Below are 57,671 nucleotides of genomic sequence, written 5' to 3' on the forward strand. Positions count from 1 at the left end.
GTTGTCTGGATCCTCGGCAGGCGCAACTGGTGGGCCGGCGGGGCCGCCGGCCTGGTGCTGTCCGCCCTGATCGAGCTCGCCCAGTTCGTCTTCCTGCCGGCCCGTTACCCCACGCTGCTTGATGTCGCCGCGAACACCGCCGGGGCAACCCTCGGCGGCCTGCTCACGCTGCTGGTACTGACTCTCCGCAGGCCCGTGCCAAACCCGCCTCCACGACGTACTCTGTGATCACACCCCTTAGCGGGAGGACCACGGAATGCGGATATCGGTTATCGGCTGCGGGTATCTTGGCGCTGTCCACGCGGCGTGCCTGGCGAAACTTGGTCACGATGTGGTCGGCATCGACCTTGACGCGGGCAAGGTGGCGCAACTGTCCGCGGGGCAGGCGCCCTTCTACGAACCTGTACTGGATGAGCTGCTGTCCGCGCTCGAGGAATCGGGGCGTTTAAGGTTTACCACGGAAATGTCGGCCGCCCACGGATCCGAGGTCCATTTCATCTGTGTGGGCACTCCACAAAAGCGCGGCGAAAACGCCGCGGACCTGCGCTTCGTCGATGCCGCAGTGGAGGCCCTGGCCGCCCAGGTGTCCCCCGGCGACATCATCGCCGGCAAATCCACCGTACCGGTCGGAACCGCGGCCCGGCTGGCCGAGGTCATCGCCGGGACCGAACCCGGCGCCACGCTGGTGTGGAATCCCGAATTTCTCCGCGAAGGCCATGCGGTAACCGACACCCTGAACCCGGACCGGCTGGTGTACGGCGTTCCGGACGGCAGCGAGGACCACCCCGCCGTGGCCATCCTGGACCAGATCTACAAGGCGTCCCTCGCTAACGGGACGACCCGGCTGGTCACCGACTACGCTACGGCCGAGCTGGTGAAGACCGCCGCCAACTCGTTCCTCGCCACCAAGATTTCCTTCATCAACGCGATGGCCGAGGTCTGCGAAGCCACCGGCGCGGATGTCACCCTGCTGGCCGACGCGATCGGCCTCGACGAACGGATCGGCCGGAAGTTCCTCAATGCCGGCATCGGGTTCGGCGGCGGCTGCCTGCCCAAGGACATCCGGGCCTTCATGGCCCGCGCCGGCGAGCTGGGCGCGGATCAGGCCCTCACCTTCCTGCGCGAAGTGGACGCAATCAACATGCGGCGCCGGACCCGCGTCGTCGAGCTGACCCGCCAACTCTGCGGCGGTTCGCTGATGGGCCAGCGTATCGCCGTGCTGGGCGCCGCCTTCAAACCGGAGAGCGACGACGTCCGAGACTCGCCGGCGCTGAGCGCCGCGGCCCAGCTCCAGCTGCAGGGCGCCGTGGTCACCGTCACCGACCCGCAGGCTCTCACCAACGCGGCCAAGCGTTTCCCGGAGCTCCCGCTGGAACCGGACCTGGAAACCACCCTGCGCAGGGCCGATGCAGTGCTGCTGCTGACCGAGTGGAAGCTGTACCGCGAGCTGGACCCGCACGGCACCCGGGCCCTAGTTTCGGCTCCGCGCATCCTTGACGGCCGGAACGTCCTCGATCCGGCCAAGTGGCGCGCCGCGGGCTGGACCTACAAGGGCCTCGGCCGGCCCTGAGCCGGGCCGGGAAGGCCGCGTTCCCGGCCGGACGGCAGGGGTGGGGTTTTAGTGGGAGACGGCCTGTCCGAGCGCGTCTTCCGCGGCGACCCAGGACAGCATGGCGCACTTGACGCGGGCGGCGTAGCGTGCCACGCCCTCAAATGCCGCAGCGTCGCCGAGGATTTCCGGATCTGCGGCCACCTTGCCGCGGGAGCGCAGCACCTCACGGAAACTGCCGATCACGGAACGGAACTCCTCGGCGGACAGGCCCTCGGCAAGGTCCGTCAGCACCGAAGCGGACGCCATTGAGATCGAGCAGCCATCGCCGTCCCAGCGCAGCTCCCTGACCGTGCCGTCCGCGACGGCGACCCGGACGGTGATTTCGTCGCCGCATACCGGATTGAGCTGATGGGACTGGCCGCTGCTCGCGCCGTCGGGGACCGCGGCTCCGGCCAGCCCGCTGCCGTGCCGGGCCTTGGAGTGTTCCAGGATGATTTGCTGGTAAAGCTGGTCGAGACTCATGTACTGCCGTCCTCAGGCTTGGAAGTAACCGCGGACATCGGCGACGGCGTTGAGAAACGCGTCCACATCGTCCGTGGTGTTGTAAAGGTAGGTGCTGGCACGGGTGCTCGCCGTGAGGCCCAGCCGACGATGCAGGGGCTGGGCGCAGTGGTGCCCCACGCGGACGGCAATCCCCCGGCTGTCCAGGAACTGCCCGACGTCGTGCGCGTGGACTCCCGCCACGTCGAACGCGGCCAGGCCGATCCGTTCCTGGCCGGCAGCCGGGCCCAGCACGCGGATTCCGGGGACGGACTCCAGACCCGCCACAAGGCGCTGCCCGAGCTCGAACTCCCAGGCGTGGATCCGGTCCACCCCGGTTTCGCTCAGGTAGTTTGCGGCGGCAGCAAGCGCCACGGCTTGTGAGATCTTCTGCGTTCCGGCCTCGAAGCGTTGCGGGCTGGGCAGGAATCCTGCGCGCTCCATGGTGACGGTCGTGATCATGGAACCGCCGGTCAGGAACGGCGGCATCGCGTTGAGCAGCTCGGACCTGCCGTAGAGCCCGCCGATTCCGGTGGGAGCCAGCATCTTGTGCCCCGAGAAGACGGCGAAGTCCACGTCGAGTGCCTTGACGTCCAGGGGCAGGTGCGGCGCGGACTGGCACGCGTCCAGCACCACGAGCGCCCCCGTCGGCCGGGCGAGGGCAACCAGCGCCGCCACCGGGTTGATGGTTCCGAGGACATTGGAGGCATGGGTGAAGGCAAGGATGCGCGTCCGCTCGCCGATGATGCGGGCCGCGGTGTCGAGGTCCAGGGCGCCGGCGTCGTCGACCGGAATGTGGCGCAGCGTGGCTCCGGTGCGTTCCGCCAACTGCTGCCACGGGATCAGGTTGGCATGGTGTTCCATCTCGGTGACCACGATCTCGTCGCCCGCGGACAGGGCGAAGCGCGCCGCTTCGGGGGCGGCACCGGGCAGCGAGGCGTTCAGGAAGGAGTAGCTGAGCAGGTTCAGGCCCTCGGTGGCGTTCGAGGTCCAGATGAGTTCGTCCGGTTCGGCCCCGATGAAGGCCGCGACAGATTCCCTGGCGTCCTCGAAGGCTTCGGTGGCCTCCACCGCCAGGTGGTGGGCGCCGCGGTGGACCGCCGAGTTCCGCTGTTCATAGAATTCCTGCTCGGCTTCCAGCACGCTGAGCGGGTTCTGCGAGGTGGCACCCGAATCCAAGTACACCAGGGGCTTGCCGTTGACGGTCTGGCTCAGGATCGGGAAGTCATTGCGAATCCTCAGGACCTCTTCGTTTCCCAGCGCTGTGGCTGAGCGGAGGAGGTGGGCTGGTGTGGCAACCATGGGGATAACTCCTGGATCGGCGTTCGGCTGCGGCGCACGGAGCCCGCCGGCCGGAAGGCAGGCAGGTCTATTACGTCACGCAGATTCATCCTAATTATCCCATGCGTCGGAGCTTGTCCCGGGCCGCCCGGGCGGCAGCCCTCCAGGGCTCCCGGTTGAGAGCATCCGGTTCGGTGCCTGCGGGGGCGGAACCGGGGGCCGGGCGGAACCGGGGGCCGGGCGGAACCGGGGGCCGGACGGAACCGGGGGCCGGGCGGAACCGGAGGCCGGGCGCGTCGCCGACGGACAGCACCTAACCCGGATTTTGCATCGGTCGTCGGTCGGGGGTGTTGATGGCGGCTGAGCGGCTGGCGTGTTGTCTGGGCGGATTCCGGGCACCCTCGACCGTCCCATGCGCCGGGGTTGGCGCGGGTTTCCACGTACCCGTGATGGCTGTCTGTCTGCTCGCAGTGATGGGGCTGGTTCCGGGCGTCAGGTCTGCATGATGGCGGTGGGGTTCTTGAGGCTCGCCGCGATGCTTGCGGTGGCTTCGAGTAATCTGTGGATCAGTTGGTGTTCGGGTGCCGTTCCGGGCAGGAGGAGATAGCTCTTTCTGGCGCGGGTGATGATCTTGCCTGCAGTGGCGAAGAGCCGGTAGCGCCAGCGTTTGATGTCCCATCCCTTGGCGTGGTCGCCGGCGGGGAGCGCGGTGAGCTGGAGCCAGGAGACGAGGTTGGAGGCCAGGGCTGCGATCCACGCCCAGGCCTGGTTCGCGGCGAAGTCGAAGAACGGCAGCTTGCCCAGACCGGTGTTTTTCAGGGTCTTGATCCGGTTTTCGCACCGGGCCCGGGCGCGGTGTCTGGCGTCAAGGAACGGGCCGTGCCAGCGCGGTGAGTTGGTCAGGAACGCGGTGATCCGGTGCCCGTCGATGTCCAGCAGCGTCGGTTGCGCGCCGGGGTGCAGGGGCTCGGCGCGCAGGAACAGGTTCGTTCCCGGCGGGTAGTCGGTGAGCGGGATGATGTCGGTGGCGTTGATGACCCAGGCATCGGTCCGGTCGTTGCCGGCCTGGTCCAGGGCCGGCTGCCAGTTCTTCTTGTCGTTGATCCAATCGACCATGTGGGCTTTGGCCGCGGGGACGGGGTAGGAGACGGAGAACTGGGCGTTCCGGCTGTGCAGGTACCAGAGGAACTTCCTTGAGGCTCCGGCGCTGTCGGTGCGGACCAGGACGTTCTCTCCGGCCAGCGCCCCGGTCTCGTCGAAGAATCCTTCGGGCAGGCCGGACACGGCGGTCTCGAAGACGCGGATGTGGTCATCGGCGCTGTTCGCGCCGGCGTTGCCGGGCCGCAGCAGGCAGGCGAGGATTTCCCCGGTGCCGTTACCGGCACCGTAGTCACAGGACGCGATGAAGGGGGCGAAGCCGTAGCCGCCCTTGTAGGTGCCGGCGACGTTTTCCTTCTCCGAGTGTGAGGCCACGAGGGTGGCGTCCAGGTCCAGGATGAGCGGATCCGCCGCTGTCGCCGACAACGCCGGGTTCCGGTTCCCGGCCGCTTCCCAGGCCGTGGAGCGCAGTTGCCGGGTGAGGGTTTCGATGCCATAGCCGAACAGCTCGGGGTTCGTCACGGTCCGTTCGAAAAACCGGGACACCGTCGCGTTCGAGGGCAGCTGGCCGAAGACCCCCGGTGAGACCCGCAGGATGTCCAGATCGGACACGTGTTCACCTCCGGCGGCCAGCATCGCCGCCAGAGAACCGACCAGCCGGCCGGGCCGGTGCGTCGCGCCTGCGGGAACGAACTGGCCCAGCCGGTCCTCGCCCAGTGCCCCGAAACCCAGGGCATCCATGAAACCGGTCAGGACCTTCACCCCGGCGTGGGAGACCAGCGACTGGCCGGTGAAAGTGACCGGAACGGACGGAAAAACACAGGTAGACTTTTGCATCGAAAGGGTGCTCCTTCACTCGGCAAATAACGGTCTAGACAACCACTATTTTCCCAGCTCAGAGCACCCTTTCCCTGCTTAAACACACACCCTCAGCCACCCGCCATGAAATCCCCGGGCTAAGTGACTGCGCCTAAATCAGCCGGATCCGGACAGCTGGAAGCCCCAGCGTGTATCCCGCTGGGGCAGACCGTTTAAGGGAGCCGGCGGCGGCTGGGGGGAGAGCCTCGGTCTCAGAAGGCTCTGACGCCGCCGGCTCCGACCTTGGGGCACAATTGCCGGCTAGGGCACTATGCCGTTCCAATGAAGGAGTACGGAGAAGGAAAGTATTGGCGCGACCACCATTAATGGTGGCAGTAGCAGCAACAGCAATCAAGAGCCGGTTTGGAACGACGCTCCCTTGCTGGTGTAACCCTCGGCCGATGCCCGCCTTGAAGTTTCTCATTTGAGACCTTTGTGGTTTTCAAGAACTGACTTAATTGAACCCCCTTGGCCAAATCACTGCACGAGTAGCCTTTACCCGACTTCTGATTCCATTCGCCCCGTCCCACTACTTGGTGATACTCCCGCGGGGCCTGCAGCCCACTTATGAAGTACGCAGACGGACCGAAGCTCAGGCGTGGATGGACCTGTCACCCCCGCTCAGGGGCATCCTCCGGAACAACCAACGGATGATGGCCTTCCCGCTTCACATCAAGGAGTTCCGCCCGCCGGCTGACTCCGAGCTTGGCGAAGATCCGGCTCAGATGTCCCTCTACCGTCCGCGGCGACAAGGACAGGGCAGCGGCGATCTCGGCGTTCGTGGACCCGGCGGCCACGAGCTCCAGGATCTCCGCTTCGCGGGCCGTCAGCACCGGCCCCTGTTCGCTGCGGACAACGCCCACCTGCCCGGATATGCCGGCCTCGCCCATGAGGCGGTGGAGTCTGCGCTGGACCGCGGTGAGCCTCCAGCGGTCCGGGCTGTGTTCCAGGCACGCGGCCGCCTGTTGGGCAGCCTCGAATGCCAGAAGCCCGTGGCCGGCGGCCGCTGCTTCGTCGCTGATCGCAATCAGCCCGGCGGCGTCGGCGGCGGACACTGCGCGGGCATGAGCTTCCAGCAGCCGCGCTTCGAGCCCCTCCACGGCGCTGCTGCTGGAAGCCAAAGCCGGGGCAGTGCCGGTGTCCCCGTTTCTGAGGACCAGCCTTCGGATATCGGTTTCGACGCCTCGGAGGCCTTGGCGCTGCGCCTGGTCGGCCAATGCTCCGAGATCCCCCTGGCCGCCGCCGGTGCCGGTGCCGCCGCCGGTGCCGGTGAAGCGTTCAACCGTAATGCAATACGCCTCGGAGAGCAGTTGAAGGCTCTGCGGCCCGCGGTAGGCGGCGGCGCGGAAACCTTTCGCCTGCTCCTGGGCTTCCCCCGGGTGGCCGGCCAGGACGGCGGCGTAGCCGGCCACGGCGTGTGCGAACGGCAGCATTTCCAGCGGATCAGCGATGGTGAGTTCTTCCACGCCCAGGATCAGCTCGGCAAGGCTTTCAAGGATTCGTCCCTGACGCAGCAGGGCGTACCCGCGCATCGCGTGGAGCGTTCCCCCGCTGTACAGCAGTCGGGTCGGATGTTCAACGACGTAGCCGTCCAGGACGCTGGCGAGCTCCCCCCATTCCCCGGCGCGGATAAGGCTGAGGCAGTGACGTGCCAGGAGCTCTTCCTGGGCCAGCGGCATCGTCAGTCCTCCACCGGCCACACCCGCCCATGCCTCGCGGTCCAGCCGTAGTCCTGCCAGTAGCCGGCCCTGGGCTGCCCGAAGCTCAGCAAGGAGGGAGACTGCCGGAAGGCGGATCTCCGGAATGGCGGCAGCCGCGTCGATCAGATCCTGCAGGTCCGCCTCAACGTCCGACGACGGTCCTTCCCACCGGCGGTGCAGGATGCCGGCCGCCACCCCCGTGGCGGGCGACTGCGACCACGAGGACTCATTCGAGATCAGCTCGGGGTTTCCGGGAGCCGTCTCCGCCTCCCCTCCCTGCAACTCAACGAAAATCCCGGCCGGGAGCAGGGCTGCCAGGCGCGCCGCGAGGTAGAACGGCCGGCCGTGGCGCCACGGCCGCGCGGCCCCCAGGTAGCCGGCGGCTTCCCCGGGCAGCCCGAGGAGGTAATGTGCGTACGCGAGGTGGATTCTGGCCTCCGGGAGGAACCGGGCGTCCCGGATAGCCTGGGCAGCCTGGATCGCGGCCGCCGGTTCGAGATCCGCGTTGGCCGCCGCGGCTGCCTGGAGCAGCTGTTCAGGCGGCACCTGGGCGCCGCAGTCCAAGGACCAGCGGAGCTGGTTCAGGAACGCCTCGGGCCGGACCGCCCCTGCCGAGGGCAGTGCAAAAAGGCTGGCCCGCAAGGTTGCACTCTGGCCTGCCGGGGCACGGCGTCGGATGATTTCGCCCAGCAGCGGGCTGGCCGGCCGCACGGTACGGTCATGTCCAGATGAAACGGTGATGATTCCCGCTGCCTCCAGTGCGTCGACAGCTTTGGGGCTGCTGAACCGCAGGATCTGCCCCAGTGAGAGCGGCCCGGCGAGGGCCACGATGGCGGCTAGCGTTCTCTCCTCCGGGGTCATTGAACGCAGCTGCTGGTCGACGACGTCCGCGGCCGTCACCCCTGCCAGGTCCGGGTTGGTGCGCAGGAACCATACCCCGTGGCGAAGCACGAGGGCACCGCTCGTCCTCGCGTGCTCGATCAGTGACATAAGCATAAGCGGGTTGCCCTCCGCCACTTCGGAGAACACCGCACTCACCCAGGGCGAGACCTCCGCCCGCAGCACCTGTACACAGAGCTCATGGACCGCGGGGCGGGTAAGGGGTGACAGCTCGAACTTGGAAAGGAGCCCGTCATCCCACAGAGTCAGGAACTGCTCCGGGATCGACGGGCCCGGTCGGCTGGTGGCCAGGATGTCAGCGGCACCAACCGCAACGGCGCGCGCAAGCAGTTCCGTGGTCCCGCGGTCCAGGCACTGGGCGTCGTCGACCACGAAGAGCGGCCGGACTGCCTCAGCCCTGAGGCGGTCCGACATGGCTTGGAGAACGGCAGCGTAGGAGTCCAGCTCGGAATCCGGCAGCTCGGCCAGATAAGGCGCCAGGGCTCCGAACGGCACCGCTGCCAGGGCCCGGGTGGCAATCAGGCGGATCACTGCCCCGCGTGGCCGCAATTCGCGGAGCACCGCCTTGGACACCGCCGTCTTGCCGGTTCCCGCAGCCCCGACGATCAGGGCACCTGACCTTGAGCCGTCGAGCAGGGACCGTGCCACGTCCACGACCAGGCCGGACCGCCCAATCAAGGGGGCGGTCTCAGCGAGGCCCTCCATCCCGGACACCTCCCCCGGTCCCCGGCCCAACCCTGGCAATTCGGTGGTGTGACTCGGGCTCAGCCGAGCCGGGCGCTTTCCGCCGGCGGGGAGATGACATCTTTGAGTTCCGCTCTGCTGGCCACATGGAGCTTGGAGTATACCTGGTAAAGGTGCCCCTCAACCGTCCGGACCGAAACATGCATCTGTTCGGCGATCTTGCGGTTGGAGGTTCCGGCAGCGGCCCTGACCGCGACTTCGCATTCCCTGGCTGTCAGGGTCGACGTCGTGAGCGAGTGCAGACCATTCTTCGGGCTGCCGAACCTGTCGTCGAGGGACTGCTGCGTTCGCTGCCCGATCCGCAATGCGATCCGATTGCCGGCTTCGTTGGCGGAACTGACTGACTTGCGTGCCGCGTCCCTCGCGAAAATCGCGTTGCAGGCGGAGTCGGAGTCCTTCGATAGGGCCAGAAGCTGCTCGCTGTCCGATGCCTTCACGCCCTCGGAGAGCCGTGCGCAGAGGCCGGCGAAAGATCCGGTGACGCGGACGGCAAGGCTCCCGAGCTTCAAGGCCACCTGGCGGTCACCCAGCCGGGCCGCGGCGGAGAGGAACAACAGCCCCGGGGCCAGAGCCGAGGATCCGGTGTCGCCGTCTGCCTCGGCCACGAGCCCGCGGATAGCCGTCGCCCGTTGCCCGAGCTCAGCCAAGGCACATAGTTCGAAGTACCGGGTCATCCGGCCTACCAGCCAGGATGCGCGCGGCTGCAGTTGGGCCAACTCTGCCAACTGAAGGCTGGCTTTCTCCTCGTCCCCTTGCAGGGCCGCGGCATAGGCGAAGGCTGCCATGGCCAGGCCGGCTACGGAGTCGGGGTCCTGGGTCAGAAGTTGCTCCGTACCGGCCTGGAGCCGCGGCAGCGCATCGTCGAGGAGCCCGGCATGGAGGTCGAGTACTCCCTGCCCGATCTCGAACATTCCGCCCAGCCGTTCCTGCGGGTCGGCGGTACCGGAGGAACCCGCCAGGAACGTGGCGGCCTCCCGGAACTTGGCCGAGAGCAGCATCAGGAGCAGAAACCGGCCCCTGATCTCCCGCATGGCCCGGTCCGCAAGCGGGACCGACCCGGCTGCGGAAATGATCTGCTTACCGAGGCCCAGGGCTGCGATGACGTTTCCGGTGACGGCCATGGCTTCGCAGCGCAGGCTCGCGGTCAGAATCCCGGCTTCCGTGTCCAGAAGGCCGCCGCCAGGGTTGGCGGTCATGGACAGGACATCCTGGTAGCGGCCTTCAAAGACGGCGAGTTCCGCTTCGGCCAGCCGCAGTCGCTGCCAGGCCGTATCCAGGACAGCCGGGTCCTCGTCGGGCACCGCCGAGAGCCTCCGTCCGATTTCCTGCAGCCTGGCGTGGGCGTCAGCCGCCGTCGAGTTGCTCCGTTTGTCGAGCTCGGCCCGGAGAAGCTGCAGCGAGGTCCAGTCGGCCAGCGGAATGTCCTCGCTGGCAGAGGAATCCAGGCTGAAGAGTACCCGGTGCGCGGAGTCAGGATTGTTTGCCGTTAGGTGGGCATGGGCTGACTCGACGGCGACCCGGGAAGCGGCCCCCTGGCCCTGGATTTCGTGCAGGAATCTCAGCGCCGCGGCAGGATCGGATGAATTGTTCGCCCTCCTCGCCGCAGCCAGCGCCAGTTCCGGGCTTATCTGCTCGCCACAGTCCAGCGCCCATGCGACGCCGGCGGATCCGCCGGCATCCGCCTGTTCCGAATCCTGGAGCACTGCCGTCAGCCGACGTCGGAGCTCCGCGCTGCGTCCGGGGGGCACCACGCTGGCAACGATGCCGGCCGACAGCCGGTTGGCGACGCTGATCATCGGCGGGTGTTCATGGCTGACGCGGATCATGGCCCGCTCCTGCAGTGCGTCCAGATCCTGCGGATCCGCGATGTTCATGAGCGCCTGTAGCGGAACCGCCCCGGCCAGCGCCAGCAGTTCAAAAACGTCGCGCTGGCCCGGGCTCAGCCGGTTCAGGCGGGCTTTCACCACATCGCGGATCTCTCCGGTCAGGGCGATGGGGCCGTTGCCCAGGACCCAGGCACCGTCCTGGCGGATGATCGTCCCCAGTTTAATCTGTTCCCTCGCGAGGGAGTGAAGAAAGAGTGCGTTTCCGCCGCTTGCGCTCCACAGCGCCCGGGCGGCGGTGTGCGAGAACTGTCCGCCGTATTCGTGGCCGAGCGAAGCAGCAGCCTCGTTGAAGTCAAACGGTGAGAGATCCATCCGCTTTAGCAGGTCATCCTTCCACAGCCCCATGATGTCCCCGCCAACATGAGGGAGGTCCACGCAGACCGCCAGCAGGGTGACGTGCGCCCCGGCGCTCAGCTGGGCCACCATCATGCTGGACAGCTCGTCCAGGTCGTGGGCGTTGTCGACGAAGAGGATGATGCTCCGCCCCTGGGCTTTGTTATGGAGCACCTGGGTGAGGCCACGCAGAACCATCAGGGGGTGCTCCAGGTGGGAAGCATCCAGATCGTTGAGCAGAACGCTCAGGGCGCCGTAGGGAAGTTTCGAGGAGATGGAGCTGCCGCGGATCTGGACCACTGTGTAGTCCGGGCCGAGCTGTTCGAGGGCGCGCTGGGCGATGAATGACTTTCCTGCCCCGTGTTCCCCCACTAGGACGACGCCGCAGCCGGAGCCTGCCGTCAGCGTCTCGACAACTTCCCCAACAATTTGGTTGCGGATAAAGGGTTTTTCGTAGCGCCCCGGGACGAAGCGCTGTGCTGATGAAATCGCATTTGTTTTACCGCTGCCCGCAGGCAGGCCGACGTCGTGCTGAAACATGAATGAGACCTTCGCAATCAATGGTTGACCAGTGATAAGTCAAAGCTATGGACGACGCGACTTTTCGGTATGCGTAAGTAGTACTCGAATACGCAGCGGGTACTTGGCCAGGTCAATGCGGGTGTACTCAGTTCGGGCGGGCACCCAGGGGCCGGAACCAAGTAGTCGGTGGCCCGCCCCGAGTGGCCCTTCGCCAGCGTTGGCGTTCCCGACGTCGGCGGGCCGCGTAGGCAGGGGCTCGAACCCCGCGTACTGGCTACCTCGGGGACCCGATACCGGCTTCCAGGATTCGTTTCGGGGAGTATTGGTTTCCCGGAGTACTGGTTTCCGGCGCTACTGGTTTCGGGCGTCATCGGTCCGGGCAATCAGTCGCCGGCCATGCCGGGGAGCTGGTCGCGGCCCTTGATGTTCAGCTTGGCGTAACTCCGATACAAGTGGCCTTCAACCGTGCGGATGGATACATGGAGTTCAGCGGCGATCCTCCGGTCGCTGAGCCCACGGACGGCCAGGGCCACGATGTCCCGTTCCCGCCGTGTCAGCAGTCCCAGTGCGTCTTCGGCGCCCTCCGGCTCCTGGCCCGGCGCGTTGTCGGCCCGGTCGAGGCACCGCTTGCGTTGGGACATGGCCATACGTTCCCGGAGGGCGTCTCCGGCGGCCCGGAACGCGTTTGCGGCGGCGTCATAGGCAAGAGCAGCGAAGCTCCAAAGTTCGGCGTCTTCACAACTCTTGGCCGCCGCCAGGTGGTCCGCCGCGAGATCCGTACTGATCGCGGCGGCGTAGTCGCAGATGGCAGCCGGTCGGGGGCCCTCCAACAGGGGCTTCAGCTCGAGCAGCCGGGGGGCAGCGTTCGGGTCTCCCAAGGCAAGACAGAATGCAAGCGCGTCGAACTCCAGCCCCGCAGTGTTCTGTCCGTCATCCGGCCGGCCGAGCAGCCGAAGCTCGGCGATGGCCTGGGGATGGTTTCCAAGACGGGCCTTGCCGTACACCACCGCCATCGCGGCGAGCCCCCGCAGGTAACGTGAGCCAGCCGGCGGTACCGCCTCATAGTCCGCAAGGAACGATTCGGCTTTCTCCCGGGCACCGACTTCCGCGGCGGCGGCAAATGCCATCGCAGCCGTCAGGCCGAACAGCTGCTGGGGATCCGCCAGCCGCAACGACTCCAGGGCAGCGCTTAGTGCGTTTAAGGCCTGGGCGGCCTTCCCCTGGTACAGCAGGATGACGCCGCGCGCCGCGTGTACACCTCCGCCGAAGGAGATCAGGCTGGGCCCGCTTCCCGCGGCAAAGCGGGCCAGTAATGTCTCCGCCGCCCGCCAATTGCCGGCATGGATCACTGCTGCAGAAGACCGGACAACCAGGAAGTCCGTGAGGAAGTGGAGTTCATCGTGCCCGGCGCCGGCAGCGGTCAGGGCCTCGGCGGCGACGGCAAACGCACTGACTGATTTACCCTCGACGAGGAGCCGGTCGGACTCCAGCGAGAGCCTGAACGCCTGGTCCAGGTGGTTGGCTGGCGGCCCTGGAGGCGCTGCCCCGGGATCGGGGCGCCGGTCCCCACTGCCTTCTCCGGCCATGGCCAGCACCATGCTCCGGATGGTCGCATACCGGTCTTTCGTGGCGGCGAGGATACGCCGGGCCTCGGCCGGCTTCTCCCGCGCCAGCCGCTCGCCGGCGGTGAGGAGCACCTCCGCCCGCTGCATAATGTCCTCCGGCGTGTGGCCCTGCGCGGACAGCACGGCGGCCCACAGCAGGGTTCCGGTCAAAAGGCTTGCAACACTGTGCCCCTTGCCGAAGTCCGCCTCCAGGATGTCCCGCGCCACGGCGTAGTCGGAGGCGTTGTAATGGGTCCGCGCCACAACCGAACGCGCCGCTAGCTGTAGCTCGGGGTCCTTGACCAGGGATGCAGCCTTGCGGGCCAGATCGTCCTGGTACAGCCGGCTCGCCAGCATCGCGGCCCGGAGCAGCTGCCGGTCCGCCAGCTCCGCGCCGCATTCCATGGACCAGCTGACCTGCCGCAGCAGCCCTTCGGCGGAGGCGGGCTCTTTGTCCATAAGCCGCAGCAGGCTCTGCCGGAGCTGGAGACTGCGTGCGGGGGAAATCAGGTTGCGCAGCGTGTCACCGTACACGCTATGCCGCAGCCGCAGTTCGGGAACGGAGGCCGTCGTGACCCGAATCAGCTCGTGGTCGATCAAGGCCCGCACGGCCTGTACGCCGACCACGGCCTCAATCAGTTCCTTGGACACCGGCTCGGCGAGCGCCACCAGGTTCAGGGCCTGGCGTTCCTCCGGCGAGCGCCGAAGCAGCTGCCGGCGGACGACGTCCGTGAGCCGGTCCCCATGACTGTTCAGGGGCCGGGTCAGCAGCCAGACTCCGTTGCGCTGGAGCAGCGTACCGTCGTGCTTCGCGTCGTCGATCAGGGAATTGAGCAACAAGGGGTTGCCTTCGGAAGCTTGCCAGAGAAGTTCGGCGACGTTCGGGAGGACCTGGGTGCCCAGCGTCAGTTCCAGCATTTCGGTTGTCTGCTGCTGCGTCAGGGGACGCAGATCGTGCCGCTCGGCGATGCCCTCAAACCACAGCTGCAGCAGCGGTTCGGGCAGCCCCGGCCGTGCGGCGGCCCCGATCAGCAGCTTCGCCCAGCCCGCGGCGGCCAGCTCCACCAGGATTCCCGCCGTCGCTTCGTCGAGGTCGTGCGCGTCGTCCACGATCAGCAGCAGGGGCTTCCCGGTGGCGCGCCGCTCCTCCTCCAGTCGGCTCCACAAGGTCCTGAGGACTGCCAGCTGCGAAGTCGCTTCCTGCACCGGAAGGCCAACGATGAAGGGCCCGAGCACGCCGTACGGGACATGCGTCAGCGAGGGGCTGCCGTGGATACGGATCGGTGTCACCTCCGGCTCGAGTTCGGCGACAACCGCCTCCATGAGGGTGGATTTCCCGATCCCGCTGTCCCCGAGCAGCATGACCGAGACGTGCGTGCCGCCCCGGAGTGCCGCCACCGCTGCCCCCAGGTCTTCCGTCCGCCCCGTCAGGGCCGCGGCTGTCCCTGCTCCGGGGACAGTGGCACGCGGCCTAGATGAGTCCAAGCAGATCACTCCGCGAGGACACCCCAAGCTTCGTGAACACCTGGTAGAGGTGGCCCTCCACCGTCCTCACGGAAATGCCGATGTCCAGGGCGATGTCTTTGTTGGAGACACCGTTACCGGCCAGGGTGGCTATCTGGCGCTCCCGTTCCGTCAACAGCGGCCCCCTGTTCCGGGGCGTTATCGGCAACGCCGGCACAGACTCCGAGAGTTTGTCCAGCATGGTGTGCGCCGTGCTGGCGGTCCCGCTCCGCCCCTCCGCCTGGGCGAAATCGAAGGCCAGAACCGCGCATCGGGCCTGCACGGCATCGAGTTCCAGGCTGGCGGAAAGCTCGGCGGCCTGCAACATGATGGCGGCGTCTTTCGTCCGGCTCCCCACGGCGACGATCCGGGACAGCTCCGCCAACGGGCCCTGCCGCCGTGCGGCGATTTCCTCCATAAAGTGGAAGTCCTTTGCGGTGCCGTTGACGGTGGCACCGAACATGCAGATGCCGGCCAGAGTGTAGCGGCCGGCCCGGTAGTGGGCCTCGGCCGAGTGCACCAGCCGGTCCCTCGCTTCGGGATCGCCCAGCCAGCGCGAGGCCATGTCCATGCAGAACTCGGCGGAGGTGCGGATGGCAAAGCGGGCCGGGCCGTCCGCGGAACGCGCCCGGTCAAGGTAGATGCTCGCCTGGATGGAATTGCCCGTCTGCGCGTACGCGAAGGCAGTGGCGGCGTACGCCTGCCGCAGCGACTGCAGGCTTGAGCGCACCTCGAGCTGGGCTATGGCCGCCAGCAGGGGATCCAGCGCCAGGTACCCGCGTCCGGCATAGACATACGCGAGACCGACGGCCAGATCCGTCGCGGCACTTCCGGAGTGCAGGCCGTGCCCTGCCCGTCCGCTGGCATCCTTGAGCATGCCGATGCTCTGCCGCCAGTACCCGGACAAGAGCAGCACGTTGAACGATCGCCAGGCGAAGTTCTCCCGGATCCGGGGAATGTTCGACCATTCCCCCAGCTGGCCGCCGATTTCGCGCATGAGCGTTCGGGCCTCAAGCTCCTTGCCGGTCATGCAGAGGGCTTCCATCAGGATGATCGCGCACCTGATTTGGTGCACCGGATCGACGCCCGGACCGTCGGCTGCGGCCGCCTTGAGCCTGTCCATCATGGGTTCGAAATCACCGATGAAGGAGAGGAAGTTGAACTCGCAGAGGTCCAGGCACAATGCCGCCCGGTTGAGGTCTTCCTCGGATTCGGTCGGCGCATCGACACTCAGCTCCTGGAGCCGCAGCCGGGCCTGCCGGATCATTTCCGGAACCCTGCCGGACCGGTCCTCCAGCCAGGACATGCAGTCGGCCTTGGCAGTAATGAGTTCGGCGAACACCACCGCCCCCAAGGCCCGGATTTGTTCCTCCGAAATATCGTCAAGGGCGGATATTGCCTGCAATGGCAGCCCCAGCTGCAGGTAGGCTGCCGACTTCTGCAGTTGCCCCTCGGCCCATTCCCGGTCTCCCGGGACCAGGCTACCCGCACAGTCGAGCGCGAACTTCGGGTCGAAAAGTTTGACCGCGGCCTGTGCCGCCGCAAGGGCATGGGCGGGGGCAAGCGGGGCCTGGCAGTCGTGGGTCCAGGCCGCATAGGCGAGCAGATCCTCGACGGTCAACTCGCCGAGCTCATCCGGCTGATGGCCCGGGACCTTGTCCCGCAACTCCAGACGGCGCTCCACGCTGAGCCAGTTGCGGACGATGTCGCCGAGATAACGGTCTCCGAGGGTGACGAAGTGGCGGTCGGTACGGTCGACGACGATCTGGCCCGCCTCCTCCATGTCCGCGATGACCCCGGGCTCGTACATCCTCGCAAGCCGGGACAGCGCCATGGTCCGGGCGCAGGACAAGACTTCGATCACTTCCTTGGCCACCGGTGTTTCGCGGGCATAGCGGGCCCGGACAATGTCCTCCAGCCCAGTGCGACCGTCGAGAACAACTTCGTCCAGCAGCGTCCAGACCGAGCCGGACAGGACAAGGTTTCCACGCTCGATCTGCTCCGAAACCACGGCCTGCAGCAAGGTCGGGCTGCCGCCGACGAGCTGGTGCATCTGGCTGGCGAGGGCGCTCGATACGCGGTGACCCAGCGCCGCCTGCAGGACGTCCAGGGTTTCCAGCTCCGTGAGGTTGGCGAGCCGGACTTCCGCCAGCTGCCCCGAAGTGATGAGCCAGTAGAAGTCAGGGGGCAGGTCGGTGGTGCGTTGCGCCGTCGCTATCAGCCGGGCCGTCCCGGTCTGCAGCAGGTTGAGCAGGACACCGGTACTCAGTTCGTCCAGGGCACCGGCGTTGTCCAGCAGAATGACGCACGGCCGTCCCGCCGCGTCGTCGCGGATCAGGGAAGTGATTCCGTGCAGGATGGCAGTCGGGGATCCGAGGGAGCTCTGCGGCAGGCGCGCCAGCGTGAACGCGAGGCAGCCGTACGGCGTGGCCGAACCTGGTCCCGAACTGCGCAGCTGCAGGGTGTAGACGTCCGGACCAAACCCGGCCAGTGCGGTGCGCCCTACCAGCGACTTGCCGACGCCCCGGTCACCGGTGATGACGACACCCGTCCGGCCGTCGGCCAGCAGTGCTTTCCGGACACGCTCCGCGTCGGCGGTGCGCGCCAGACCAGACCACCTGTGCCCGTTGACCGCACCGGCAGCGTGCTCTTCGGCGGGTGCCAATGTAGTGGAAACATTTCCCCAGCCCAGTGATTCCCTCGACATCTAGTTTCCTTCGTACCTCTTGCGGACATCCCCAGATTGTCCGCTTAGAAGTAGCGTATCTCTATCCCCCGACATGAGAGTAGAGCGATCATAGCGGGAAATGCGGATCGTTGAAAAGGAAAGTCCAGCGGCGCGGGTCCTGCCTACGGGGCCTTGGCCGGATGGAACTGCTGTTGGGCGGCGAGCAGGCCGTCCCGGATGAGGAGTTCCACGGCGTCGGCCGCGGAATCTAGCAGGAACGGCAGTTCCTTTTTTTCGGTGGAGGAAAAGTCCCGGAGCACGTAGTCGGCGGTGTCCATCCGTCCGGGTGGCCGTCCGACGCCCACCCGGACCCGCAAAAAGTCCTTGGTGGCGAGGGCCTTGGAGATATCGCGCAGCCCGTTGTGGCCGCCCTCGCCGCCGCCGATCTTGATTTTGACAGTGTTGAAGGGGATGTCGATTTCGTCGTGCACGGCGATGACGTGGCCGGGATCGATGTCGAAGAACTTCGCCAGTGCCGAAACCGGGCCACCGGAGACATTCATGTAGCTCAGCGGCTTGGCCAGCACCACACGGGGCCCACCGATGCCGAGCCGCCCTTCGAGGACCTGCGCACGGGACCTGGAGGACTTAAAGCCGCCGCCGACGCGCGCGGCGAGTTCATCGAGGACCATCTGCCCGACGTTGTGCCGGTTGTGGGCATACTCGGCTCCCGGGTTGCCAAGGCCTACGATCAGCCAGGTGTCAGTCATCGATCAGTCCTTCTGGGTGGGCAGTCCGGTTCCGGGGAAGCGGGACAGGACGCGGGCGGGAGCGGCTCCGGCGGCGGAGACGACGGCGGCCGGGCCCCAGAGGGACCCGGCCACCGGAGAAGTCGCCGGAATTACTCGGCTGCAGCCCCGGATGCCTCTTCGGCGGGCTCTTCAGTGGCCTCGGAGATGTGCACGACGAGGGACTCGGGGTCGGCCAGCAGGATGGCGCCCTGCGGCAGGACCAGGTCGGAAGCGTGGATGTGCTCGCCGGCGGTGCGGCCCTCGATGCTGACCTCGACGGCGGTCGGCAGGTGGGTTGCCTCGGCCTCAAGGGAAACGACGGTCATTTCCTGGTTGTAGGCGTTGCCCGGGGCAAGTTCGCCGGTCAGGTGCACGGGAACGTCCACGGTGACCTTCTCGCCGGTGCGGACGGTCAGGAGGTCCAGGTGCTCGATGATCTGCTTGATCGGGTTGCGCTGGATGTCCTTGACCAGGGCGAGGTGCTGCTCGCCGTTGATGTCCAGGGTCAGGAGGGCGTTGGCAACGCGGACGGCCAGCGTGGTCGCCTTGGCCGGCAGGGTGATGTGGATCGGCTCTGCGCCGTGGCCGTAGATGACGGCCGGGATCAGGCCGTCCATGCGGGCGCGGCGGGCGAAGCCCTTGCCGAATTCGGTGCGTACTTCTGCTGCGAGCTTCTGCTCAGCCATGGGTATCTCCTAGGTGGACTAGCGGTGTTCAGCAAGGGCGGAGGTCTGTTTGCGACCTTCAACGCCGGGTGGCCGCGAGGCCGCCCTTCCGAAGGGAGATTCAGACCCAGTCGATAACGGAGACCAGCAGTCCGGTTTCCGATCAATTTCCATTAACTACGGAAAAATACGGAATACCGGCGCTCTCCCTCGCCAAGGTTTCGGTATAAGGCTACCAGCGCCGGGCCCTGTTTCGAAAACCGGGCCCGGCATCGGGCGATGGCGTTAGGCGTTGCCGTCAAAGAGGCTGGTCACGGAGCCGTCGTCGAACACTTCGCGGATGGCGCGGGCGATCAGCGGTGCGATGGACAGCACGGTGAGCTGCGGGAACCGCTTGTCCGCGCCGATCGGCAGGGTGTCCGTGACCACGACTTCGCGGGCACCGGACTCCGCCAGGCGCCGGGCAGCCGGATCCGAGAAGACGGCGTGGGTCGCGGCGATGATGACGTCCTTGGCCCCGGCGTTCTTGAGCACCTGGACGGCACCGGAAATCGTTCCGCCGGTGTCGATCATGTCGTCGATCAGGACGCACGTGCGGCCCTCGATCTGCCCGACGACGGTCTTGGAGACGGCCTGGTTGGGCATGGTGAGGTCGCGGCTCTTGTGCACGAAGGCCAGCGGGGCCCCGCCGAGACGCTCCGCCCACTGCTCGGCGACGCGGACGCGGCCGGTGTCCGGGGACACGACCGTGATGTTCTCGGTGGCGACGCGGGTCCGGATGTAGTCGGCGAGCAGCGGGATGGCCATCAGGTGGTCCACCGGCCCGTCGAAAAAGCCCTGGATCTGTGAGGTGTGCAGGTCCACGCTCATGATGCGGTCGGCGCCGGCCGTCTTGTACAGATCCGCGACGAGGCGGGCGGAGATCGGCTCGCGGCCGCGGCCCTTCTTGTCCTGGCGGGCATAGGGGTAGAACGGCGAGACCACGGTGATGCGCTTGGCGGAGGCACGCTTCAGGGAATCAATCATGATCAGCTGTTCCATGAGCCAGTTGTTCAGCGGGGCCGGGTGCGCCTGGATGACGAAGGCATCGGTGCCGCGGACGCTTTTCGCCGGCCCGGACATAGATCTCGCCGTTGGCAAAGTCGTAGGCGTCCAGGGGCAGCAGTTCGGTTCCCAGCTCCTTAGCGATCTCCTTCGCCAGCTCGGGGTGTGCACGCCCCGCGGCAAGCACCAGCTTCTTCTCGCCGCGTGCCGTAATTTCGCTCATGATTGCTAGCCCTCTTCTGTTGGTGCCGGAGTACTGGAGGATGGTGAGGTGGCGCCGGCGGCCTCGGCCAGCGCGGCGGAGATCGAGTCCGGACGGTTCGCGAGGACCCAGCCTTCATCGTTGCGCTGCTTGGCCAGGGACACGACCAGGGCGCCGGCCGGCACGTCGCTGCGGATCACGGCCCCGGCGCCGCTGTAGGCACCGTCGCCCACCTGCACCGGGGCCACGAATACCGTGTTGGAGCCGGTGCGGACGCCGGAACCGATGACGGTCCGGTGCTTCTTCTCGCCGTCGTAGTTGGCGGTAATGTTGCCGCAGCCGATGTTGGTGTCCTCGCCGATCACGGCGTCCCCGGCGTAACCGAGGTGGGAGAGCTTGGAGCCGCGGCCGATCGTGACGTTTTTTGTCTCGTAGAAGGCGCCGATCTTGCCGCTCTCGCCCAGCATGGTGCCGGGCCGCAGGTACGTGAAGGGTCCGACGCTTGCCCTGGCACCGATCGTGGCGCCGGAACCGTGGGTGCGGATCACGGTCGCACCTTCGCCCACCTGGACGTCGGTCAGGGTGGTGTCGGGACCCACGACGGCGTCCCGCGCTACCGTCGTTGCGCCATGGAGCTGGGTATTGGGCAGCAGGCGGACGTCCTCGTCGAGGGTGACAGTGGCGTCGATCCACGTGGTGGCCGGGTCCACGACGGTGACCCCGGCGCGCATCCACGCTTCGACCGTGCGCCGGTTGTGCTCGGCGCCAAGGGTCGAGAGCTGCACTCGGTCATTGGCGCCTTCGACCTGCCAGCGGTCTTCGGTGACGACGGCGGCCACCCGGCCGCCGGCCGCACGGGCCAGGGCCAGTACGTCGGTGAGGTACTTCTCGCCCTGGGCGTTGTCCGTGGTGACGTGGGCGAGCGAGCCGCGCAGCACGGCGGCGTCGAAGGCGTAGATGCCGGAGTTGACTTCGCGGATGCCGCGTTCGGCGTCGGTGGCGTCCTTGTGTTCGCGGATGCCCGTAACGGTTCCGTCCGCGGCCCGGAGGATGCGTCCGTAGCCGGTGGCGTCCTCCAGCACGGCGGTGAGGACCGTGACGGCATTGTGGCCCGCTTCGTGGGCGGCAACCAGTTCGGCCAGCAACTGCCCGGTGAGAAGGGGTACGTCGCCGTAGGTGACGACGACAGTGCCGCTGAGCGGCGCGCCGGCGTCGAGCGCATCGAGGGCGGCTTCCACGGCACGGCCGGTGCCCGGCACCTCGTCCTGGTCGACGATGAGGGCATCCGGGTCGAGGGCGGCGACATGGGCGGCGACGAGGTCACGCTCGTGCCGGACAACGAGAGCCAGTTCGCGCGGGTGGATGGCGCGGGCCGCGGCGAGCGCGTGCCCGACGAGTGAGCGTCCGCCGATTTCGTGGAGGATTTTGGGGGTACGGGACTTCATCCGGGTACCGGCACCTGCAGCTAGGACGATTACGGCGGCTGGGCCGGAATTCTCGGGGCTCACGTACGGGCTCTCCTTGCTCAGTGGCTTAGCTTCTGCCGCTGTTCGGTGGATTTGCTTGCCCCGCGGCCGAGGCCCGGTGGTGCACCTCGGTTGCCGGATCCGCGCGGCTGGTCCGGACCGGAATCCGGTCACGGCGTCAGGTTCATCCTACTGGACCAACGCCTGACCCCGCCCGTCGGGGGCTGTTCCAGGCCCCGCTGACGCGCGGCAGTTCCGCCCATAGGATTCGAACCTATACTCCACGGCTCCAAAGGCCGGGGTGCTGCCATTACACCAGGGCGGACCATGCCGGGGGCGCGAAGCCCCGCTGGCACGAGAACCAATTCTGCCATGAAGGTTGAGCCTCGTGCGACTCAGCCGCCGCGGCGCCTCGGGAGCCCTACTCCCCCAGGACTTCGAGTGCCGCGAGCCACTCGAGTTCGAGGGTCTCGCGTTCGCCGGCGAGGTCCTTGAGTTTCTTGTTCAGTTCACCGAGCTGGCCGACGGCTTTGGGGTCGGCGGCCGCAGTGGTCATCTGGGCGTGGACCTTGTCCTCCTGCTGCTTGAGCTTGCCCAGCTGGCGGTCAATACGGTTCTTGGCCTTGCGGGCATCGCGCTTTTCGGCCTCCGACGGCCCGCTCACCGCCGGCGCGGCCGCCGGGCCGGAGGACGTGACGGGGTTTCCGCCGCCGGTGATGGTCGACCCGGCCATGGCGGCTTCGCGCAGTTCGAGGTACTGGTCGACGCCGCGCGGCAGGGCGCGGATCTTGCCGTCGCCGAGGAGCGCCATCTGGTGGTCCGTGACGCGCTCCAGCAGGTAGCGGTCGTGGCTGACGACGACGAGCGTCCCGGGCCAGCCGTCGAGCACATCTTCCACGGCGGCGAGGGTGTCGGTATCCAGGTCGTTGGTCGGTTCGTCAAGCATCAGCACGTTCGGCTCCCCCACGAGCAGGCGCAGGAGCTGCAGCCGCCGGCGTTCGCCACCGGAGAGGTCCTTAACCGGGGTCCACTGCTTCTCGTTGGTGAAGCCGAGCTGCTCCACCAGTTGTCCGGCGGTGAATTCCTTGCCGCCGACGTTGAAGGAACGCTTTTCGCGCTCGATCACTTCGATCACGCGCAGGTCCGCGACGTCGTCGAGCTCTTTAACCTCCTGGGTGAGGACCGCGGTGACGACCGTCTTGCCCCGCTTGACCTTCCCGGAGCTGGGCTGGATCTCGCCGTTGAGGAGCTTCAGCAGGGTGGTCTTGCCGGCGCCGTTGACGCCCACGAGGCCCAGCCGCTCACCCGGTGCAAGCCGCAGCGTGATGTTGTCGAAGAGCTTCTGCCCGGGGTCCCCGCCGAGGAAGTCCAGCGAAACGTTCTCGAGGTCCAGCACGTCCTTGCCGAGCCGTGCCGTCGCCATCTTGCTCAGCGCGGTCGAGTCACGCGGCTCGGGGACGTCGGCGATCAGGGCGTTGGCTGCCTCGATGCGGAACTTGGGTTTGGCGGTGCGGGCCGGGGCACCGCGGCGCAGCCAGGCGAGTTCCTTCTTCACGAGCTGCTGGCGCTTGCTTTCCACCACGGACGCGGAACGGTCACGTTCGGCGCGGGCCAGCACATAGGCGGCATAGCCGCCGTCGAACGGGTCCATGATGCCGTCGTGGATTTCCCAGGTCTTGGTGCAGACTTCGTCCAGGAACCAGCGGTCGTGGGTGACCACGAGGAAGGCGCCCTGGTTGGCCCGCCAGCGGGTTTTCAGGTGCCGGGACAGCCACGCGACACCTTCGACGTCGAGGTGGTTGGTGGGCTCGTCGAGCATGATGACGTCGTGGTCCTCGATCAGCAGCTTGGCGAGGGCCACACGCCGCTTCTGCCCGCCGGAGAGCGCGTGCACGTTGGCGTGCCAGTCGACGTCGGACACGAGTCCGCCCATGACCTCGCGGATCTGGGGATTGCGGGCCCATTCATAGTCGGCCTGGTCGCCGACGATCGCCGCACCGACGGTGAGGTCGCCGTCGAGCACGTCGCTCTGGTCCAGGTAGCCGATGTTGACCTCGCTGCGCTTGGTCACCCGGCCGGAGTCCGGCGTGGAGCGCGTTGCCAGCAGCCGCATGAGGGTCGACTTGCCGTCACCGTTGCGGCCCACCATGCCGATCCGGTCGCCCTCTTCAAGGCCGAGGGTAATGCCATCGAGGACGGTACGGGTTGCATACGAAACCGTGAGGTTCTCGCCGCCGAGGAGGTGTGCCACTGGGAACTGCTTTCCTAGATGAATGGTCGAGCTGAAGAGCGCCGTCGAAAGGGCCGAAGCTTCTAAAGGAGCGTATCGGAGATGATGCGTGCCCCGTGCACCGGCCCGTGCACGGGGATGGCTTCGAGGCCGTGGTGGCGCAGGTCTTCGGCCAGTCCGGCGGCGGCCCCCGGGCTGTGTGCCAGGAAGGCCACGGTGGGCCCGGACCCCGAAACGATTCCCGCGATGGCGCCACACGATTCGCCGAGCCCCAGGGTGTCGCGGAGCTGCGGCGCCAGTTCGATCGAGGCCCGCTGGAGGTCATTGACCAGGACCCGGCTCAGTGCGTCCGTGTCTCCCCCGCGCAGCGCCTTGAGGATCCCGGGGTCCACGGAGCTGGGTTCCTCGACAAAGATTCCTTCCGCCGTCCGCAGCCGGTCCAGGGTCCGGTAGACCTCCGGTGTGGGCAGGCCGAAGTCGGCGGTGACGAGCACCCAGTCCGTCTGGGCCTTGACGAGCGCCGGGGAGAGGTCATCACCCAGGCCGAGTCCGACGGCGGTGCCACCGAGCAGGGAAAACGGCACGTCGGCGCCGAGTTCCGCGGCCAGGTGCGCCAGCTCCTCGCGGGAGAGCCCGCTGTTCCACAGCGCGTCGCAGGCAAGCAGGGTGGCGGCGGCATCGGCTGAGCCCCCGCCCATGCCGCCCGCCACGGGGACCCGCTTTGTGATTTCGAGGTGGACCCCGGTGGAGTGCTCCGAAACGTCGGTCATGATGGCGGCGGCTTTGAAGGCCAGATTGCGCTTGTCCAGGGGGATGTCGACGACGTCGAGGTCCACCGTGCTCGCCGGGCTGAGACTCACCGTAATTTCGCCGGTGTCCGTGGTGGTGGCGGCGACCTCCTCGTAGAGGGAGACCGCGAGATAGACGCTGGCGACGGAGTGATAGCCGTCAGCCCGGAGGGGGCCGACGTCGAGTGAGACGTTTACTTTGCCGGGAGCCTTGACCCGGACGGTCCTCGCGGCAAAGCGCCCTCTCACTGCGTTCATGGCTCCACGCTATGGCATGGCAGTGCCATGCTCAAAGCCTTGCCCGCGGACGGCGCCCGGGCAATGATGCTGCCGCGTGTCAGGTACGGTGTTCAGGCCTCGGGCCGGGCGTGCGCTTCGGCTATCCGCGAAAACGCCGCAATGTCGATCACTTCGCCGCGGGCGGTGGGGTCCACGCCGGCGGCCCGCAGGCACCGCTCGGCTTCGGCGGCACTCCCGGCCCAGCCTGCCAGCGCCGCGCGCAGGGTCTTGCGGCGTTGGGCGAAGGCTGCGTCGATCACGGCGAAGACCTGTTCCCGGGTCGCGGTGGTGACCGGTGGCTCCCGGCGGGTGAAGGCGACGAGGCCGGAGTGGATTTTGGGCGCCGGCCAGAAGACGTTCATCCCGATCACGCCGGCCTTGCGCATGCTGCTGTACCAGGCGGCCTTGACCGACGGGACACCGTAAGTCTTGGACCCGGGGCCGGCCGCGAGCCGGTCGGCAACCTCGTCCTGGACCATGACCAGTCCGTGCCGGAGGCTGGGGAAGTGCTGCAGCAGGTGCAGCACCACAGGAACGGCAACGTTGTAGGGAAGGTTGGCCACGAGCGCGGTCGGTTGCGCGGGTAGTTGCGTGACCTTCATGGCGTCGGCGAGGACAAGGTGGAAGCTGTCCGCGGCTTGCGGGCGCCACTGGGCTACGGTGGCGGGAAGCTTAGCCGCGAGGACCGGGTCGATTTCGACGGCGACGACGGACTGCGCGGCGTCGAGCAGGCCGAGGGTCAGTGATCCCAGCCCGGGACCCACTTCCAGCACGGTCTCGTCGGGGTGGATGTCGGCGGCGGCGACGATCCGGCGGATGGTGTTGCCGTCGATGACAAAGTTCTGGCCCAGCGTCTTGGTCGGCCGGACCCCGATTTCCTCGGCCAGCCGGCGGATGTCGGAGGCGCCCATCAGGGGTGCGGGCGCGGTTCCGGGCGCCTTGGCGGGCTCGGTTCCGGGCGCCTTGGCGGCGGCGGTTCCGGGCGCGTTGGCGGACGCGAGGGGGGTCGGTTCAGTCACCTAGGTATCCTATCCCGTCGGCTCGGACCGGCTGCGCCCGGCAAGGACCCGCTGCGCCGGACGGGAGGCACCCCCGAGCCGGACCGGATCCTCCGGGCACGATCCTCCGGGCACGACAGAGGCCGGGTCCGGAGTCGGACCCGGCCTCTGCGGGGGCTGCGGCCGTGGTCAGCCGCCGCGCCCGCCGTCGTTCACCAACAACGGAGGGAAGTTCGTCCCGCTTAGCGGGCGGCCCAGCCGCAGCCCCAGGGCTGCAGGCCGCGCTGCGCGTAGACACGGTTGGCAATATCGATCTGCTGGGCCTTGGTGGCAAGGCTGGCGTTGGGCGCGTACGCGCCGCCGCCGGCGCCGAGCCAGGTCCGGATATCGAACTGCAGGCCGCCGTAGTAGCCGTTGCCGTTGTTGATCGACCAGTTGCCGGTTGACTCGCACTGGGCGATCTTGTTCCACATGGCTTCGTTCATCATGGCCGGAGCGCCGGCGCCGGTGTTTCCGGCCTGGGACTTCGGCTTTTCCTTGGTGCCGACCGTGACCTTCTCGGTGACCGGCTGGACGCTGACCGCCTCGGAAACGAGGGTTCGCGACGCTTCGCGGCCGTCCACCAGGACCAGCTTGAAGCTCTTGTTCAGGGTGCCCGCCACGCCGGCCTGGGTCACGTCCTTCTCACCCTTGAACAGCTCCGCGCTCTGGGTGCTGACCGTCTGGAACGGCACGGGCTCGGTGGTCTCGGCCGTCTTGCTGACGTCGATGCGGGAAACCTTGATGACCATGTCATTGACGACGGGGGCGTTGCCGGGCTGGGAGGTCCGGTCGCTGGCTCCGAGCGTGACGCCCGTGTCAGCAAGGAGCTGGGAGACGGTGGCTGCGGTCGTGGTGGTCTGGGCGGCCTTGCCGTCGGCGACGATGCTCACTGTCTTCGGCGTCGAGATGGTCAGGAAGGAACCGGAAACGGACAGCTGGGCGTCCTTCGGGACGGACACTTCCGAGGCGCTGGCGACGCCGAGTTCCGTCACAAGGCCCTCAACGGTGGGCGAGGTGGTGTTGATGGTCCGCTCCGCGCCGTCGAGGCTGACCTTTACAGCCTTGGCGAGGTTGACGTTGATGACCGATCCGTCCTGCACACGGGAATCCGCCGAGGGCGAAACCCTGTCGGATGGCTGCAGTTCAACTTTTGCGCCCTTGACGACCTGGCCGACGGTGCCGCCGAAGGTCTGCACGGAGCTTACTTTTCCGTCGACGTTAAGCGTCACTGTCTTGTTGTTGCCGACGAAGGCCACGAGGCCGAGCACGAGTGCCACGAGCACGACTAATTGCGTGCCGACCTTGACGAAGCTGAACTTGCCGTCCGAAGTGAAGAACTTGACCACGATTGCCCGTATCTCTTGGACCATCCGGGCACGGGGAAAGCGCACAGGTTCAGCCGCCGCGAGCGCCCCAGGGGCAGCTCCGGAACGGGTCCGGCTGTTCGCAGGTAGCTGTGTGCACTGGCACCCTCACAAACGAGAGCGCGCATGTGGATGATTGGCCACAATGCACGCCCCGCAGGAGTGAAGTTATCCGAAGGCCTTCCCCGACCCCGGCTAATAGTTGACCACTGTAACCGTAGCGTTATAAAGCAGCCAAGAAATCGTGCATACCGGGTATTCTGCGGGAGAGCTCGGCGAGGGGTCCTGTCAGTCCCAGGATCCGTACGCCCCCACCGTATTTTCGGTGATCTGGGCACACAACTCCGAGAGCTCGCTTCCAGTCAATTCCGCCATGGCCCGCACGGTGTACGGCACCATGTAACTGGCATTCGGTCGCCCGCGGTGCGGGTGCGGCGTCAGGAACGGCGCGTCGGTTTCGACGAGGACACGGGATGGTTCCGCGATCGCCAGGGCCTCGCGCAGGTCCACCGCGTTCTTAAATGTCACGGTGCCGGCGAAGGACATGTACCAGCCCTCGTCATTGCAGACCCGGGCAAGCGGTTCGCCGCCGGAAAAGCAGTGGAAGACCACCCGCTCGGGGGCGCCTTCCTCGCGCAGTACCTGCACCACGTCGTCGTGGGCGTCCCGGTCATGGATCTGCAGTGTCAGCCCGAGGCGCTTGGCGATGTCGATATGCCGGCGGAAGGAATAGCGCTGATGGGCCAGCCCGTCGCCCTCCGTGCGGAAGAAGTCGAGGCCGGTCTCCCCGATCGCGCGGATCCGGGGATGCGAGGCGAGCGCCTCGATCTCGGCCAGGGCCTCCTCCAACTCGCCCCGCGCGGCGTAGAGCGGGGCGTCATTGGGATGGAGCGCGACGGCGCCCAGCAGCCGTGCATCCAGCTCGACGGCCCGGACCGTGAACCGGGAGGACTCCAGGTCGCACCCCACCTGCACCGCACCCTGGACGCCGACCGCCTCGGCCGCGTCCAGGGCGTCCTGAACGCTGACCGTTAAATCGGCGTTGGGAAAGTCCAAATGGGTGTGGTTGTCCAGGACCGGGACCGGAAGGGGGTCCGGCGCGGGCGGGTATCCTTGCCGGTCAGCACCATCGCTGCCGGCGGCGCGGAAGGGGACCGGAGTCAGGGGATTGCGCATCAGTCCAGCTTAACCGGGACCCCCGGACCGGCCGAACCTCCGTTTAGCGGGCGGTGGGCTAAATCGCCCCGCGGCCGGTGTCTGGAGATTTACCCGGAACTCTCTGTCAGCCCCGGTGGTTCTGTTAGTACTCTGTTATGAATAAGGTGAACACCGATGACGAGCCCGGCAACCCGTGCCGATCCGTCCAGGCTGCGCACCAGGGCTGAAAGGCTGCCGATGGACTACCACCGCACCTCCATACACGAAGTGCTCCCTGAGGATCGGGGCTTCCAGGGCGGCTCCGCTGAGGAGGGGAACGGGGTTGCCCGGCGCCCGGCACGGTTGCCCGCGGCCCTGGATGCGGAACAGTTCCACGCTGCCAGCGAGCGCATCCTGAAGGCCATCAACACCGTGATCGACGGCAAGGCGGAAGCGGCGAAGCTCGCGTTGACCGTGCTCCTGGCGCAGGGGCACCTGCTGCTGGAGGACGTACCCGGAGTCGGCAAGACCCTGTTGGCCAAAACGCTGGCCCGCACCATCGACTGTTCGGTGAGCCGGATCCAGTTCACCCCGGACCTGCTGCCCTCCGATGTCACCGGCGTCTCCATCTACAACCAGGCGTCCCGGTCCTTCGAGTTCCGGCCGGGGGCTGTGTTCGCCAACATCGTCATCGGTGACGAAATCAACCGCGCCTCCGCCAAGACCCAGTCGGCGCTGCTGGAGTGCATGGAAGAGCACCAGGTCACGGTGGACGGCAAGTCCTACACCCTCGATGAGCCCTTTATGGTGGTGGCCACCCAGAATCCCATCGAGATGGAAGGGACCTACCCGCTTCCGGAGGCTCAGCGGGACCGTTTCATGGCGCGGATTTCCATGGGCTATCCGGACAAGGACGCCGAAATGGAGATGCTGGAGACCCACCAGGCGACGTCACCGTTGACCCGCGTGACGGCGGTGGTGACTGCTGCTGACGTGGCGGCCATGATTGCCACGGTGCAGCAGGTCTACGTCTCGCAATCGATCAAGGAATATACGGTGTCGCTCGGACGGGCCACCCGGGAAAGCAGCATGCTCCGGCTTGGCGCCAGTCCCCGGTCCATGCTCCAGCTGCTCCGGGCGGCAAAGGCGACGGCGGCCCTGGCGGGACGGGACTTTGTGCTGCCGGACGACGTCGTGAACGTTGCGGAAGCGGTCCTGGCGCACCGGATCATCCTGGACCGCAAGGCGGCCAGCACCGGGGAGACGCCGCAGAGCGTCATCCGGGCCGTGCTCGCAAAGATCCCGGTCACGCCCGAGGTCGGCGGGGCCCCGGTTTCCAGCAACGGCCGGAGCCCCGTTCCTGCCCGGGCGGCGGCACAGTCCCCCCTCCCGCCGCATCTCAGCTAGGGTGGTTCCGCCGTGGGGTTGATGGACCGCTTTCCCAGAAACATCTTCAGTACGCGCGGCTGGGGCCTGCTGGGCGCGGGCGCCACCTTCCTGCTCGCGGCCCAGGTGATGGGACGCCGCGACCTGCTGGCGCTGGCCATCTTCCTGGTTGTCCTGCCGCTGCTCGCGCTGGCCGGAACCCGGGTCCTCAAGCCAAGGTTCCAGGTCTACCGGGAGTTCCACCCCTCCACCGTCGAAACCGCTGCCACCACGACTGTCCTGCTGGCCGTGGCCCGGACCGGGGCCGGCTCCGGTCAGGCCCTGATGGAAGAAAAACTGCCGGCAAGATTCGGCGAATCGCCCGCGTTCCGCTTCCCGGCGCGTTCGGCGGCCGGAGGCACCAGCCGCTACGAGTACCATCTGCGGTCCGGGAAACGTGGCCAGTTCCGGATCGGACCGGTCACAGCCGAATTCAGCGACCCGTTCGGGCTGTCGCTGCACCGACACGCGATCGACGACGGCGACATCCTCACCGTGACACCGGCCGCCGTCGAACTGCCGGTAACGGGCCTGGCAGGAGCCCGCGGGCACGACGGCGTCACTGCCACCAGGATCCGCGGCAACCCGAGCGATGACGACGTGATGACCCGCGAATACCGCCACGGCGATCCGATGCGGCGCGTGCACTGGGCCGCCACGGCACGGCATGGTGAACTCATGGTCCGGCAGGAGGAATCCGTGACCACCCCGGAGGCCACCATCATCCTGGACCAGCGGCTTGCGTCCTTTCCCCGCCCCGCCCACTCCCACACCGATGTCTCCGGCGTAGCGGACGCGGACGGCCACGAAATCAGCACCAGTGAGGCCTTCGAATGGGCCGTGACGGCCACCATGTCGATCTGCGCCCACCTCTCCGAGCGCAATTACGCGCTGCGCCTCCTGGACACCGACGGCGAGCCCGCGTTCCTCCATTCCCCCTCGGCCCCCGAGCCCGAAGCCGAGGAATACATCGGGTCCGCCGGACTGCAATCCGTCGCCGAGAGCCTGGCCGCCATCCATCTCAGCGGGCCCCTGCACGCGCGCCGCGACACGAAAGCCGCTTCCCGGCGCGGCACTCCGGCCGGGGCGGACTCCGCGCCGCGGCCCTTCGACGACCGGCTCATGGACAAACTGGCCGCGCACCGGCTGCGGGGACCCGTCCTCGCCATCCTCGGCACTGTTACGCCGCGTGAAGCCCGGGACCTCGCCCCGGCGGCCGGCTTCGGGATAAATGCCTTTGCCCTCGTCATCACGGAGCAGGCGCAGGAGACCGGCGAAGTCCTCGAAACGTTGCGGCTCGGAGGCTGGCGGGCTACTGCGGTTTCCGCCTCGACGGCATATCCGGCCGCCTGGTCAGCCTTTGACCAGGACGACGCGGTCACTCCTCCTCCCCGTAGCGCCGACGCGCCGCCCGGTGTGGGGGTCAGGCCATGACACTCACCCCGCAACGCCACCCCAGGGCGGACGCCGGCTCGGCCAGGGCCGAACACGCAGCTGCCCTCCTTGCCCCCGCCGACGCCCCCCGGCGGCAACGCATGGGCGCCCACCCGTGGGTGATGGCCCTGGCAGTCGCCACTGCCGTCGCGGGGGCGGCCCTTGGATTCAACGGCGTCCTGCGGGGCTGGGCCTGGTACTCCCCCGTGGTGACGACCGTCTTCACAGTCTCCCTGACCATGGCAGGCCTCCGGGTACTGCGGTGGCGCACCGTATTCGTTGGTCTGGGCGGCCTGGCCTCGCTCGTTATGATTCTGACGTTCACCTTTTTCCGTCCGCACAGCATCATCGGTTTCATCCCCTCCGGGGCCACCATGACCCAGCTGGGCCGGTTCCTGCGCCGCGCCAGCGAAACAGTCCTCGCCGAGAGCGCCCCGGTGGCCCCCAACGCCGGGATCGTGCTGCTGATCTGCGCCGTCCTCGGGCTGCTGGTGATGCTCCTCGATGCCCTGGCGTTTCCGTTGGCACTGCCCGCTACCAGCGGGCTCTGCATCCTGGCAATCCTCGTTGTCCCGGCCATGGTCAAGCCTCAAAGCGTGGGCGTGCTCGGCTTCGCGGGCGCCGCCGTCGGTTACCTGCTGATCCTGGCCAGCAGCCAGTGGTTCGCACCGGACCCCCGGACCCGGGCAGACACGGCCCGCAATCCCGGGCAGCTCCGGCGGGCCTCACTCACCGGCGCACTGGCGCTGACCGTCACGCTCCTGCTGCAGCTCGTGATCCCCGGCTTTGACCAAGGCACCTTCCCCCAGGGTTCGCGGCTCAACCCGTTCGGCGCGGCCACCGGACTCAACCCGATGATCAGTTTGGGCAACAGCCTGCGGAGTCCGACCGGCGACGGCCGCATCACCTACGCCACCAACGCACCCACCATCCCGTATCTCCGCTCCGTGACCGTGGACAGCTTCAACGGCGACTCCTGGTCCCCGGACGACCGGGAGGATACCCGCCGGGTGGGCACCGGGCGGATGGATACGGGGCTGGAGTCAGCCGCGACCGAACTCCGGGTGGTCACGGCCGTCAACACGGGCCTGTTCACGAGCCCGTACCTTCCCGTGCCGTACGCGCCGGAGGCGGTTAACGGCCTGACCGGGCGCTGGAGCTGGGACCCCGCCACGCTCAGCATCAAGGGACTCGACACCAATTCAAGGGACCAGCGGTACGTCGTGCTTTCCGCGGCCCCCCAGCTGACGCCGGACCTGCTGGAGCAGGCCCCGGCCCCGGCCCAGGGAGTCCCGGAGCTGTTCCTCCTGTCGCCGGCCAACGTTCCCGAGATCGTGCGCACGACGGCCGACACGGTGACGGCCGGCAGCGGGACCGCGTACGCCAAGGCGGTAGCAATCCAGAAGTACCTGCGCTCCCCGGAGTTCACCTACTCCCTGCAGTCCCCGGTGCAGGGCGGCTACGACGGCAACGGGCTCTCCGTGCTGGGCGACTTCCTCAGCCAGAAAAGCGGCTACTGCATCCACTTCGCCTCGGCCATGGCTGTCATGGCCCGGCTGGAGGGGATCCCCAGCCGCATTGCCGTCGGCTACGCCCCGGGCCGCCCCACCGGCGGAACGGTGTCCATTGCGGGCCAGGGCGCGCTTCCGGAATTCGAGGTGGACGCCCGGGACGCCCATGCGTGGCCGGAACTCTACTTCCAGGGCGTGGGCTGGGTAGCGTTCGAACCGACTCCCTCCCGCGGGGTTGTCCCGTCCTACTCGAGGGAGAACGCTCCACCCAGCGGCGCCAGCACCAACGAAAACAACGAAGGCCTGCTCCCCACCGAAGAGGCAAACCCCACCCCGCTGCCGCAGGTAGCCCCGGGCCCGCTCCCCGGCGCGCAAGACCCGGCGGATGCCGGTACCCAGTGGCTGCCCGCACTCTACAGCGCCGGTGCCCTGCTGTTGCTGGGCATGCTGGTGGTGTCCCCGCGACTGGCGCGACGGGGCGTCCGTCGCCGGCGCCTGAAGGCTGGCGGCGGAGCAAGTGGCGGGATTGCCCTGCCGGCTTTCGCTGAACTGCGTGATCTCGCCACGGACTACGGAGTTGCACCCGGGACCGCTGAGACGCCGAGGCACTTCTCCGAGCGGCTGCGGGCCTCCGTCGCCTTGGGCGGGCCGGATGGTCCCGGCGCTGCCGCCCACACGGCGGTGGCTTCCCTCACCGACGATTTCGAGCGGCACCAGTACGGGCGCCCGGGCGGCGGGGCGGGCGACAACCGGCCGAGCGGCGCCGGGAACGCGGCTGCCGCCAGGATCGCCGCCGTCCGGGCCACGTTGCGGGCCAACGCGCGGCCGCTCGTCCGCGCCCGCGCGGCCTGGCTGCCGCCCTCGGTCATGGGCAGCTGGCGCCGGTCGGTATTGGCGCCTGTCAGTGCCCTGTCGCAGGTAGCAAAGCGCACCCGGCGCCGCGCTGCGGGTTCCTGGTTGAGGACCCGCAACGTGTTCCGCCGGGTGCGCCGGGCGCGCCGGGGCTGGCCTGCCCCCTAGCCTGCGTAGGGGTCGGCGATTCCGATGTACTGGGTGTAGAGGTATTCCTCGATGCCCTCCAGGCCGCCCTCGCGTCCGAGGCCGGACTGCTTGACCCCGCCGAACGGCGCCGCGGCGTTGGAAATCACGCCGGCATTCAGGCCCAGCATGCCGGTTTCCAGACGCTCGCCCATCCGGAGTCCGCGGTTCAGGTCGTTCGTGAAGACGTAGGCCACCAGCCCGTACTCGGTGTTGTTGGCCAGCCGCACCGCCTCGTCCTCGGAGGAGAACGTGATGATCGGCGCGACGGGTCCGAAGATCTCCTCGGACAGGATCCGGGTGCCCTCCGCGACGCCCTTCAGAATGGTCGGCTGGTAGAAGTATCCCGGTCCGTCCACCGGTCCGCCGCCGACGATCGCCACGGCACCGGAGGAGACAGCATCGCTGACCAGTTCGTGGACCTTGTCCCGGCTCTTCGCATCAATCAGCGGGCCGACCTTGGAGTCCGCTTCCGTTCCCCGGGCGGTGGTCATCTCGCCCATTTTCGCAGCGAACTTCCCGGCAAACTCATCGGCGACGGACTCGTGCACGATGAAGCGGTTCGCGGCGGTGCAGGCCTCACCCATGTTCCGCAGCTTGGCGAGCATCGCCCCGGCGACGGCGGCATCGACGTCGGCGTCCTCGAACACGACGAACGGGGCGTTTCCGCCGAGTTCCATCGAGGTCCGCAGGACCGTTTCGGAGGCGTCGGCCAGCAGCCGGCGCCCGACTTCGGTGGAACCGGTGAAGGAGAGCTTACGCAGCCGGGCATCCTTGATCAGTGGACCCGTGGTGGCGCCGGCGGTGGACGTGGGGATCACGTTCAGGACGCCGGCCGGCAGCCCGGCTTCCATCATCACGGCGGCAAACAGCTGCGAGGTCAGCGGGGTGAGGTTCGCGGATTTGAGCACCATGGTGCAGCCGGCGGCCACGGCCGGCGCGATCTTGCGGGTGGCCATCGCCAGCGGGAAGTTCCACGGGGTGATCAGCAGGCAGGGGCCTACCGGCTTCTTCGTCACCAGCAGCCGGGACTTCCCGTCCGGGGAGACGGAGTAGCGGCCAAAGGCGCGCACGGCCTCCTCGGAGAACCAGCGCAGGAACTCGGCACCGTAGGTGACTTCGCCCCGGGCCTCCGCCAGCGGCTTGCCCATCTCCAGGGTCATCAGCAGTGCGAAGTCCTCGGCACGCTCGGTCACCAGTTCGAAGGCGCGGCGCAGGATCTCACCGCGCTGCCGCGGCGGCACCTTTGCCCAGGACTCCTGGGCGGCGGCGGCTGCGTCCAGCGCGGCGGCCCCATCCTCGGGCCCCGCGTCGGCGATGCTCAGCAGCACCCCGCCGGTCGAAGGGTCCTCCACATCAAAGGTCTTTCCCGAGGCGGCCGGGCGCCACTGCCCGTCAATCAGCAGGCCCGTCGGTACGGAGGCCAGCAGCGCACTCTCGCGCTCAGCGGTAATAATGGGCTGGGCAGTTACGGTCACGATTGACTCCCTCGTCGGCAATTCGGGTGAACTTGGGTCGGCTTCAGCGCTGGGGGCCAGCGCTGGATTTACCATCACGGTACTGCCGCATTCTCCGCGATGTCTACGCATACCCGCACTACCGCAACCGGGATCCGCTGTGCAGCTGCACAGCCACGAGTCGATCGCCCGATGCCGGCCTACCGGCCGGGTCAGCGCGCTGCGAGCACCGCGGAGTAGAGCTCCCGCTTGCTGACCCGGGTGTCTTCGGCCACCGCCGCGACGGCCTCCTTGAGCCGGATCCCCTGGGCAATCAGCGCATTGACGGCGGCCACGTGGTCCTCCGGCTTGCCTGGCTCCCGTTCCGGGGCGCCTCCGACGACGACGGCAATTTCACCGCGCACCTCGTTGCTCTCGGCCCATTCCAGCAGTTCGCGCAGGCTGCCGCGGATGACTTCCTCATACGTCTTGGTCAGTTCCCGGCAGACGGCGGCACGGCGGTCCGCGCCGAAACGTTCGCGCAGGGCGCGGAGCATCGGCTCCAGCCGGTGCGGTGCTTCAAAGAACACCATGGTGCGCCGCTCGGCATCGAGGTCCGCCAGCCGTGAGGAGCGTTCACCGGCTTTCCGCGGCAGGAACCCCTCAAAGCAGAAACGGTCCGTCGGCAGCCCGGACAATGCCAGCGCCGTAAGTACGGCCGAGGGCCCGGGGACGGCGGTGACCGTGAGGCCGGCCGCAACGGCCCCTTCGACCAGGCGGAAACCCGGGTCCGAGACCGACGGCATGCCGGCATCGGTGACCATCACGAGGGTCTTCCCGGACCGGACCTGGTCCAGGAGCTCCCCGGTCTTGGCCGCCTCGTTGTGCTCGTGGTAGCTGATCACGCGGCCGCCCACGGTGACGCCCAGGCCCTGGACCAGCCGGTGCAGCCGCCGGGTGTCCTCCGCAGCGACGATGTCCGCCGTCGTCAGCAGTTCGATCAGCCGGGACGAGGCGTCACCGACGTTGCCGATCGGGGTCGCCGCCAGCACGATCCGGCCCGGGCCTGCCGGCGACGCAGCCGCCGGAACGCCGTCCGGAACTGTTTCCGGTTCGCGGGGCTGCCCGCTGGCCGCGCCTCCCTCGGCGGGCTGTTCTCCGGCGTCGCCGTCCTGATTCGGGGAGGTGTTCATGTCATGGTCCACACGACCAGCCTACTGCGGGCGCGAGGGCGGCCGGCGCCGGGCTGCAAAGGTAGCATGGGCAAGGTGACGCAGACCCCCACGCGGCCCGCCGAGGCCGGTTCAGCCGGACCGGCGCCCTCGACCGCCCCGACCGGACGCAATCTGGAGGGGCACCGCTGGATCAGCCGCCCCGCGGAGGCCTACACTCCCGAGGCCCTCAAGGATCGCCTGATCGGCGGTGTCCGGAGCTGGCGGGACTATCCGCCGTCACTGCGCCTGTGGTTCTGGCTGATCCCGGCCCTCACCGCCGCCCTCGGCGGGATCCTGCGCTTTGTCCGGCTGGACACGCCCCGCAATCTGGTCTTCGACGAAACCTACTACGTCAAGGACGGCTATTCCTTCCTGATCAGCGGCTACGAACGGGCGTGGCCGGAGAAGGCCAACGATTCCTTTATTGCCGGCAACCCCGGGGTTCTGCTCGACACGCCCGAGTACGTGGTCCACCCGCCGGTCGGCAAATGGATGATCGCTGCGGGAATGTGGCTCTTCGGCCCGGACAACCCCTTCGGCTGGCGGTTCGGAGCGGCCTTGGCCGGCACGCTGTCGATCTTCCTGCTGGCCCTGATCGCGCAGAAACTGTTTGGCTCACTGACCCTCGGGGCTGTCGCCGGCGTGCTGCTGGCAATCGACGGGCACCATCTGGTGATGTCCCGCACCTCGCTGCTGGATATCTTCCTGATGTTCTGGGTCCTGGCCGCGTTTGGCGCCCTGCTGCTGGACCGCCACGACGGCCGGCGCCGGCTCGCGGAACGGCTCGGCCGGCGGGCCGCCGCATCCCCCGGCGGCAGGCCATCAGCCCTCCAGCTCGCCTCCGGTCCGTGGCTGGGCATCCGCTGGTGGCGCATTGCGGCCGGAGTGTGCCTGGGACTCGCGGTCGGAACCAAATGGTCCGCCCTGTTCTTCGTTGCCGGGTTCGGACTGATGACCGTTTTCTGGGACCTGAGCGCCCGGCGGATCGCCGGAATCCACGGCTGGATCAGCGGCGGCATCCTCAAGGACGGCATTCCGGCGTTCCTGAGCATTGTCCCGGTCGCTGCCCTCACCTACGCCGCGAGCTGGACCGGCTGGTTCCGGTCCAAGGACGCCTATTTCCGGCACTGGGCGGACACCAACGCGTCGGCGGAATGGGGCTGGCTGCCCAACGCGGTGAGGTCCCTCGCCCACTATCACCTGGAGGCGTACAAGTTCCATCAGGGGCTCAGCGCGGACCATCCCTACGAGGCGAGCGCGTGGACCTGGCTGGTGCTCGGCCGGCCCACCTCGTTCTTCTACGAATCCCCCTCACCGGACAGCCCCGGCTGCGGGACGGGCAACTGCGCCACAGCCATCCTCTCGGTGGGTAATCCGCTGATCTGGTGGAGCGCGGCGATCTGCCTGGGCGTCCTGCTCTTCTGGTGGGCCGGCCGGCGGGACTGGCGCGCGGGGGCCGTCCTCGCGGGAATCGCAGCAGGCTACCTGCCCTGGTTTCTGTATCCGGACCGGACCATGTTCTACTTCTACGCCGTGTCCTTCGAGCCGTTCCTGATCCTCGCCCTCGTGTATTGCCTCGGCCTCGTGCTGGGCAAGCGGACGGACCCCCTCTGGCGCCGTCGCTCCGGCTTGTACGTCGTGACGCTCTTCGTTGTCACCGCCGTCGTGGTGTCCGCGTTCTTCTACCCTGTCTGGGCTGCCGAGACCATTCCCTACCAGGACTGGCGGTTCCGGATGTGGATGCCGTCCTGGATCTAGGGCAGGACTGCAGGGTAAGCCCGCCGCCGCCAGGCAGGACCGAAGCCCCCGGGTGCCATCACACCCGCCGCGGGGCAAAGCCGAAATCAAGCGGCCATCAGCGCCTTACGCCCCGACGCCCGGCGTGCTCGTGGCGGGGGTCTGCGGTGCAGGAAGGACCATCCACAACGAGCCAAGGTGCCGCGTTTTCATTCACAGCAGCGATGCCTTCTCGGCGTCCTGGACGAGCGAGGAATATTAGGCCCGTCGATGGCCCATCAGATGCTCAAGCCCATATAATTAATCTGGTAGTATATCCCATTCCTTGAGGCTAGTTTCATTGTACGCGGGGTTTAGCCCGCGTGACGCGATCCATATGGGTTGCATACCGATCTGTATCTCGTAACTTTCTGAGGTGTTCCTCAGTGATGTCGTCGCCACCCGCCTCTTAGCCGCAGTCCGCTTCCATCTCAACGGACCGCGAGCTCCAAGGATGCTAATTAACGGGCAGTTCTGTTCCGGGCTCTTCCATGCAAGGTGACGCCCCGGCATCTAGGAGATCCGGGCTCCGAAAGTCCGTCAGGGAGGACCTGATCGGATGAATCACCACGTCAACAATTCCGTCACGATAGCCGGCGTTGCGGGCCGTTGATGACTTGAGGACCTGGCCATCAGCCGCTCCCGCTACGGCCACGTCAGACCCCGTAAGCGTCATGACAAGGGGTAATTGCGGACGCCATCCCTGCACGCGGGAGGTTGCTAGCCGTCACCTCACCCGGAGCAGATTCTTTGATCCACACTCGTTGCGTGCATTATCTTGAACTATCTATGGAGGTTCCGATGTCTGAGACACGAACCAACTCTTCAACCCCACCAGGTGCTTCTGACGGCGACTTGCGGCAAGCAATCAGCCGACGCCAAACCCTGAAGGCTGGCGCTGGCATCCTCGCTGTGGCTGCCCTGCCGATTTTCAAGCAACAGGTGCCCTTGGCGGACCGTGCGGCTTCCGTTCCCCTCACGGCCCCGGTGCGATCCGGACGCCTGGAGGCTTTCGGCCGCGGCAGCGACAAAGCCCTCCACCACAACTGGCAGCTGCCTCCGGGTAACGTCTGGAGCGGCTGGTCATCATTAGGCGGCGGCGTCGACCAACCGGCTATCGGACGCAACGGCGATGGGCGCCTCGAGGCCTTCGTTGTTGGAAACGACCACGCGCTCTGGCATAACTGGCAGCTAAGCCGGGACGGGGCGTGGAGCGGCTGGGCTTCCCTTGGCGGCTGGGTTAACCAACCCACCATCGGGGAGAACCAGGACGGGCGCCTGGAAGCCTTCGTCGTCGGCAGCGACCACGCGCTCCACCACAACGTGCAAAGCGGTCGCGTATGGAGCGGCTGGGCTTCCCTTGGCGGCTGGGTCGCCGAACCCACCATTGGGCACAACGCGGACGGCCGCCTTGAAGTCTTCGTTGTCGGCAGCGACAAAGCGCTCCACCACAACTGGCAGGCGAGCCCGGGTGGGGCATGGAGTGGCTGGGCTTCCCTTGGCGGCTCGGTTAGCCAACCCACTGTCGGGCAAAACGGGGACGGACGCCTGGAAGTCTTCGTCGTTGGCAACGACCGCGCGCTCTGGCACATCTGGCGAGACGGTGCCGGCTGGAGCGGCTGGAATTCCTTGGGCGGCTGGGTCGACCAACCCAAAGTCCACCGCAACGCAGACGATCGGCTTGAAGTCTTTGTTGTCGGCAGCGACAAAGCGCTCTGGCACAACTGGCAGGTAGCCCCGAGCGGGGCATGGAGCGGCTGGGCGTCCCTGGGTGGCCAGTGCGACAAACCTGCGGTCGCCCGGAACCCGGATGGACGACTCGAAGCCCTCGTCATCGGAAGCGATCACGCCCTCTGGCACAGATGGCAGCTAACCCCCGCAGGTGCTGCCTGGAGCGACTGGACCTCGCTCGGCGGCTGGATCGATCAACTGGCCGTGGACGTCAACGCGTAGCCCGGCGTACCTACGGCGCATCCGCAACGCCACGGTAGCTGATGCGGTTGTTGACTGAGGTGCTGGGGTTCTCGGAGGAAGCTGGACTGGACGGTGCCGTCCGGCCATCCGCTGGCGCAGCGTCCGCCAAGGCCCGGAGGCTCCGTATGCATAGCTGGCAGCAGCTGCCTCCGTGTCCGGGTCGGTGGACCGGTCGGCATCTTCGCCCGGAGCCGTGGGTCCTCGTGCCCCGCGACGTCGCCGGCGTCCACCCAGAACTGGCCCGGGAACAATCGGATCAGGTGTCCTGCAAGGAGAAGGTCCACGTTCCGTTGGCGAAGAAGACCCGGTGGAACTCGGTGAAGAACTGCTCCCAGCCGAGTACGGCTAGCACTCCCACACCGGTGATGATGACGAGGTTGACGATGGAGCCGGCGAAGAGTCCGCGGCGGACCCCCCGCCGCCCGGCATTCCGGCGGTCGTGCCGCCGGGACTGGCGCGCCGGGGCCATCCTCGCGGGAATCGAGGCAGGCTACCTGCCCTGGTTTCTGTATCCGGACCGCACCTGGGCCAAATCCCGGCGCTGGCCAAAGGCCCCCGGTGCCCGGCGCGTCTTCGCCGCAAGCGAGGCGCCTCGCCCGGGACGTCCTGGCACCTGACGCCGTCCCTCAAACTCAAGACGCCGTCGTACGGGAATTCCAGATAGATATCGCCCGGCTCTACGGCAGAAGCCGCCATACCGTCTTTGACCCGGCGATGGGTTATCGCTCCGCGGCCGGTGCTTGAATCAGACAGTGCTGGAGTGGCCCCGGGAAGGCTTGCCGTCCGCTTCTGCCTGATCCGTGCCCGCGTCTGCCCCGGTACCGGAATCGGTGGCTGCAGGGCCGCCAGGTCCTTCCGCGGCACCCTCGGCTGCTCTCGTCTTCCGGGCTTTGGCGCGCTTGAAGCGCGACCGTATTCCGGCAGGCTCTTCGGCCGCGTCCCCCGTTGCCGGGCCGTCCGCTGCCGCATCCTCCGCGGGAGTGCCGTCCGTTGACTGGAGGTTCCCAGCTGTGCCACCCGCTGCCGGGCCTCTCTTGGGCAGTCCGCGGCGCTTCCGCGTGGGCCAGGTGAGGATCAGCGTGGCCAGGGAGACGAGCAGCACCATGGCCCCGATGACGATGCCGGCATCCACCCAGAACTGGCCGGGGAACAAGCGGATCAGCGTGTCCTGCAGGGAGAAGGTCCAGGTGCCGCTGGCAAAGAACAGGCGGTGGAACTCGGTAAAGAACTGCTCCCAGCCGAGGACGGCGAGCACGGCCAGGCCGATGATGAGAACGAGAGTGACCATGGAGCCGGCGAAGAGGCCACGGCGGACTCCCCCGGTGCTGCGGCGCCGCAGGTAGGTGATGGCGATGAGGCTGAGCAGGATCAGCAGGACGCCGGCGCCGAAGGCGGACAGGATGACCAGCTTGACGTCGGCCATGTGGCTGACTTCGCCTTCCTTGAAAAGCTGGTCGCCGCTGCGGTCGACGAGCTCCCCAAGGTAACGCGGGCCGGACCAGTTGCTGAGGTAGTCCACGGCGTAGGAGCCGTAGGTCATCCGGTCGTCCGTGCTGAAGCCGTAGCCGTCGCCCGGGAAGCCGGGCCGGTTGTACTCGACCCACAGGAACAAGGGGCTGGTGACGGCCCGGACGGCGATCACCAGCAGGATGATCGGGAAGCAGATGGCCAGCAGGACCTGCATCACCCGCGGGAGGACGGGCTTGGTGTTCGCGGCGTGCTCGCGTTCGGCATTCCGGCGTTCAACCTCTTCCTGGGGTGGGCGGATCTGCAGGGCGGAAGTGTGCGGCGGCTCCTCCCGTGGTCCGGGCGAGGCGGCCGCGGCTTCCGCGGCCTTGCGGTCGGCCCGGCGGCCCGGCACTGCGCTCGCCCCGGCAGCCGCGCCGATTTCCGGCACCGGGCCCGCTGCCGGCTCCGGGCCGGTTGCCGGCTCCGCGTCGGATCCCGCTCCGGCGGATCCCGCTCCGGCGGGTCCTGCGTCGTTGTCCGGTTCCTCCCTGCCCGCGGAGGCCGGCTTCATCCAGTCGAAGGCGGGCTCGTCGCTGTCATCGGCGGGATCCAGGTGCGGATCCTGTCGATTCGGAGGGGTGGGACCTGTGTCAGTCACTGCAGCTTCGCTTCCGTAGGCTTTCGTGCCGCCCGGCCTGCGCCTGGCAACGCAATATCTCTGATTCCGAGACTACCGCCAGACCCTCCCGGCGGGCGAGGTGCCACCCCGGGAGGCCGCCGGGATTACGGCGGCTATTTTCGCCGGACCGAAGGTTGCCGCTGGGCGGACCGGCCGTCAGCGTTTCGCGTACTGTGCCCAAGGGATGTTCCAGTCGCCGAAGCCCTCCAGCGGCTCCACCGGCGGGGCGCCGGTGTTGAGCGTCTGGACCACGTCACCGCTCGTCATATTGTTGAAGAACCACGCCGCGTCCGCCGGGAGCAGGCCGACGCAGCCGTGCGAGACGTTGGACCGGCCGACTGCACGCCAGGCAGACTCGAGGGCCTGGTGGACGTACACACCCGAGCTTGTCAGCCGGTTGGCGTATTCCACGGTCAGCGGCGGGTAGTAACCCTTGTCTCCCGGTTTCAGGCCGATGCTTCCGGCGTTGAACTTGGAGCGCCGTTCCTGCTCCATGATGACGGCATAGCCGGTAGGTGAGAGCCAGTCGGCATCCCCCAGTGTCACCGGCGCGGTCCGGACCAACTGCCCGTCGAAGTACACCTTCATCGTCTTGGTGACGTCATCCACCACGGCGAGAGCGCTGCGGCCCCACCTTGAAGGACACCAGGACGTCGGAGTTGCCGATCATCTTGTTACCGAAATCCACGCCGAAGAGCTTCAGGTCGACCGTGACCTGGGTGTTGGCGGCCCAGAACGCCTCGGGACGGATCCGGACCCGCCGGTCCGAATACCAGCGCCACGCGACGGCCTGGCCCGAAGAAGCGGTGACGGTGACCGCCTTCTCCATCGCTTCCTTGTTCAGGACCGGCTCACTGAAGACAATCTCGATGGGCTGTCCCGCACCGACGGTCGTGCCGTTGAGGGGGTTCACGGCGGCATCGGCCTCGTTGGCCTTGGCCACCGTGCTGAAGCTCTGGGATTTCTTCGTCTCCCGGCCCGCTTCGTCGACAATCGTGAAGGAATACTGGTATCGGGTGTCGAATTCCAGCGGATCCTCCGCGGTCCAGGTGGAGCCGTCGGGGCTGGTCGTGCCCGGGACCCGGCCGCCGCCGCTGGCGGGTTCCAGCACGACGTCCTTCACGAGTCCGTTGACGGCTTTGACGGAGGGTGTCGCGGCAGGGTTGACGCCCTTGGCACCATCGGTCGGGGTCACGCCGAGCTCAACGGGCTTAACCACGGGGGCGGCGAGGCCGGGCACGTTCCGCAAGGGCGATGAGGATTCCGAGGGCATGCCGGCATGGGCCCACTGCGGTGCGGTGGCCACCCCGATGCCGCCGGCGCCGACGGCAGCGCAGATCGCGGCGACGACAAGGATCTTGCCGGTACTGCGCTTACGGCGCCCGGACTCCGGGCGGAGGTCCCCACTGTCTTCGGTTCTGACCACGTCCTGTGTCCCCCACTGCATTTTTTCCTGGACCATTCGGGCTGGCCCTATTCCGTCCGGACCGCCTCGACCAGGCCCCGGTCACGGCTCACTGTGTCTTTCTGCCAGCATAGGCGAATTTCCTGACAGTTCCGCCGCGGTTTCCGCTACGAACAGGTCACAACCGGGCTCCGGACCTCGGTCCGGAGCCCGGTTGGAACGGGAAGCGCGCAGTTCCTAGTAGCGGTAGTGCGCCGGCTTGTACGGACCGGCCACATCAAGGTCCAAATACTCGGCCTGCTCCTTGGACAGCTCGGTCAGTTCGACGCCGAGGGCGTCCAGGTGCAGCCGGGCGACCTTCTCGTCGAGGATCTTCGGCAGCACGTAGACCTGCTTCTCGTACTCGCGCCCGCCCTCGGGCTGGTCCCGCTTGGTGAACAGTTCAATCTGCGCGATCGTCTGGTTGGCGAAGGAGTTGCTCATCACGAACGACGGGTGCCCGGTGGCGTTGCCGAGGTTCAACAACCGGCCCTCGGAGAGGACGATGATGGACCGCTCTTCCGCGGTGCCTTCGTCGAAGACCCACTCGTGCACCTGCGGCTTGATCTCGACCCTCCTGATGCCGGGGGTCCGGGCGAGTCCGGCCATGTCGATCTCGTTGTCGAAATGGCCGATGTTGCCCACGATGGCCTTGTCGCGCATGCCGGCCATGTGCTCGGCCATGATGACGTCCTTGTTGCCGGTGGTGGTGATGAAAATGTGGCCCTCGCTGAGCACGGATTCCAGCTTCGCGACCTGATACCCGTCCATGGCGGCCTGGAGCGCGCAGATGGGGTCGATCTCGGTCACGATCACGCGGGATCCCTGGCCGCGGAAGGCCTCCGCAGCGCCCTTGCCGACGTCGCCGTAACCGCAGACGACGGCGACCTTGCCGCCCATGAGGACATCGGTGGCGCGGTTGATGCCGTCGGGCAGCGAGTGCCGGATGCCGTACTTGTTGTCGAACTTGCTCTTGGTGACGGAGTCGTTGACATTGATCGCCGGGAACAGCAGCTTTCCCTGCTCGGCCAGCTGGTACAGGCGGTGCACGCCGGTGGTGGTTTCCTCGGTAACGCCGAGCAGGCGGGAGCCGATGCGGGTCCACTTCAGCGGGTCCTCGTGCAGCGAGCCGCGCAGCACGTCCAGGAAGATGCGGCCTTCTTCGGATTCGTCGGCACCGGCGTCCGGCACGGCGCCGAGCGCTTCGAACTCGACGCCCTTGTGCACCAGCATGGTGGCGTCGCCGCCGTCGTCCAGGATCATGTTCGCGCCGAGGTCCGGGTCGCTGTCCGCACCCGGCCAGGTGAGGATCTGCTGGGCGGTCCACCAGTATTCCTCGAGGGTTTCGCCCTTCCAGGCGAAGACCGGGACGCCCTGCGGGTCCTCTACGGTTCCGTTGCCGACCACGACGGCGGCCGCTGCTTCATCCTGGGTGGAGAAGATGTTGCAGGAAGCCCAGCGGACCTCGGCGCCAAGGGCGGTGAGGGTCTCGATCAGCACCGCGGTCTGCACGGTCATGTGCAGGGAGCCGGCGATCCGGGCGCCCTTCAGCGGCTGGCTGGCGCCGAATTCCGCCCGCAGGGACATCAGGCCGGGCATTTCGTGCTCGGCGAGGCGGATCTGGTGGCGGCCCGCCTCGGCCAGGGAGATGTCCGCGATCTTGTAGTCGAAAGTCATGTGAATCCTTTGTGTTGCCGGCTGGTCGCCGGTGGCCGGGTGGCTGTGGCCTTGCGTGTCGGTGACTGGAAGTAGTTCGGCCGCCTGTTTCCGGGATTGGCGCGGAGGGACAGGTCCGGGCGGGGCCGCCGCCGCAAGGGCATTTCCGCTGCCTTATCCCGTCCTTGGCCTAACCGGCGGCGCGGGGCCCGGCGTCGTGCTGGTCGGAGGGCGCCGCGGTGGCCGCCGGGAGCAGCTCCGGCGGCAGCAGCAGCGGAATGCCGTCTTCGATGCGGTAGCGCGGCTTCGCGCCGGAATCGTCTGCCGCCGTCGCGACGAGCTCCTCGCCTTCCTGGACCAGGGCGGATCCAGTGACGGGGCAGCGCAGGACGGACAAGAGCTCAGGACTGAGATTCGGCATGATGAACGCTCCCTGGTGGGCGCCGCAGCTGGCGCCGGTGGCTTACGGATTTTGCAGTTCCCAGCCTACCGCCAGTTGCAGCTCACGATGGTTCACGCAGAATGCGCAGGTGCCCCCTGCGGGTGCCTTCCGCCGCAGACGGCGCCTCCAAGGCGGGGTGCGCGTTCCGCTGGCCCGGGATCGTGTCCGACGCACGGGGCCGCGACGCCGCCTCACGGACTGCGTTCGCCAGCGCCAGCAGGTCGTCGGGACCGGGCCCCGCCGGTGTCGCCGGCATTGCCAGCCGCAGGACTTCCCAGCCGCGCGGGACGGTCAGGGACCCGGCGTGCTGTTCGCACAGGTCATAGCAATGCGGCTCGGCGTAGGTGGCCAGCGGCCCCAGCACGGCGGTGGAGTCGGCATAGACGTACGTCAAAGTGGCCACCGCCGAAATGCGGCAGGCTGACCTTGAACAAAGACGAATTGCACCCACGACATCACAGACTACTCCCCTTCCGCGCCGGATTCCCGCACCCGCGGACCTCCCGCGGCGGGTCGCGGGGGCCATATCGCGTAAATCATCCGCCGGGTTTAGAGTCAACATATGCAGTCATCGCACCAAGATCCGGGTTTTACGGTCCGCTTGGCTGACCCCGCCGCCGCAGCCGGCGACGCCGTTTCCGCGCCGGCCGGTTCCGGCCACAACGCCGCACCGCGAGGCTTCCGGCAGCGCCGCAGGAACAGGCACGGGCGCGGCCTCCGGGGCGAACTCATGCTGCCCACCCTGCCGGGATACCGGACCCGCTCCGACCGTTTTGACGATTTCGTCCTCGACTCGGCCCAGCGGCTCCATGACATCTGGGGCAAACCGCTGGACGGCGTCCGCTTTGCCGTTGACGAGATCCCACCGGGGCTGGAACAGCTCCTTGCGGATGGAGGCCCCGCCCCAATGGGCGCCTACACCCCGGCAACGGACGAGGAAGGTCCGGTCATTACGCTGTTCCGGCTCGTCGTCGAACAGGCCTGCGGCAGCCGGGAGGAGCTCCAGGACCTCGTGCACGACGTCGTCGTGGAGCGCACCGCCGAGATGCTTGGCGTGCCGCCGGAATCCCTGGACCCGGGTGTACCGCCGCCGGTACTGACGCGGCAGGTCCGGCGCACCGGGACCGCAACCAGTCCCTCCGCCGACTGCAGTCAGTACCTGCCAACCGCAGTCAGTATCCCAGCGTGACCGGGACCTGTTCCTGGCCGGCGGCGCCGGGAGCCACCGCGACGGCTGAAATGTCCTGCGTGCCGTCCTGCTGCAGCAGCACGGCACCATAGGACGCCTCGCCGGCGGCGGACAGCAGATAGCCCACGACCGGCGAACCGTCCACATCGGCGGGCACATTGATGGAGGCCGTGGTTCCGCCGGCCATGTCCGCGGCGGCGGCCGACCGGATCTTTCCGTCAGCCGTAATCGGCGTGTAGGAGATTGTGGCCCGCCCGTCCGGCGCCCCGAACACCAGATAGCGGTCCCCCGCGGCGGGTAGGGGCACAACATGCTGGCTTCCGAGTCTGGCCGAGGCCGGGGACCAGGCCAGATCCGAGGCATCTTCGGAAGCGAGTCCCTTGGTGACACGCGCGGCAGCGGCGAAGGAGACGTCCGAGCTGGCCTCGACCGTGTAATAGCCCGCCGGCACACCGGCCAGTGAGACTTCGGTGACCGTGCCTGCCGTGGCCTTTACGACCCCGCCACCGGGCAGAACCTTCTGCCCGTCAGGTCCGTAGAGCTTGATGGCCACGACGGCGTCGGCGGAACCGGGCACCGCGATCTGGAGGGATGGCCCGGCGTCGGCGGAACCCGGTTTCGCGGTGAGGGCCGCCAGCGCGGCGGGATCCTGGATATCGACGCCGGAGATCACCTGACGGACGGCGGGAGCGGTTCCCGGCACGATGAAGTCGACTCCGCCCGGGGTGAGTCCGCGGAGCACGCTCTGCTGGATTACGGCAGCCACTGGGCCGCCGGCGCTGCGCACCCGGACGCCGAGCCGTTCCTGCCCGGGGGCCAGGCCGGCCAGGATGACCGAGCGGGTGCTGCCCGGGGCCACGAGGAGTCCCCGGCTTCCGGGGGCCTGGATCAGGCCCTTCGCCCCGTACAAGTCGAGGCTGACCGTGGCCGGGGTGGTTGAGGCGTTGCTGAGGTTCAGGACGGCAGTCCGGCCGAGCGCGGTGTTCGCGCCGATCAGCCACAGATCGTTCGCCGGCTGCTGGCAGGCCGCCGCGGCTGAACCGCGAAGGTCGCCGTCTCTGGCCGTGTAACTCAGAATGGCGCCGGCGGAGGCCTGGCGGTTCGCCTGCGCATCCGCGCTCAGGACGCTGACCCCGTCGACGGCGTGCTGCGGTACCACCCCTGCCCGCAGCACGGGCGACCCGGCGGCGGGCCTCGCGGCGGGCGTCTCCGGTGCGGACGGGCCGGCGGCCTTGGCGAGCTCAACCAGGGTCTTGCCCTGCAGCGAAGCGAGCCGGCTGCCGGGGAGGGTTCCCGCGGTGGAGCTGAGCACCACCGCATTCACGACGCTGTTTGCGGTGTCAGATTCCGGACTGAACTGCGGATCGGTGCCCACCGGCGTACCTTCCAGCAGCCGGGCGGGTCCGGGACAGACGCCGACGCTGCTGCCGGCGGGCACGGCGGCCAGGGGCGCCTCGAGCAGCCTGCTGCTGCCGGGTCCCTGCGGCGACAGCGAGGCCGCCGACACGAGCCCGCCACCCGCGGCGACGAGCACCAGGGCGGAGAGGACGCCGGCCACCGTGCCGCCGCGCGGAAGGCGTTTCAGCCTCGCCGGCGCCGGGTCGGCCCCCCTCCGGCTGGTCGGCTTTGGTGCTGGCTGCTGCGCGGATTGCAGCGGCTCCGGAACCTGCTCGCCAGAGAGCAACTGGTCCGGGCCCCGCTGTTCCGGGGCCCGCCCTCCTGGCGCCTGCTGCCTGGCGGCTTCGTGGCCGGCATTCGCGACGTCGCCGGATTCGTTATGCATGCTGATGTTCCTTACGCAGGGAGCCTTCGTCCCGTGAGAGCCCGGTGTTCGGCCGGCGCGCCGGCACGGGAATGGCGAGCAGGACAGTCAGGCCGATCACGACGGTCTGGGCTATGGCCGTCCAGAGGGCCCACGGCGCCTCGTAGCGGATGCTCAGCCGGCCGGCCTCTGTGGGCAGGGTGAAGGCCTGGGCCCAGCCCGAGGTCGTGGCGGTCAAGCGCTGACCGTCGAGCCAGGCGGTCCAGCCCGGGTCGGCGCGTTCGGCCAGTACGACGAGGCGGCCTTCCGGCCCGGCTGGCACCGGAGCGCCGGCGGACACCGCTTCCGAAGGCAACAGCCCGATGGCCGCACCGGCGCCGTCGACGATCCGTACGCGGTGCGCGACGTCGGCAGCTTCGATGACGGGCTGGTTCAGCGGGCTGATCCGCCACAGCCAGCCGGCGTCCGTGTTGCCGACGGCGACCAGCCCGGGGACGGCGTCCATCCGGCTGGAAGTGAGTTGGGCCGCGGTGTCCGAGGCCCGCAGCACCACGAAGCCGACTCCGAGCCGTTCCAGGTCTTCGCGGGGATCCACTCCCTGTCCGACCACTATCGTCGCCACCACGCTGCGCAGGGACCCGGCGACGGCGTCGTCGTCGCGGACCGTTTCCTGCCCCGGTTCCCCCTGGATGGACCGGGCGGCGGCGACCGCGGACAGCGCATCCAGGGTGGTACCGGCACCGCGCATCAGCGTGGCGTCGTAGCCGCCGTTTCCGGTGATGGAGATGATCAGGGTCCGGGCCTGTTCCGGGCCCTCACCGCGGTCGGTCGCCGTGGCCGGGAGGGTGCGGGGCGTGGCCGGCTGGACCAGCCGCGGGGTGCCGAGGCTTCCCGCGCCGGCCGGAGAGCCGGCGTCCGCCGCGGCAGCGGCAGTCCCGGTCGAATCGGCAGCTGCCCGCGCGTCGGCAGACGCCGCGGCCGGAGTCCCAGGCTGCAGGAGGTTCTGCGCGGCCCACGCCGTGAGTCCGGCCAGCGGTCCGGCGAGCAGCAGGACCGTGGCCGTCGCGGCAGTGGTGCGGATCAGGATCCTGCGTCCGGCCGTCGCTGCGGCGGCCCGGCCGGCGGCGTCCAGCAACCCTTCGGCTCCGAGCAGGGCGGCGCCGAGGATTCCGAACGCGGCAGCGGACACGGTAGGTCCGGTGAAGGGGGCGACCAGGACGCCGGCGCCGGCCCCGGTGGCGATGTGCCCGGCGAGCCAGCCGCCGGCCAACATGAGCACAGACGCCGCCCAGAGCCACCGGGCAACGTATGCCCGGCGTCCCGGCAGGAAGAGCGCGGCGGTCGCGAGCAGCAGGACGGGCAGCCCGACCAGCAGGGCGAGCATCAGCGCCCACGGCACAAGCGGGCCGCCGGCGGTGCCGCCGAAGAACGGGAGGCCGGTCAGGCCGCCGTCCGCGGCGAAACCGAGCGGCTGGCCCAGCGCCTGCTGCCAGAGCGGCGCCGCGTCGAAGCCCAGGGGAAGGCCGGGATCGGCCAGCAGGGCCCGCGGCCGGTCGATGACCGAGAAGGCGAACGGCACAAAGAGCGCCGCGCTGGGCAGCAGCGCCCACCACACCGTGCGGCCCCGGCGGCCGAGGAGCACGCCGCACAGGATCACCACCACGATGGAGGGCACCAGCAGGGCGGGGGCCGCCGCGGTGACCACGGCCAGCGCAAGCCCGGCTGCGGCTGCCGCGGTCCAGGAGGGGGTTCCGTTGATGCCGGGCCTAGCGGGGAGCTTCTCCGTAAAGCGCCTCTCCCCCGGGGCCGGAACAGCATAACGCCCGCGTCCGACGGCGGTGCCGGTGGCCCGCAGCAGCGCGAGGACCAGCAGGGGCATCAGCACGTGCGCCAGCAACGCGCCGAGGCGGCCCTGGTTGAGTGCCACCTGAAGGGCCGGTGCACAGGCCCAGAAGGAGGCGGCGACCAGACGGAGCCGGCGTCGCTGCGTCAGAGCGCCGGCCGCGAACCAGGCACCGAGTGCGGACAACGGCATGGCCAGGATGAGCAGCCAGACCACCGCCGCGTTGGCATCTCCGGCGCCAAGCACGCCCAGCAGCCAGAGCACGTAATCGAAGGGGTCGCCGCGGCCGGGCAGGCCGGCACCGAGGCTGATCCACCAGCCGGAGGCGTGGGTCCAGATCTCGGCCAGCCGGGGCGAGACCGGAATCAGAGCACCGCCCGAGGCCGCGTCGGCCCGGAATAGGTTGAGCAGGCCGATCAGGGATGCGGCCGTGGTGACGAGCACGGCGAGCAGCGCACCGTTGCCCACCCAGCCACGTTCGGAGGTGGCGAGGGCAGCGAAGTCATGCGCTGAGTCCCCGCTGGGTTGGTCGGCCAACCCGTCGCCGGTGACTCTTTCCCCGGCGTCGTCTGCGCCCAGGGCTTCCATCAGGGAGCGCCGGTGGGCCCAGACCTCGCGTCGGGGTGTCTGGAGTCCCTTGATCACGGAACGGCGGATGCGGCGGGACTTGGCGGCGTTGCGGCGGCCGCGGATCACCGCCGCAGGGCGTCCTAGCGCGACGAACGTTGCGAGCAATTGGGAGAAGCCGTGGCCCGGGTCCTTGACGGCGATGCTCAGGACAAGTTTGAAAACGCTTCCCAGGAGAGCGCCTGCCGCGTGCAACGGGACCTGCCAGCCGGCCGAGTGCTTGAGCCGCAGATGGACCTGGGCCTTACGGGCCGCCCTCGCATTGCCCAGCGCCTGGGGGCGATGCGAAACATGGAACATTCTGGCGGTCGGAACCACCACCACCCGGTGTCCGGCCAGCCGGTTGCGCCAGCAGAAGTCGACGTCGTCGCCGCTGCCGGGGAGTGCGGGGTCAAAACCCCCGAGATCCTCCCAGACGTCCCGGCGGACAAGCATGCCGGCGGAATTAACGGCGAACGTGTCGCTGCGGCCGTCGTACTGACCTTGATCCAGTTCGTCGGCGTCGATCAGGGTCAGGCGTTCGGCCCAGCGGCTGGTGGACAGGCCGACGTCGATCAGGCGGCGTTCGGCATGCCAGTCGAGCTGTTTGCAGCCCGCTACGGTGACCGACGGGGCCCGTTCCACGGCGTGCAGCAGTTCGGCGAGGGCCTCGGGGGCCGGTGCGGCGTCGTCATGCAGCAGCCAGATCCAGTCCGCGCCGGGCCGTTTGGCGGCTCCACCGTCCCGTGCGGTCCCGGCTTCCGCGTGCCACGGCGCATGGGCGCTGAGCCCGGCCGCCACGGCGGCGCCCATGCCGCTCCGGGCTTGCTCGAAGTGCGTGACGTTGGCCTTGCCGAACGCCTGTTCCAAGAGGGCTGCGGAGTGGTCGCGGGAACCGGTGTCGACGCCGATAACAGCATCCGCCGGCCGGGTCTGGCCTGCCAGCGCCGCCAGGGTCCTGGGGAGGAAGTCGCCGCCGTCGTGGGAGACCACAACGGCGGTGACTCGTACTTCCTGAAGAATTAGACTGCTCGCTTCCTAAGCCGGCGGCGCTCCCGCTCGGAGAGGCCGCCCCAGATCCCGAAACGCTCGTCATTGGACAGGGCGTATTCGAGGCACTGCGAACGTACATTGCATGCGCCACAAACCTTCTTGGCGTCGCGGGTGGAGCCGCCCTTCTCGGGGAAGAACGCCTCCGGGTCTGTCTGCGCACAGAGCGCATCCGTCTGCCAGCCGAGCTCACCTTCATCGTCGAAGTCCTGCCGGGAAGGCAATCCGACCCAGACCGGCTGCACGGTGGTTCCGCCGTGTTGGGTCTGCAGTTCCATCGGAGGGTCGTGCAGATCGTTGTCCTGGTCCGGGCTGCCGGCCAGAAGTTCGTCGTGCGCCGCAAGGAAGGCCGTGGCCTGGTCCTGGAGCGAGTCTCTGGCGTGTTCGTTGTAGCGGTCTGCTGCGTCCGGGTCGGCCGGATCTACGTACCAGTCGCTCGGCACGCCGCGCGACCGGTATTTCGCCGTAGCCTGGCCGGCAACGGCCTCATCTTCATGGATACGCTCTGCTAGCCCCATGGCGTTCCCTCCTGATTTTGCAGCCTTTGCCCGCCCCTAGGACACCCGGATGTGTTCCGGTTTCTGCGCATTGGCCTTCGATACCTAATTACACGCGTGTAAGTATCCGGGAGTCAAGCCACGGCGGAGATAATAATCAACTTGAGACACGAACCGGGGGCACGCCACGCCCGGGAGTTTTTTCTTCCTACTGCGCGTGCCGTAACCGTTGATGTCCGCGCGCGGATTGCCTGCCGCGGTTTGTACCGGAATTCCGGGCCGTTCCGGCCGGATACGCGGGAGCCGAAACTGAACCTCCGGCCGAGCTATGACAGAGATCACATGTGCCGGCGCCGTGGCACGGCTGCCGTGACAAGATGAAGCATGAGCATCCCGGCATTCGATCTGATGACAGCCCTGCGTTCCGGCCAGTCCACCTCGCCGCGGCTCACCTGGTACGGACCGCAGGGCGAGCGCGTTGAGCTCTCCGGCCGGGTCCTGGACAACTGGGTGGCGAAAACCAGCAACCTCCTGCAGGACGAGCTCGACGCCGAGCCCGGGACGCGGCTCCGGCTGGACCTGCCGGCGCACTGGAAGTCCGTGATCCTCGCCCTCGCGGCCTGGCAGCTGGGGATGGAACTGGTGCTTGATGCGGGCGAAGCGGATCTGGTGGCCACAGCCGATCCCGGCCCTGCCGCCGCACAAGGGGCATTCGACGCGGTCCTGGCGGTGGCGCTGCCCGCCCTCGCCATGCGCTGGCCGGGCGAGCTGCCGAGCGGCGCCGTCGACTACGCCGCGGAAGTCCGGTCCCACGGAGACGTCTTTCTGCCGCACGTGGAGCCGGAAGCATCCCGCCCGGCGCTGCTGACCACCGCCGGGACGGCCCACACACACGCCGGTCTGCTGGACGGGTTCGCGGTACTGCAGGACGAAGCGCAGCGGCTGTTGGTGCCCGCCGGTGACGGCCTCGAGGCGGCCCTGGCCCGCTCGCTGGGCGCCTGGAAGAATGACGGTTCGGTGGTGCTGGTGCACCCCGACGTCGAGGTAACGGACAAGCTGCTCAGCGCAGAACGGGTCGACGTTCCCTAGGAGTCGGCCCCGGAGAATCGACGCCGGGGAGCCGGCGCCGCCTAGGATCCGTGTCCGGGCAGCTCCGGGTCCTTGACCGGCGGCTCCGATACGCGGACGCCGTTCGCGGTGTGCGGGTGCGGGTGGCGCTCGATGATTTCGTGGTCGTGGGAAAACTCCGGCTCTTCGTCGAGTTCCTTGTTGAACACCAGGAAGCGGTAAGCGAAGAACCGCACCACGGTTGCCACCAGGATGCCCGCGATGCCGGCGGCGAAGAGCATGTTCTTGTCCGTGACGCCGAACGCATACTTGGCGAGCGCGGTGAATCCGGTGGAGATACCGATGCCGATGCCGTTGATGAGGATGAACATCAGGAACTCGCGCACCACGTTGTCCTGGCGGCGGTGGCGGAACGTCCAGAAGCGGTTGGCAATCCAGGAGAAGATGGTGGCGACGCTGGCGCCGACAAAGCGGGCCTTGGCCTCGCTGTCGGTCATCGGCCCGTGCATCAGGTAGTACGTAAGTCCGTTGTCTATGACGAACGCAACACCGCCCACGGCACCGAACTTGGCCACTTCGCGCCAGAACAGCGAGGCCAGCCCGCGCATGCGCTCAGTAAGTGTAGTATTCATGACCCTCCGTGGCCTGCTCAGAACTGTCGGCCTTTGGGCCAACGGCCCATTTTAGCGCCGATTGCCGGGCTCCCGGCCCCCGCTGCGCTTCCTGGGGCCCTGGGAGTGGCGCCCGGAACTCCTCGGTGCCCGCCCAAGCAGGGGTGGAAATGCGGCAGCATTCCCCGCCCCGCCTGCCCCCGCCGCCGCAGAGTCGGGGTTAGGGTGAGGTTTTCGGTAGGCTGGGAGATGTGACTTTTCCTGTAATCGGTGTTGTTGGCGGCGGCCAACTGGCCCGCATGATGGCCCCGGCAGCCACTGCCCTGGGCTTCGAGCTCCACGTCCTTGCCGAAGGTGAGGACGTCTCGGCGGTCTCCGCCGTGGCCAACGCGCCGGTCGGTGACTACACCGACCTCGACCATCTCCTCGAGTTCTCCCGGGGCGTGGACGTGCTGACGTTCGACCATGAGCATGTCCCCACCGAGCATCTGCGCGCCCTGATCCGGGCCGGCGTGAACGTCCATCCCGGCCCGGATGCCCTGGTCAACGCCCAGGACAAACTGGTGATGCGCGCCGCCATCGACCGGCTGGAATTGCCCAACCCGCACTGGGCCGCCGTCGCCGACGTGGCGGAGCTCATAGCGTTCGGCGAGGACACCGGCTGGCCCGTGGTCCTGAAGACTCCGCGGGGCGGCTATGACGGCAAAGGCGTGCGGATCATCGATTCCGCCGAGGACGCCGCCGGCGCTTCCTCATGGTTCGACGCGATGTCTCCGCTGCTGGCCGAGGCCAAGGTGGAGTTCAGCCGCGAACTCTCGGCCCTTGTTGCCCGGACCCCGGATGGCGAGTCACGTGCCTGGCCAGTGGTGCACACGATCCAGGTCGACGGGGTGTGCGACGAAGTCATTGCCCCGGCCCTGGACATCCCGCTCGACGTGGCCGCGGCGGCGGAGGATGCCGCCCTCCGGATCGCCAACGAACTGGGCGTCACGGGTGTCATGGCCGTGGAACTGTTCGAAACTCCGGGCGTCGGCGCAGGATTCCTGATCAATGAACTCGCCATGCGCCCGCACAACACGGGCCACTGGACGCAGGATGGCTCGGTCACCAGCCAGTTCGAACAGCACCTCCGCGCCATTCTCAACTTGCCGCTGGGCGCCACGGACGTTCTCGGCCCCGTCGTCGTCATGAAAAATTTCCTCGGCGGCGACAACCAGGACCTCTTTTCCGCCTACCCGGCAGCCCTCGCCAGCGAGCCCGCCGCCAAGGTCCACTGTTACGGTAAGGCCGTGCGGCCGGGCCGGAAGATCGGCCATGTCAACCTTGTCGGCACGTCCACGGCGGAGGTTGATTCGGTCCGGGCACGGGCCACCAACGTCGCCAACATCATCCGGACCGGACGGACCCAGGCCGGCACCCCAACAGGACTTTCCGAGGAGACCGCATGAGCGCCAGCATCGAGACGCAGACTGCCAGCCCCGCAACGCCAGATGCAGGCAACGGCGGCCCCCTCGTGGGCCTCGTCATGGGCTCCGACTCGGACTGGCCCGTCATGGAGGCAGCCGCCGAAGCCCTTGCTGAATTCGGTATCCCCTTTGAGGCCGACGTCGTCTCCGCCCACCGCATGCCCGTCGAAATGATCCGCTACGGGCAGACCGCGCATGAGCGCGGACTGCGCGTCATCATTGCCGGAGCGGGCGGCGCAGCGCACCTGCCCGGCATGCTCGCCTCCGTCACGCCGCTCCCCGTAATCGGCGTGCCCGTACCGCTCAAGACGCTCGACGGCATGGATTCCCTGCTCTCCATCGTGCAGATGCCCGCCGGCGTTCCCGTCGCCACGGTGTCCATCGCCGGCGCGCGGAACGCCGGACTGCTGGCCGTGCGGATGTTGGCGTCGGGCACGGACAGCCTTGCCGTCCAGCTCAGGGCAGACCTCGTTGAGTTCGCCCAGGAACTCAACGACGTCGCCACGCGCAAAGGCGCTAACCTGCGGCAAAAAGTGAGCGAAGTGTTCGCCGACGGAAACGTCGTTCCGCGGGGCAGCCGTTAAGGATTACCTGATGACCAACAGCTACGCCCCCGCTCCGCGGAACAGTCAGCGGCCGGAACGGCAGAACCAGCAGCCGTCCCTGACGGACCCCGTCCGGTATCCCTCCGGCGCCGCGGCACCGGTCCTGACCAAGCGCGCGTTCCTGCTGGTCCTGATGACGCTGCTGGTTCCCGGCAGCGCCCAGATCGCGGCGGGCAACCGGCGGCTGGGACGGGCCGCCCTGCGCATCACGCTGGTGGTGTGGGCCCTGGCCCTCTCGGCGGTTGTCCTGCTCCTGACAACGCGTTCGACGCTGATCAACCTGATCACGAACCCCATCGCTTCGCTCCTGCTGGTCGTTGGCCTCGCGGCCCTCGCTCTCGGCTGGGCCGCCCTGTTCTACAACACTTTGCGCCTGATCCGCCCCGTCCTGCTCAAGCCGCAGCTGCGTCCAGCCGTCGTCGTGGCCCTGGTGCTGGCGATGGTCCTCGGCAGCGGTTCCCTCGGCTACGCGGCCTACCTGCTCAACGTGGGACGCGACGCGATCGGGAGCATCTTTTCCAACGGGCCCACTATCGAACCGTCCGAGGGCCGCTACAACTTCCTCATGATGGGTGGCGACGCCGGAGCGGACCGCACGGGGCGCCGTCCGGACAGTCTCTCCGTCATCAGCGTTGACGCCAAGTCCGGCAAGACCGCCATCATTTCGGTGCCGCGCAACCTCCAGAATGCGCAGTTCAGCGAAGATTCCCCCATGCGCAGCATCTACCCCGACGGCTACGACTGCGGCGACGAGTGCCTCATCAACGCCATCAACACGGAAGTCACCAACAAGCACCAGGACCTCTACCCCGGGGTGCAGGACCCGGGGGCCCAGGCGACGCTGGAGGCGGTTTCCGGCACGCTCGGCATCAAGGTCCAGGCCTACGTGCTGGTGGACATGGAGGGCTTCTCCAAGCTCATCGACGCGATGGGCGGCATCAAGATCAAGGCCGGCGGCTGGGTCCCCATGAGCGGTGACATGGTGGATGAGGCCAACGGCATCCACGGCATGCCGCTGGGGTGGATCCCGGCCGGAGACCAGACCCTGGACGGCTACCACGCCCTCTGGTACGGCCGTTCCCGGGAATTCGTGGACGACTACGCCCGGATCCAGCGGCAGCAGTGCGTCCAGCAGGCCATGCTCAAGCAGCTCGATCCGGCCACCCTGCTGTCCAAGTTCGAAGACATTGCCAAGGCCGGCACCAAGGTGGTGGACTCCAACATTTCCGCGAGCCAGCTCGGAAGCTTCGTGGACCTGGCCATGAAGGCCAAGGGCCAGGACGTGAGCCGGCTGACCATCG

36 protein-coding genes, 1 tRNA gene and 4 pseudogenes (2 of these 41 running past the window's edge) are annotated in these 57,671 nt (G+C 68.0%); 12 read left to right on the plus strand and 29 right to left on the minus strand.

The genetic code is table 11. From position 1 onward, the window contains the following. Positions 1 to 228, plus strand: partial view of a VanZ family protein gene (locus tag QFZ69_RS14705; protein ID WP_306919252.1) — the 3' portion only. Its footprint begins 219 nt before the window's first position; 228 of the gene's 447 nt are visible here — the last part of the coding sequence; its start codon lies off the left edge, out of view; its stop codon occupies positions 226 to 228. 28 nt (positions 229 to 256) lie between these two features. Then, on the plus strand, positions 257 to 1,570 hold the full coding sequence (locus QFZ69_RS14710; RefSeq protein WP_306919254.1) for a UDP-glucose/GDP-mannose dehydrogenase family protein: 1,314 nt from the start codon (positions 257 to 259) through the stop codon (positions 1,568 to 1,570). A gap of 48 nt (positions 1,571 to 1,618) precedes the next feature. Here QFZ69_RS14710 and sufU read toward each other — a convergent pair whose 3' ends face one another. From sufU to QFZ69_RS14795, 17 genes and pseudogenes are all read right to left on the minus strand, one after another. Further along, positions 1,619 to 2,074, minus strand: a complete 456-nt coding sequence (gene sufU, locus QFZ69_RS14715) for a Fe-S cluster assembly sulfur transfer protein SufU (RefSeq protein WP_306919256.1) — start codon at positions 2,072 to 2,074, stop codon at positions 1,619 to 1,621. A 12-nt stretch (positions 2,075 to 2,086) separates the two neighbouring features. After that, positions 2,087 to 3,400, minus strand: a complete 1,314-nt coding sequence (locus QFZ69_RS14720; protein ID WP_306919702.1) for a SufS family cysteine desulfurase — start codon at positions 3,398 to 3,400, stop codon at positions 2,087 to 2,089. A 465-nt stretch (positions 3,401 to 3,865) separates the two neighbouring features. Beyond that, on the minus strand, positions 3,866 to 5,308 hold the full coding sequence (locus tag QFZ69_RS14725) for an IS1380 family transposase (RefSeq protein ID WP_306919258.1): 1,443 nt from the start codon (positions 5,306 to 5,308) through the stop codon (positions 3,866 to 3,868). A gap of 632 nt (positions 5,309 to 5,940) precedes the next feature. After that, on the minus strand, positions 5,941 to 8,634 hold the full coding sequence (locus tag QFZ69_RS14730; protein ID WP_306919260.1) for a LuxR family transcriptional regulator: 2,694 nt from the start codon (positions 8,632 to 8,634) through the stop codon (positions 5,941 to 5,943). A 59-nt stretch (positions 8,635 to 8,693) separates the two neighbouring features. Next, complete coding sequence (locus QFZ69_RS14735) at positions 8,694 to 11,432, minus strand: LuxR C-terminal-related transcriptional regulator (protein WP_306919262.1); 2,739 nt, start codon at positions 11,430 to 11,432, stop codon at positions 8,694 to 8,696. Between the two features lie 365 nt (positions 11,433 to 11,797). Continuing rightward, complete coding sequence (locus QFZ69_RS14740; RefSeq protein ID WP_373463154.1) at positions 11,798 to 14,512, minus strand: LuxR C-terminal-related transcriptional regulator; 2,715 nt, start codon at positions 14,510 to 14,512, stop codon at positions 11,798 to 11,800. Continuing rightward, the gene (locus tag QFZ69_RS14745) at positions 14,490 to 17,228 is read right to left on the minus strand and encodes a LuxR C-terminal-related transcriptional regulator (RefSeq protein WP_306919264.1); all 2,739 of its coding nucleotides are present in this window, start codon (positions 17,226 to 17,228) and stop codon (positions 14,490 to 14,492) included. The genes QFZ69_RS14740 and QFZ69_RS14745 overlap by 23 nt, the downstream gene beginning before the upstream one ends. Positions 17,229 to 17,371: 143 nt before the next feature. Further along, positions 17,372 to 17,959 (minus strand): aminoacyl-tRNA hydrolase, encoded by a 588-nt coding sequence (gene pth, locus QFZ69_RS14750; protein ID WP_306919266.1) that lies wholly within the window; start codon positions 17,957 to 17,959, stop codon positions 17,372 to 17,374. 131 nt (positions 17,960 to 18,090) lie between these two features. Continuing rightward, complete coding sequence (locus tag QFZ69_RS14755) at positions 18,091 to 18,666, minus strand: 50S ribosomal protein L25/general stress protein Ctc (protein WP_306919268.1); 576 nt, start codon at positions 18,664 to 18,666, stop codon at positions 18,091 to 18,093. Positions 18,667 to 18,930: 264 nt separating this feature from the next. Further along, positions 18,931 to 19,912: pseudogene (locus tag QFZ69_RS14760) on the minus strand (ribose-phosphate diphosphokinase). A 5-nt stretch (positions 19,913 to 19,917) separates the two neighbouring features. After that, the gene (glmU, locus tag QFZ69_RS14765) at positions 19,918 to 21,399 is read right to left on the minus strand and encodes a bifunctional UDP-N-acetylglucosamine diphosphorylase/glucosamine-1-phosphate N-acetyltransferase GlmU (protein WP_306919272.1); all 1,482 of its coding nucleotides are present in this window, start codon (positions 21,397 to 21,399) and stop codon (positions 19,918 to 19,920) included. A 211-nt stretch (positions 21,400 to 21,610) separates the two neighbouring features. After that, a tRNA-Gln gene (locus QFZ69_RS14770) sits at positions 21,611 to 21,682 on the minus strand. A gap of 96 nt (positions 21,683 to 21,778) precedes the next feature. After that, positions 21,779 to 23,608: an ABC-F family ATP-binding cassette domain-containing protein gene (locus tag QFZ69_RS14775; protein ID WP_306919274.1), complete on the minus strand. Its 1,830-nt coding sequence runs from the start codon at positions 23,606 to 23,608 to the stop codon at positions 21,779 to 21,781. A gap of 62 nt (positions 23,609 to 23,670) precedes the next feature. Next, a complete protein-coding gene (locus tag QFZ69_RS14780; protein WP_306919277.1) occupies positions 23,671 to 24,633 on the minus strand; it encodes a 4-(cytidine 5'-diphospho)-2-C-methyl-D-erythritol kinase in 963 nt (320 codons plus the stop codon). A 92-nt stretch (positions 24,634 to 24,725) separates the two neighbouring features. Further along, positions 24,726 to 25,565, minus strand: coding sequence for a 16S rRNA (adenine(1518)-N(6)/adenine(1519)-N(6))-dimethyltransferase RsmA (gene rsmA, locus QFZ69_RS14785; protein WP_306919704.1), 840 nt, complete (start codon positions 25,563 to 25,565; stop codon positions 24,726 to 24,728). 329 nt (positions 25,566 to 25,894) lie between these two features. Beyond that, the gene (locus tag QFZ69_RS14790; protein ID WP_307000472.1) at positions 25,895 to 27,040 is read right to left on the minus strand and encodes a resuscitation-promoting factor; all 1,146 of its coding nucleotides are present in this window, start codon (positions 27,038 to 27,040) and stop codon (positions 25,895 to 25,897) included. Positions 27,041 to 27,346: 306 nt separating this feature from the next. Further along, positions 27,347 to 28,234 carry a TatD family hydrolase gene (locus QFZ69_RS14795; RefSeq protein WP_306919281.1) on the minus strand — a complete coding sequence of 296 codons (888 nt, stop codon included), beginning with the start codon at positions 28,232 to 28,234 and terminating at the stop codon, positions 27,347 to 27,349. Positions 28,235 to 28,453: 219 nt separating this feature from the next. Here QFZ69_RS14795 and QFZ69_RS14800 point away from each other — a divergent pair, with 219 nt between their 5' ends. The 3 genes from QFZ69_RS14800 to QFZ69_RS14810 are packed head-to-tail and all read left to right on the plus strand — an operon-like array spanning position 28,454 to position 33,585. Continuing rightward, positions 28,454 to 29,602, plus strand: a complete 1,149-nt coding sequence (locus tag QFZ69_RS14800; RefSeq protein ID WP_306919705.1) for a MoxR family ATPase — start codon at positions 28,454 to 28,456, stop codon at positions 29,600 to 29,602. Positions 29,603 to 29,614: 12 nt separating this feature from the next. Then, positions 29,615 to 31,054: a DUF58 domain-containing protein gene (locus tag QFZ69_RS14805; RefSeq protein WP_306919283.1), complete on the plus strand. Its 1,440-nt coding sequence runs from the start codon at positions 29,615 to 29,617 to the stop codon at positions 31,052 to 31,054. Continuing rightward, complete coding sequence (locus QFZ69_RS14810; protein WP_306919285.1) at positions 31,051 to 33,585, plus strand: DUF3488 and transglutaminase-like domain-containing protein; 2,535 nt, start codon at positions 31,051 to 31,053, stop codon at positions 33,583 to 33,585. Before QFZ69_RS14805 ends, QFZ69_RS14810 begins: the two co-directional genes overlap by 4 nt. Here QFZ69_RS14810 and QFZ69_RS14815 read toward each other — a convergent pair. Both QFZ69_RS14815 and rsmI read right to left on the minus strand, forming a co-directional pair. Then, positions 33,582 to 35,081 (minus strand): NAD-dependent succinate-semialdehyde dehydrogenase, encoded by a 1,500-nt coding sequence (locus QFZ69_RS14815; RefSeq protein ID WP_306919287.1) that lies wholly within the window; start codon positions 35,079 to 35,081, stop codon positions 33,582 to 33,584. The two genes, QFZ69_RS14810 and QFZ69_RS14815, sit on opposite strands and share 4 nt — an antisense overlap. A gap of 191 nt (positions 35,082 to 35,272) precedes the next feature. Further along, the gene (gene rsmI, locus QFZ69_RS14820) at positions 35,273 to 36,232 is read right to left on the minus strand and encodes a 16S rRNA (cytidine(1402)-2'-O)-methyltransferase (RefSeq protein ID WP_373461943.1); all 960 of its coding nucleotides are present in this window, start codon (positions 36,230 to 36,232) and stop codon (positions 35,273 to 35,275) included. A gap of 66 nt (positions 36,233 to 36,298) precedes the next feature. Here rsmI and QFZ69_RS14825 point away from each other — a divergent pair, with 66 nt between their 5' ends. Next, a complete protein-coding gene (locus QFZ69_RS14825) occupies positions 36,299 to 38,011 on the plus strand; it encodes a dolichyl-phosphate-mannose--protein mannosyltransferase (RefSeq protein WP_306919291.1) in 1,713 nt (570 codons plus the stop codon). An 819-nt stretch (positions 38,012 to 38,830) separates the two neighbouring features. Beyond that, entirely contained in the window at positions 38,831 to 39,982 is a 1,152-nt protein-coding gene (locus QFZ69_RS14830; protein ID WP_306919293.1) for a hypothetical protein, read from the plus strand. On the opposite strand, the pseudogene QFZ69_RS23365 reads toward QFZ69_RS14830, so the two are convergent. From QFZ69_RS23365 to QFZ69_RS14860, 6 genes and pseudogenes are all read right to left on the minus strand, one after another. After that, positions 39,955 to 40,436 (minus strand): annotated as a pseudogene (locus QFZ69_RS23365) (DUF1461 domain-containing protein); the annotation flags it as partial. The gene QFZ69_RS14830 and the pseudogene QFZ69_RS23365 sit on opposite strands and share 28 nt — an antisense overlap. Before the next feature lie 312 nt (positions 40,437 to 40,748). Continuing rightward, positions 40,749 to 42,110, minus strand: coding sequence for a TIGR01906 family membrane protein (locus tag QFZ69_RS14840; RefSeq protein WP_306919295.1), 1,362 nt, complete (start codon positions 42,108 to 42,110; stop codon positions 40,749 to 40,751). Positions 42,111 to 42,287: 177 nt separating this feature from the next. Then, positions 42,288 to 43,578, minus strand: a pseudogene (locus QFZ69_RS14845) (Ig-like domain-containing protein). 195 nt (positions 43,579 to 43,773) lie between these two features. Beyond that, a complete protein-coding gene (gene ahcY, locus QFZ69_RS14850) occupies positions 43,774 to 45,252 on the minus strand; it encodes an adenosylhomocysteinase (RefSeq protein WP_306919299.1) in 1,479 nt (492 codons plus the stop codon). Positions 45,253 to 45,421: 169 nt separating this feature from the next. After that, a complete protein-coding gene (locus QFZ69_RS14855; protein ID WP_264356558.1) occupies positions 45,422 to 45,652 on the minus strand; it encodes a Trm112 family protein in 231 nt (76 codons plus the stop codon). Between the two features lie 82 nt (positions 45,653 to 45,734). Continuing rightward, the gene (locus tag QFZ69_RS14860; RefSeq protein WP_306919302.1) at positions 45,735 to 46,124 is read right to left on the minus strand and encodes a DUF3499 domain-containing protein; all 390 of its coding nucleotides are present in this window, start codon (positions 46,122 to 46,124) and stop codon (positions 45,735 to 45,737) included. A 111-nt stretch (positions 46,125 to 46,235) separates the two neighbouring features. Between QFZ69_RS14860 and QFZ69_RS14865 the strand changes: the two are divergent. Then, positions 46,236 to 46,773, plus strand: a pseudogene (locus tag QFZ69_RS14865) (metallopeptidase family protein). Between the two features lie 72 nt (positions 46,774 to 46,845). Here the strand turns inward: QFZ69_RS14865 and QFZ69_RS14870 are convergent. Genes QFZ69_RS14870 through QFZ69_RS14880 form a run of 3 tightly spaced genes read right to left on the minus strand, consistent with a single transcriptional unit; the run spans position 46,846 to position 52,641 of the window. Beyond that, the gene (locus QFZ69_RS14870) at positions 46,846 to 48,645 is read right to left on the minus strand and encodes a DUF5719 family protein (protein WP_306919308.1); all 1,800 of its coding nucleotides are present in this window, start codon (positions 48,643 to 48,645) and stop codon (positions 46,846 to 46,848) included. After that, positions 48,638 to 52,066, minus strand: a complete 3,429-nt coding sequence (locus QFZ69_RS14875) for a glycosyltransferase family 2 protein (protein ID WP_306919310.1) — start codon at positions 52,064 to 52,066, stop codon at positions 48,638 to 48,640. The genes QFZ69_RS14870 and QFZ69_RS14875 overlap by 8 nt, the downstream gene beginning before the upstream one ends. Before the next feature lie 29 nt (positions 52,067 to 52,095). Further along, positions 52,096 to 52,641, minus strand: coding sequence for a WhiB family transcriptional regulator (locus QFZ69_RS14880; protein WP_306919312.1), 546 nt, complete (start codon positions 52,639 to 52,641; stop codon positions 52,096 to 52,098). A 363-nt stretch (positions 52,642 to 53,004) separates the two neighbouring features. Here QFZ69_RS14880 and QFZ69_RS14885 point away from each other — a divergent pair, with 363 nt between their 5' ends. Next, positions 53,005 to 53,709, plus strand: coding sequence for a TIGR03089 family protein (locus QFZ69_RS14885; protein WP_306919314.1), 705 nt, complete (start codon positions 53,005 to 53,007; stop codon positions 53,707 to 53,709). A 41-nt stretch (positions 53,710 to 53,750) separates the two neighbouring features. Here QFZ69_RS14885 and QFZ69_RS14890 read toward each other — a convergent pair whose 3' ends face one another. After that, the gene (locus tag QFZ69_RS14890) at positions 53,751 to 54,320 is read right to left on the minus strand and encodes a GtrA family protein (protein WP_306919315.1); all 570 of its coding nucleotides are present in this window, start codon (positions 54,318 to 54,320) and stop codon (positions 53,751 to 53,753) included. Between the two features lie 230 nt (positions 54,321 to 54,550). Here QFZ69_RS14890 and QFZ69_RS14895 point away from each other — a divergent pair, with 230 nt between their 5' ends. The 3 genes from QFZ69_RS14895 to QFZ69_RS14905 form a co-directional block, all read left to right on the plus strand. Beyond that, the gene (locus QFZ69_RS14895; protein WP_306919317.1) at positions 54,551 to 55,747 is read left to right on the plus strand and encodes a 5-(carboxyamino)imidazole ribonucleotide synthase; all 1,197 of its coding nucleotides are present in this window, start codon (positions 54,551 to 54,553) and stop codon (positions 55,745 to 55,747) included. A 77-nt stretch (positions 55,748 to 55,824) separates the two neighbouring features. Next, positions 55,825 to 56,349: a 5-(carboxyamino)imidazole ribonucleotide mutase gene (gene purE / locus QFZ69_RS14900; RefSeq protein ID WP_306919706.1), complete on the plus strand. Its 525-nt coding sequence runs from the start codon at positions 55,825 to 55,827 to the stop codon at positions 56,347 to 56,349. Between the two features lie 10 nt (positions 56,350 to 56,359). Then, positions 56,360 to 57,671 carry the 5' portion of an LCP family protein gene (locus QFZ69_RS14905; protein ID WP_306919319.1) on the plus strand. The gene runs 326 nt beyond the window's last position, so the window shows 1,312 of its 1,638 coding nt (coding positions 1-1,312); it begins with the start codon at positions 56,360 to 56,362; the stop codon falls past the right edge of the window.

The organism is Arthrobacter sp. V1I7 (genome assembly GCF_030817015.1).
GTDB lineage: Bacteria > Actinomycetota > Actinomycetes > Actinomycetales > Micrococcaceae > Arthrobacter.

What these genes read in the sequence shown, in the direction of transcription:
- QFZ69_RS14710 (WP_306919254.1), top strand. Translation starts at nt 257, where the DNA reads ATGCGGATATCGGTTATCGGCTGCGGGTATCTTGGCGCTGTCCACGCG.
- sufU (WP_306919256.1), bottom strand. Translation starts at nt 2,074, where the DNA reads ATGAGTCTCGACCAGCTTTACCAGCAAATCATCCTGGAACACTCCAAG.
- QFZ69_RS14725 (WP_306919258.1), bottom strand. Translation starts at nt 5,308, where the DNA reads ATGCAAAAGTCTACCTGTGTTTTTCCGTCCGTTCCGGTCACTTTCACC.
- QFZ69_RS14730 (WP_306919260.1), bottom strand. Translation starts at nt 8,634, where the DNA reads ATGGAGGGCCTCGCTGAGACCGCCCCCTTGATTGGGCGGTCCGGCCTG.
- QFZ69_RS14735 (WP_306919262.1), bottom strand. Translation starts at nt 11,432, where the DNA reads ATGTTTCAGCACGACGTCGGCCTGCCTGCGGGCAGCGGTAAAACAAAT.
- QFZ69_RS14745 (WP_306919264.1), bottom strand. Translation starts at nt 17,228, where the DNA reads ATGTCGAGGGAATCACTGGGCTGGGGAAATGTTTCCACTACATTGGCA.
- pth (WP_306919266.1), bottom strand. Translation starts at nt 17,959, where the DNA reads ATGACTGACACCTGGCTGATCGTAGGCCTTGGCAACCCGGGAGCCGAG.
- QFZ69_RS14755 (WP_306919268.1), bottom strand. Translation starts at nt 18,666, where the DNA reads ATGGCTGAGCAGAAGCTCGCAGCAGAAGTACGCACCGAATTCGGCAAG.
- QFZ69_RS14780 (WP_306919277.1), bottom strand. Translation starts at nt 24,633, where the DNA reads ATGAACGCAGTGAGAGGGCGCTTTGCCGCGAGGACCGTCCGGGTCAAG.
- rsmA (WP_306919704.1), bottom strand. Translation starts at nt 25,565, where the DNA reads ATGGGCGCCTCCGACATCCGCCGGCTGGCCGAGGAAATCGGGGTCCGG.
- QFZ69_RS14795 (WP_306919281.1), bottom strand. Translation starts at nt 28,234, where the DNA reads ATGCGCAATCCCCTGACTCCGGTCCCCTTCCGCGCCGCCGGCAGCGAT.
- QFZ69_RS14800 (WP_306919705.1), top strand. Translation starts at nt 28,454, where the DNA reads ATGGACTACCACCGCACCTCCATACACGAAGTGCTCCCTGAGGATCGG.
- QFZ69_RS14810 (WP_306919285.1), top strand. Translation starts at nt 31,051, where the DNA reads ATGACACTCACCCCGCAACGCCACCCCAGGGCGGACGCCGGCTCGGCC.
- rsmI (WP_373461943.1), bottom strand. Translation starts at nt 36,232, where the DNA reads ATGAACACCTCCCCGAATCAGGACGGCGACGCCGGAGAACAGCCCGCC.
- QFZ69_RS14825 (WP_306919291.1), top strand. Translation starts at nt 36,299, where the DNA reads ATGGGCAAGGTGACGCAGACCCCCACGCGGCCCGCCGAGGCCGGTTCA.
- QFZ69_RS14830 (WP_306919293.1), top strand. Translation starts at nt 38,831, where the DNA reads ATGTCTGAGACACGAACCAACTCTTCAACCCCACCAGGTGCTTCTGAC.
- ahcY (WP_306919299.1), bottom strand. Translation starts at nt 45,252, where the DNA reads ATGACTTTCGACTACAAGATCGCGGACATCTCCCTGGCCGAGGCGGGC.
- QFZ69_RS14855 (WP_264356558.1), bottom strand. Translation starts at nt 45,652, where the DNA reads ATGCCGAATCTCAGTCCTGAGCTCTTGTCCGTCCTGCGCTGCCCCGTC.
- QFZ69_RS14870 (WP_306919308.1), bottom strand. Translation starts at nt 48,645, where the DNA reads ATGCATAACGAATCCGGCGACGTCGCGAATGCCGGCCACGAAGCCGCC.
- QFZ69_RS14880 (WP_306919312.1), bottom strand. Translation starts at nt 52,641, where the DNA reads ATGGGGCTAGCAGAGCGTATCCATGAAGATGAGGCCGTTGCCGGCCAG.
- QFZ69_RS14885 (WP_306919314.1), top strand. Translation starts at nt 53,005, where the DNA reads ATGAGCATCCCGGCATTCGATCTGATGACAGCCCTGCGTTCCGGCCAG.
- QFZ69_RS14890 (WP_306919315.1), bottom strand. Translation starts at nt 54,320, where the DNA reads ATGAATACTACACTTACTGAGCGCATGCGCGGGCTGGCCTCGCTGTTC.
- purE (WP_306919706.1), top strand. Translation starts at nt 55,825, where the DNA reads ATGGGCTCCGACTCGGACTGGCCCGTCATGGAGGCAGCCGCCGAAGCC.